Source organism: Mesomycoplasma conjunctivae, assembly GCF_000026765.1.
In the GTDB taxonomy this organism is placed as follows: Bacteria; Bacillota_I; Bacilli_A; order Mycoplasmatales; family Metamycoplasmataceae; genus Mesomycoplasma; species Mesomycoplasma conjunctivae.
In genome coordinates this window covers 173,014-230,684 of the sequence record NC_012806.1, presented here as the reverse complement: position 1 = coordinate 230,684, position 57,671 = coordinate 173,014, and the positions used below count along the sequence as shown (strand labels likewise).

The 57,671-nt window shown below is 27.6% G+C and carries 56 protein-coding genes, 1 tRNA gene and 1 other RNA gene (2 of these 58 only partly in view); 15 read left to right on the top strand and 43 right to left on the bottom strand.

Translation table 4 applies throughout. The annotated features are described in order from the left end of the window. Positions 1-866, top strand: partial view of a hypothetical protein gene (locus tag MCJ_RS01140; protein WP_012751451.1) — the 3' portion only. The gene continues 88 nt to the left of window position 1, outside the view; the window shows 866 of its 954 coding nt (coding positions 89-954); its start codon lies off the left edge, out of view; it ends in the stop codon at positions 864-866. A 125-nt stretch (positions 867-991) separates the two neighbouring features. Here the strand turns inward: MCJ_RS01140 and MCJ_RS01135 are convergent, their stop codons facing one another. The 24 genes from MCJ_RS01135 to MCJ_RS01015 form a co-directional block, all read right to left on the bottom strand. After that, positions 992-1,411: a DUF3899 domain-containing protein gene (locus tag MCJ_RS01135; protein WP_041594495.1), complete on the bottom strand. Its 420-nt coding sequence runs from the start codon at positions 1,409-1,411 to the stop codon at positions 992-994. Further along, positions 1,404-3,740: an ATP-binding cassette domain-containing protein gene (locus tag MCJ_RS03820; protein WP_012751448.1), complete on the bottom strand. Its 2,337-nt coding sequence runs from the start codon at positions 3,738-3,740 to the stop codon at positions 1,404-1,406. The genes MCJ_RS01135 and MCJ_RS03820 overlap by 8 nt, the downstream gene beginning before the upstream one ends. Beyond that, positions 3,740-4,777, bottom strand: coding sequence for an ABC transporter ATP-binding protein (locus MCJ_RS01125; protein ID WP_012751447.1), 1,038 nt, complete (start codon positions 4,775-4,777; stop codon positions 3,740-3,742). Before MCJ_RS01125 ends, MCJ_RS03820 begins: the two co-directional genes overlap by 1 nt. Continuing rightward, positions 4,777-5,931: an ABC transporter permease gene (locus MCJ_RS01120; RefSeq protein WP_012751446.1), complete on the bottom strand. Its 1,155-nt coding sequence runs from the start codon at positions 5,929-5,931 to the stop codon at positions 4,777-4,779. Before MCJ_RS01120 ends, MCJ_RS01125 begins: the two co-directional genes overlap by 1 nt. Then, a complete protein-coding gene (locus MCJ_RS01115) occupies positions 5,912-6,964 on the bottom strand; it encodes an ABC transporter permease (RefSeq protein ID WP_012751445.1) in 1,053 nt (350 codons plus the stop codon). The genes MCJ_RS01120 and MCJ_RS01115 overlap by 20 nt, the downstream gene beginning before the upstream one ends. Further along, positions 6,964-9,831 (bottom strand): OppA family ABC transporter substrate-binding lipoprotein, encoded by a 2,868-nt coding sequence (locus MCJ_RS01110; RefSeq protein ID WP_012751444.1) that lies wholly within the window; start codon positions 9,829-9,831, stop codon positions 6,964-6,966. Before MCJ_RS01110 ends, MCJ_RS01115 begins: the two co-directional genes overlap by 1 nt. 322 nt (positions 9,832-10,153) lie before the next feature. Further along, a complete protein-coding gene (locus MCJ_RS01105) occupies positions 10,154-10,999 on the bottom strand; it encodes an MSC_0882 family membrane protein (protein WP_012751443.1) in 846 nt (281 codons plus the stop codon). Between the two features lie 10 nt (positions 11,000-11,009). Further along, the gene (gene lepA / locus MCJ_RS01100; protein ID WP_012751442.1) at positions 11,010-12,806 is read right to left on the bottom strand and encodes a translation elongation factor 4; all 1,797 of its coding nucleotides are present in this window, start codon (positions 12,804-12,806) and stop codon (positions 11,010-11,012) included. Positions 12,807-12,814: 8 nt separating this feature from the next. Continuing rightward, positions 12,815-13,048 (bottom strand): hypothetical protein, encoded by a 234-nt coding sequence (locus tag MCJ_RS01095; protein ID WP_012751441.1) that lies wholly within the window; start codon positions 13,046-13,048, stop codon positions 12,815-12,817. A gap of 18 nt (positions 13,049-13,066) precedes the next feature. Further along, positions 13,067-13,339: an HU family DNA-binding protein gene (locus tag MCJ_RS01090; RefSeq protein ID WP_012751440.1), complete on the bottom strand. Its 273-nt coding sequence runs from the start codon at positions 13,337-13,339 to the stop codon at positions 13,067-13,069. A gap of 31 nt (positions 13,340-13,370) precedes the next feature. After that, positions 13,371-14,678 (bottom strand): ribosome biogenesis GTPase Der, encoded by a 1,308-nt coding sequence (gene der, locus MCJ_RS01085; RefSeq protein ID WP_012751439.1) that lies wholly within the window; start codon positions 14,676-14,678, stop codon positions 13,371-13,373. Next, positions 14,678-15,349, bottom strand: coding sequence for a (d)CMP kinase (gene cmk, locus MCJ_RS01080; RefSeq protein ID WP_012751438.1), 672 nt, complete (start codon positions 15,347-15,349; stop codon positions 14,678-14,680). Before cmk ends, der begins: the two co-directional genes overlap by 1 nt. 82 nt (positions 15,350-15,431) lie before the next feature. Continuing rightward, on the bottom strand, positions 15,432-16,946 hold the full coding sequence (locus MCJ_RS01075; RefSeq protein ID WP_012751437.1) for an LppA-related lipoprotein: 1,515 nt from the start codon (positions 16,944-16,946) through the stop codon (positions 15,432-15,434). 507 nt (positions 16,947-17,453) lie between these two features. After that, a complete protein-coding gene (locus tag MCJ_RS03775) occupies positions 17,454-17,843 on the bottom strand; it encodes a hypothetical protein (RefSeq protein ID WP_012751436.1) in 390 nt (129 codons plus the stop codon). Between the two features lie 407 nt (positions 17,844-18,250). Beyond that, positions 18,251-19,267, bottom strand: a complete 1,017-nt coding sequence (locus MCJ_RS03530) for a hypothetical protein (protein WP_012751434.1) — start codon at positions 19,265-19,267, stop codon at positions 18,251-18,253. Positions 19,268-19,269: 2 nt separating this feature from the next. Then, a complete protein-coding gene (locus tag MCJ_RS01055; RefSeq protein ID WP_012751433.1) occupies positions 19,270-20,175 on the bottom strand; it encodes a hypothetical protein in 906 nt (301 codons plus the stop codon). Between the two features lie 145 nt (positions 20,176-20,320). After that, on the bottom strand, positions 20,321-20,665 hold the full coding sequence (locus MCJ_RS01050) for a hypothetical protein (protein WP_012751432.1): 345 nt from the start codon (positions 20,663-20,665) through the stop codon (positions 20,321-20,323). A gap of 42 nt (positions 20,666-20,707) precedes the next feature. Continuing rightward, positions 20,708-23,167 carry a DEAD/DEAH box helicase family protein gene (locus tag MCJ_RS01045; RefSeq protein ID WP_012751431.1) on the bottom strand — a complete coding sequence of 820 codons (2,460 nt, stop codon included), beginning with the start codon at positions 23,165-23,167 and terminating at the stop codon, positions 20,708-20,710. Further along, positions 23,167-24,474, bottom strand: a complete 1,308-nt coding sequence (locus MCJ_RS03675; protein ID WP_231833532.1) for a site-specific DNA-methyltransferase — start codon at positions 24,472-24,474, stop codon at positions 23,167-23,169. Before MCJ_RS03675 ends, MCJ_RS01045 begins: the two co-directional genes overlap by 1 nt. Before the next feature lie 23 nt (positions 24,475-24,497). Continuing rightward, positions 24,498-24,851 (bottom strand): hypothetical protein, encoded by a 354-nt coding sequence (locus MCJ_RS03770; protein WP_012751429.1) that lies wholly within the window; start codon positions 24,849-24,851, stop codon positions 24,498-24,500. A gap of 147 nt (positions 24,852-24,998) precedes the next feature. Next, entirely contained in the window at positions 24,999-26,006 is a 1,008-nt protein-coding gene (locus MCJ_RS03525) for a hypothetical protein (RefSeq protein WP_012751428.1), read from the bottom strand. A gap of 2 nt (positions 26,007-26,008) precedes the next feature. Next, positions 26,009-26,647, bottom strand: a complete 639-nt coding sequence (locus MCJ_RS01025) for a hypothetical protein (protein ID WP_012751427.1) — start codon at positions 26,645-26,647, stop codon at positions 26,009-26,011. Positions 26,648-26,749: 102 nt separating this feature from the next. Continuing rightward, positions 26,750-26,935, bottom strand: a complete 186-nt coding sequence (locus tag MCJ_RS01020) for a hypothetical protein (RefSeq protein ID WP_012751426.1) — start codon at positions 26,933-26,935, stop codon at positions 26,750-26,752. Positions 26,936-27,080: 145 nt separating this feature from the next. Further along, positions 27,081-28,106 (bottom strand): hypothetical protein, encoded by a 1,026-nt coding sequence (locus MCJ_RS01015; protein WP_012751425.1) that lies wholly within the window; start codon positions 28,104-28,106, stop codon positions 27,081-27,083. 307 nt (positions 28,107-28,413) lie between these two features. Here MCJ_RS01015 and MCJ_RS01010 point away from each other — a divergent pair, with 307 nt between their 5' ends. Continuing rightward, positions 28,414-29,151 carry a hypothetical protein gene (locus MCJ_RS01010; protein ID WP_012751424.1) on the top strand — a complete coding sequence of 246 codons (738 nt, stop codon included), beginning with the start codon at positions 28,414-28,416 and terminating at the stop codon, positions 29,149-29,151. After that, entirely contained in the window at positions 29,142-30,503 is a 1,362-nt protein-coding gene (locus MCJ_RS01005; protein ID WP_012751423.1) for an MAG4530 family protein, read from the top strand. Before MCJ_RS01010 ends, MCJ_RS01005 begins: the two co-directional genes overlap by 10 nt. Before the next feature lie 708 nt (positions 30,504-31,211). Here MCJ_RS01005 and MCJ_RS01000 read toward each other — a convergent pair. From MCJ_RS01000 to rpsL, 7 genes are all read right to left on the bottom strand, one after another. Beyond that, entirely contained in the window at positions 31,212-32,375 is a 1,164-nt protein-coding gene (locus MCJ_RS01000; protein WP_129621931.1) for a variable surface lipoprotein, read from the bottom strand. Positions 32,376-32,658: 283 nt separating this feature from the next. Then, positions 32,659-33,723: an IS30 family transposase gene (locus MCJ_RS00995; protein WP_231833531.1), complete on the bottom strand. Its 1,065-nt coding sequence runs from the start codon at positions 33,721-33,723 to the stop codon at positions 32,659-32,661. A 396-nt stretch (positions 33,724-34,119) separates the two neighbouring features. Further along, on the bottom strand, positions 34,120-35,115 hold the full coding sequence (locus MCJ_RS00990; protein WP_012751419.1) for a hypothetical protein: 996 nt from the start codon (positions 35,113-35,115) through the stop codon (positions 34,120-34,122). 2 nt (positions 35,116-35,117) lie between these two features. Next, positions 35,118-35,243: a hypothetical protein gene (locus MCJ_RS03815; protein WP_276211264.1), complete on the bottom strand. Its 126-nt coding sequence runs from the start codon at positions 35,241-35,243 to the stop codon at positions 35,118-35,120. A gap of 117 nt (positions 35,244-35,360) precedes the next feature. Further along, the gene (fusA, locus tag MCJ_RS00985; protein WP_041594492.1) at positions 35,361-37,448 is read right to left on the bottom strand and encodes an elongation factor G; all 2,088 of its coding nucleotides are present in this window, start codon (positions 37,446-37,448) and stop codon (positions 35,361-35,363) included. A gap of 5 nt (positions 37,449-37,453) precedes the next feature. After that, positions 37,454-37,924 carry a 30S ribosomal protein S7 gene (gene rpsG, locus MCJ_RS00980; RefSeq protein WP_012751416.1) on the bottom strand — a complete coding sequence of 157 codons (471 nt, stop codon included), beginning with the start codon at positions 37,922-37,924 and terminating at the stop codon, positions 37,454-37,456. 29 nt (positions 37,925-37,953) lie between these two features. Next, entirely contained in the window at positions 37,954-38,373 is a 420-nt protein-coding gene (gene rpsL / locus MCJ_RS00975; protein WP_012751415.1) for a 30S ribosomal protein S12, read from the bottom strand. A gap of 462 nt (positions 38,374-38,835) precedes the next feature. On the opposite strand from rpsL, the gene MCJ_RS03765 reads away from it, so the two are divergent. Both MCJ_RS03765 and MCJ_RS03760 read left to right on the top strand, forming a co-directional pair. Further along, positions 38,836-39,207 (top strand): hypothetical protein, encoded by a 372-nt coding sequence (locus MCJ_RS03765; RefSeq protein ID WP_012751413.1) that lies wholly within the window; start codon positions 38,836-38,838, stop codon positions 39,205-39,207. Positions 39,208-39,263: 56 nt separating this feature from the next. Next, positions 39,264-39,512 (top strand): IS3 family transposase, encoded by a 249-nt coding sequence (locus MCJ_RS03760; protein ID WP_012751412.1) that lies wholly within the window; start codon positions 39,264-39,266, stop codon positions 39,510-39,512. Positions 39,513-39,589: 77 nt separating this feature from the next. Here MCJ_RS03760 and MCJ_RS00965 read toward each other — a convergent pair whose 3' ends face one another. The 3 genes from MCJ_RS00965 to MCJ_RS00955 are packed head-to-tail and all read right to left on the bottom strand — an operon-like array spanning position 39,590 to position 41,533. Then, positions 39,590-40,489, bottom strand: coding sequence for a DNA-methyltransferase (locus MCJ_RS00965; protein WP_012751411.1), 900 nt, complete (start codon positions 40,487-40,489; stop codon positions 39,590-39,592). Next, positions 40,474-41,241, bottom strand: coding sequence for a hypothetical protein (locus MCJ_RS00960; protein WP_041594585.1), 768 nt, complete (start codon positions 41,239-41,241; stop codon positions 40,474-40,476). The genes MCJ_RS00965 and MCJ_RS00960 overlap by 16 nt, the downstream gene beginning before the upstream one ends. Positions 41,242-41,260: 19 nt before the next feature. Beyond that, on the bottom strand, positions 41,261-41,533 hold the full coding sequence (locus MCJ_RS00955) for a helix-turn-helix domain-containing protein (RefSeq protein ID WP_231833525.1): 273 nt from the start codon (positions 41,531-41,533) through the stop codon (positions 41,261-41,263). 56 nt (positions 41,534-41,589) lie between these two features. Between MCJ_RS00955 and MCJ_RS00950 the strand changes: the two genes are divergently transcribed. The 5 genes from MCJ_RS00950 to MCJ_RS03575 all read left to right on the top strand — a co-directional run bounded on the left by MCJ_RS00950 (position 41,590) and on the right by MCJ_RS03575 (position 46,042). Further along, positions 41,590-42,432, top strand: coding sequence for a UPF0236 family transposase-like protein (locus MCJ_RS00950; RefSeq protein WP_012751408.1), 843 nt, complete (start codon positions 41,590-41,592; stop codon positions 42,430-42,432). Positions 42,433-42,437: 5 nt separating this feature from the next. Further along, a complete protein-coding gene (locus tag MCJ_RS03670) occupies positions 42,438-42,611 on the top strand; it encodes a hypothetical protein (RefSeq protein ID WP_012751407.1) in 174 nt (57 codons plus the stop codon). Between the two features lie 1,170 nt (positions 42,612-43,781). After that, positions 43,782-43,878: signal recognition particle sRNA small type (gene ffs / locus MCJ_RS03585), an RNA gene on the top strand. 23 nt (positions 43,879-43,901) lie between these two features. Next, positions 43,902-45,014 (top strand): YitT family protein, encoded by a 1,113-nt coding sequence (locus tag MCJ_RS00945; RefSeq protein WP_012751406.1) that lies wholly within the window; start codon positions 43,902-43,904, stop codon positions 45,012-45,014. Between the two features lie 767 nt (positions 45,015-45,781). After that, a complete protein-coding gene (locus tag MCJ_RS03575) occupies positions 45,782-46,042 on the top strand; it encodes a hypothetical protein (protein WP_012751405.1) in 261 nt (86 codons plus the stop codon). Positions 46,043-46,266: 224 nt separating this feature from the next. Here the strand turns inward: MCJ_RS03575 and MCJ_RS00935 are convergent, their stop codons facing one another. From MCJ_RS00935 to MCJ_RS00910, 6 genes are all read right to left on the bottom strand, one after another. Further along, positions 46,267-46,620 (bottom strand): hypothetical protein, encoded by a 354-nt coding sequence (locus MCJ_RS00935; RefSeq protein ID WP_012751404.1) that lies wholly within the window; start codon positions 46,618-46,620, stop codon positions 46,267-46,269. A gap of 68 nt (positions 46,621-46,688) precedes the next feature. Continuing rightward, positions 46,689-49,205 carry a PTS transporter subunit IIABC gene (locus MCJ_RS00930; RefSeq protein WP_231833524.1) on the bottom strand — a complete coding sequence of 839 codons (2,517 nt, stop codon included), beginning with the start codon at positions 49,203-49,205 and terminating at the stop codon, positions 46,689-46,691. A 285-nt stretch (positions 49,206-49,490) separates the two neighbouring features. Continuing rightward, positions 49,491-49,769: an HPr family phosphocarrier protein gene (locus tag MCJ_RS00925; RefSeq protein ID WP_012751402.1), complete on the bottom strand. Its 279-nt coding sequence runs from the start codon at positions 49,767-49,769 to the stop codon at positions 49,491-49,493. A gap of 103 nt (positions 49,770-49,872) precedes the next feature. After that, positions 49,873-49,946, bottom strand: a tRNA-Gly gene (locus MCJ_RS00920). An 86-nt stretch (positions 49,947-50,032) separates the two neighbouring features. Beyond that, a complete protein-coding gene (gene pyk / locus MCJ_RS00915; protein WP_012751401.1) occupies positions 50,033-51,469 on the bottom strand; it encodes a pyruvate kinase in 1,437 nt (478 codons plus the stop codon). A 55-nt stretch (positions 51,470-51,524) separates the two neighbouring features. Then, positions 51,525-52,316 carry a leucine-rich repeat domain-containing protein gene (locus MCJ_RS00910; RefSeq protein WP_012751400.1) on the bottom strand — a complete coding sequence of 264 codons (792 nt, stop codon included), beginning with the start codon at positions 52,314-52,316 and terminating at the stop codon, positions 51,525-51,527. Positions 52,317-52,388: 72 nt separating this feature from the next. Here MCJ_RS00910 and MCJ_RS00905 point away from each other — a divergent pair, with 72 nt between their 5' ends. Further along, positions 52,389-52,658, top strand: coding sequence for a hypothetical protein (locus tag MCJ_RS00905; protein ID WP_012751399.1), 270 nt, complete (start codon positions 52,389-52,391; stop codon positions 52,656-52,658). A gap of 161 nt (positions 52,659-52,819) precedes the next feature. Here the strand turns inward: MCJ_RS00905 and MCJ_RS00900 are convergent, their stop codons facing one another. Both MCJ_RS00900 and MCJ_RS00895 read right to left on the bottom strand, forming a co-directional pair. Beyond that, positions 52,820-53,914, bottom strand: coding sequence for a M42 family metallopeptidase (locus tag MCJ_RS00900; protein WP_012751398.1), 1,095 nt, complete (start codon positions 53,912-53,914; stop codon positions 52,820-52,822). Positions 53,915-53,984: 70 nt separating this feature from the next. Further along, positions 53,985-54,659 carry a uracil-DNA glycosylase gene (locus MCJ_RS00895; protein ID WP_012751397.1) on the bottom strand — a complete coding sequence of 225 codons (675 nt, stop codon included), beginning with the start codon at positions 54,657-54,659 and terminating at the stop codon, positions 53,985-53,987. Between the two features lie 144 nt (positions 54,660-54,803). Here MCJ_RS00895 and rplU point away from each other — a divergent pair, with 144 nt between their 5' ends. Together rplU and rpmA are read left to right on the top strand one after the other, a co-directional pair. Beyond that, a complete protein-coding gene (gene rplU / locus MCJ_RS00890; RefSeq protein WP_012751396.1) occupies positions 54,804-55,103 on the top strand; it encodes a 50S ribosomal protein L21 in 300 nt (99 codons plus the stop codon). A 6-nt stretch (positions 55,104-55,109) separates the two neighbouring features. Next, positions 55,110-55,370: a 50S ribosomal protein L27 gene (gene rpmA, locus MCJ_RS00885; protein WP_012751395.1), complete on the top strand. Its 261-nt coding sequence runs from the start codon at positions 55,110-55,112 to the stop codon at positions 55,368-55,370. A gap of 57 nt (positions 55,371-55,427) precedes the next feature. Here rpmA and MCJ_RS00880 read toward each other — a convergent pair whose 3' ends face one another. Further along, complete coding sequence (locus MCJ_RS00880) at positions 55,428-56,507, bottom strand: YhjD/YihY/BrkB family envelope integrity protein (protein WP_012751394.1); 1,080 nt, start codon at positions 56,505-56,507, stop codon at positions 55,428-55,430. A gap of 109 nt (positions 56,508-56,616) precedes the next feature. Here MCJ_RS00880 and MCJ_RS00875 point away from each other — a divergent pair, with 109 nt between their 5' ends. Further along, entirely contained in the window at positions 56,617-57,393 is a 777-nt protein-coding gene (locus MCJ_RS00875; protein WP_041594491.1) for a DNA-processing protein DprA, read from the top strand. Beyond that, positions 57,386-57,671: the 5' portion of an Mbov_0395 family pilin-like conjugal transfer protein gene (locus tag MCJ_RS00870; protein WP_012751392.1), read on the top strand. Its footprint extends 38 nt past the window's final position; only the first 286 of its 324 coding nucleotides appear in the window; its start codon is at positions 57,386-57,388; the stop codon falls past the right edge of the window. The genes MCJ_RS00875 and MCJ_RS00870 overlap by 8 nt, the downstream gene beginning before the upstream one ends.

The following is a 57,671-nucleotide window of genomic DNA, read 5'->3' as shown; positions in this document are numbered from 1 at the left end:
ATATTGCAGCGAGGAAATTAGTAGAACACAAATCTACTAGTTTGATTCAAGCAACAAATTTTCAGGAAGCAGAACAAGAAGGTACTAACCAAGAAAGTAAAGATCCACAAGTAGATCAGCCAACCAAACCACAGGTAGAATCTACAAACCAACAAGAGAGCAAAAACAAACAAGAAAAACAAACAGAAGATGCCAAAAGTGTAGATTCCAAAGAAGCACCAAAAGCAAAAGTAGAAACTGCAAATGAGCGTCTTGATAGAGAGTTAAGAGAAAGGCTTTTTACAAATACTCTAAGTTTTTATGGGTTTAAAAGTCAAGAGGAATTATATCCAATATTTTTTGACAAAGAAAGCTTACCAGTAGGTTATCTGGGAGAGAAAACACTTGAGTGGTCATATACACCATCTGAAGATTCAAAAAGTACACAATACGCTCAAACCGATACTACCCAAACACTTAGAAAATCACCAAGAATTGCAAAAAAACAAAAACAACAGCAAGAGGCAAATAAAGAAGAAGAAAAGAAAAAACAAAAAAAGAAAAAAGCGAAAGGAACAACAAAAAAAAGTAAAACAAAAAAAGATAACCAAAATGAAACTAAAAGTAAAGAAAGAAAAAACTCAGGAAGAAAAGTAGCTTGGGAAAGTACTATTGATATTGAAGACTTGAAAACAAGTGTTAAACAATGAGTCACAGAAGTGGGTGGAAAAACCACAAAAAAGAAATTAGCAAAACAAATTAGTGATAAATATAAAGTTTCAGGAAAAGATGGCGAAAGAAATTTAGAACTTCTAAGACGCAAGGGTGAACATCAAATAATTAAATGAAATAATACAAAAGGAATATGAGAAATTTTAACTCAATAAAATCTATCTTTTTATTTACACAATTTAATTTTTATACCTTGTAGTTAAAGAGTTATTTAGTGTTAATATTCAAAAATTTATAAACACATTTTTTATAACTTAACACTATAACATCCATTTGCAAACTAAAAAATAAAAGGTAAACTTACAATAAGCAAAATCACACCAATTGTAAAACCTAAAAGAATTGGTATCAGTGATTTTTGCTTTTTTTTATCTTTTAATTCCTGAGAACTTAAAGGTTGTCCTTGTAATTTAGGATTGGTTGTGTTTTTTAATTTTCTCGTTGATCTTAAATTTGAACTATTATAAGAAAAAGAATAAGAACTAAAAAGTCCAAGTCTCACAACTGTAGCCAAAAGACTAATTGCAATTAGAATAACAGCGACCACAGAAAGTGCGTTATATCAAGTGTGTTTCTTTAAAAATACTAATAATAAAAATAAAATAAATAATAAAAGCGATCAAAAAATGATCGCAAAAATAGCACCAAAACCAAAGTTTCGTTTTATTTTGTGATTATAAAAATTAAGAAATCTAGACATTTTTTCTAGCTTGGTGTTGCCAAACTTTGACCTGTCTTTCTGTGCCATAAACAAAGTGATTTTCACTAACTTGAACTTCTTGAATTATATTTGGAAATGCTTGATCTAATAAATATTTATTATCAAATAAAGTTGATTTAAAAGGAATATGTGCATTTGAAATCTTAGGAATTGAATTTAATAAATTAATGGTATAAGGATGGATTGGATTGTTATAGATATCTTTTGTTGTTCCTTTTTCCACAATCTTTCCAGCATGAATAATTGCAACTTCATCGGCTATATATTCCACAACTGATAAGTCGTGAGCAATGAAAATGAGAGAAAGATTTTTTTCATTTACCAATTTTTTTAGCAAGTTAATAATTTGTGCTTGAATAGAAATATCAAGGGAAGCAATTGGCTCATCAGCAATTATAACTTTTGGTTCAACAATTAAAGCGCGAGCAATAGCAATTCTTTGTCTTTGACCACCAGAGAACTCATGTGGGTAACGATATGCAAAAGATCTCAATAGTCCAACATTTTCGAGCGCTTCATAAATTAGTTCACTAAGAATAAATTTTTTAATGTATCTTTTTAATAAAATTAATGAAGGTAGTCTTTTAATACCATAAAAAAGTTGTATATTTCTATAGACTTTATTTAAATTTTGCTTTTCAATCATTGATGATTTAATTACAAAATTTTTCTCACTAAATTTATGTTTAAAACCAATAACTAAATCTTTAAAATCATTTTTAGATTTTAAAATCGAAATAAACTGATTGTGTATTTGGAGAATTTCTTTATCTAATTGCTTAATTTGTTCAAAATATTTATTATATTCTTCTTTTAAGGATTTTATCTTTAAATTCTGTTCATTTTTTCAAACAACATATCTAGTAATAAAATAATTTTTATCTTGATCGTAGACTGCTTTTTTTTCTTTGAAATTAGCTTCTAGTTGTTGTTTAGTATTAAGCTCATCTTGTGTTATTTCACGTCTGTTTTTATTTATCACTAACTTATATTTAAAAACAAGAAAGCGAGATTTAAAATTAACTTTTTGATAATAAAGATCTTTGTTTTTATCAGCAGTTTCAATAAATCTTTGAAAATTAAGAGTTTTAATTTCTTTGTCAATAATAGCTTTAAAATCAAAAATTGTAGTCTGATTTTCTTTAGGATTTGAACTTATTAATACATTTTCATATTTGTTCAATACTTTATTCTTAAAATTATTGATAATATCAATTAATTTTTCAATATCATTAGATTCTAAAAAAGCAAAACGATTTTTTTGTTTAAAAATAATTGTATTTTTTGTTAATAAATCAACAATTGCTTGGTAAATAATTGCTTGTTTTTTATAGAAAGAATACCTTTTAATTTCATTACTCATAAGCGCATGATTATTATTAATTTTATATTCATACTTGTATTGCAAAATATAAGAATTAATTAAATTGCTTTGATTATTAAATTTAGCTTGTTCTTTTTGTATTTCGTCTTTAATTGAAGAAAAAGCTTGGTTAATTTCTTTATAGTAAAAAGATTTATTTTTTTCTATTGATTTTTCAAAAGTTTTTAACATTTGTTCTGCTTGACGATAAGAGAGTTCAATTTTACTTTGTGAACCACTGCGGTAGTCTTTTTGTTTATTATAAAAAAAGTTATATAATTCAGAAACATTTTTGTAACCAAAATTATAGTTGGAAGCCAAAAGCTTTTGTTTACGTTCTAAATATAAAAAGTATTCATTGAAAAAATCATTAACATTAGATTCAGTTGCAAAAATAGAACTGTTTGCATCAAAGTTTTTAATTTCTAAAATTCTCTCTTGTCAATATTTGGCAAACTTTTGAAAATTTTCCATTCAAAATAATCACATTTGCTCTTCAACTTCAAGATATTTGCCCTCTAATGAATGCTGGAAGTGGAAAACAACATCTGATCAATCAGCAAAAATATCATCCATCTTATTTTTGATAATTCCGTTGATTATTAAGGTTTCTTTTAAAATTGCATAGATGTTTTTTTGTCCATTTAAAGATGAAAAAGGATCTTGGAAAATCATTTGCATATTTTTGCGCAAAAATAAATTTTGCTTTTTGGAAAGTTTTTTACCAGAGATTACCTCATTTAATAATTGGACTTGCCCACCATAATTTTCATATAATCGCACTAAACAACGCCCAATTGTTGTTTTTCCTGAACCTGACTCACCAATAATACCTAGAACCTGACCGGTCTTTAGACTAATATCAATACCATCGACAGCTTTTACTATATTAGATTTGTGACTAAAATATTTTTCTAACTTTTTAGTTTGTAATGCAATTTCCATTATAAAACTTCCTTAAATAGTTTGATTCTAGTTTTAACTTCTTGATTTAATTCCACTTTTGGTGCCTCAGGGTGAAGCAATCAAGTTGCTGCATAATGTGTTTTTGAAATTTGAATTAAAGGTGGCTCTTTTTCAAAATCAAGTGCGAGAGCAAAATCATTTCTTGGTGCAAAAGGATCGCCAGATGTTAAGTTTTTCATATCTGGTGGATTTCCACTAATTGTATATAAAGCTTCATCACTTGAGGTTTCCGGAATTGCTGAAATCAGCGCTCAAGTATATGGGTGCCTTGGATCGGTAAAAATGTCTTGTCTTGTTCCTTTTTCAATAACTTTTCCTGAATACATCACATAAATATAATCACAGAACTTTGCAACAATTGAAATGTTATGAGAAATAAAAATAATTGAAATATTGTGTTTAATTCGAATATCATTTAAAAGTGCTAAAACTGAAGATTGCACAGTTGGATCAAGTGCAGTTGTTGGCTCATCAGCAATAATTATTGAAGGTTGAGCTGCAATGACCATGGCAATTACTACCCTTTGTTTTTGTCCACCAGAGAGGGTGTGAGGGTAAGAATTAAAGCGTGCTTGTGCTTCACTAATACCAAAAGATTCTAATAAATTAATAAGATATTCTTTCTTTTCTTGTTTATTTTTAAAGCGTTTATCGTTTTTGAGCGAGTCTAAAAGTTGTTTTCCAATTGTTCTAGTTGGATTGAGTGCCACAAGTGGATCTTGAGGAATGTAGCCAATTTTTTTACCACGAATTGTTCTTCATTGACGATCTTTTTCAAACTTGCTGGCATCAATGCCATCAATTAACATAGCATCACTTGTAGTTTTGGCAAAAGCATTAATACCTAAAAGCGATTTTGAAGTCACCGATTTTCCTGATCCTGACTCACCAACTAGGGCAATAATTTGTCCACGACGAATGCTAAGATTAACACCACGAATGATTTCTAGATACTCACGGTGCCCAGTTCTAAACTTAACACGTAAGTTTTTTACATTTAAGATTTTATCATTCATTATTTACGACCCCCAACTCTTGGATCAAGTGAATCGTGAATTCCGTTTGCAATAAATTGGCTAGTAATTGCTAAAATAACTAAGATAATTGAAGGAAACAGTAATGCTCATACATTTTTTTCCGCCAGTGAAACTGATGAGTTAATAATAAGACCTAAGTTAGCAGAAGAGTCAGCACTTTCTTTTATAAAACCAAGAAAAGCTAAACCGGCAATCACGGAAATTGAAGAGAAAATGCTACCAACATATGATGAGAGTAGTTTTCCTAAAATGTTTGGTAGAATGTGGGCATAAATTTGTCTGAATTTGCTAGCTCCAATAACTTTAGCTGCATAGACAAATTCTTGATCTTTGACAATAACTGTATAAAGTCGTGCACCATAAGTTGGCCCTGTTCAACCGGTCAATGACAAAAGAAGAATTAAAACTATGGTAGTAGGTCCTCAAATAGCAATGAAAATAATAAATAAAATAATTCAAGGTAGTGAACCAAAAATATCAATAATTCTTAAGACAATATTATCGATTCATGTTCCAATGTGGAAACCTAGATAGGTACCTAAGATTACCCCAATGATAAATTGAATAGTTGCAATGATCAGAGCAATTCCAAGCGCATTTAATGTTCCTTGTCAAGTTCTTAATCAAATATCACGACCAAATTGATCAGTTCCGATCACACTAATGAAAGTTTTATTGTTATCAAGCACACTCATTACTTGATAAGGGTTGATAATAACTTCTCAACGATTGGGAAACAACTCATTAGTCTCACCTTGAATTAAAGTGACATTGTTGTCTTGCTCATAAAGACGAATTTTTTCTAAAACATCGCTAGTAATTGTTAATTTAATTGCTCCATAACCACTTGGAAGTTGCTCATAAACCAAGGAAGGATCAGCCTCAGAGATCGGTTTAGAAGGATCATAAGGACTAAAAATTAATGTAAAAATTGCTACTAATATCAAAATTGTTAGAATAATAGTAGAAATTAGTGAAATTGGAGATTTAAAAAATTTTTTAATTGTATCTTTTCATAACTCAACAATTTTACCTGTAACTTGATAAGACTCATTTTGATTGTCAACTCTTTTTAAAAGCTCAACTTGTTTTTGAGTAAGTCTATATTTTTCATTAAATTCTTGAGGTGTCATTAGTTTTTTTCTCCTTTAGTTTTCTTGATCTTCAATGTTTAAATTTAGCAAGATAATTAGTTTGACTTTGCGCTCCAAAGGTAATTCTTGGATCCATAACAACATATGTCATATCACCTAAAATATTGACAATTAAAGCTAGTGAGGTAAAGAAAATAATGGAAAACATTGAAATATTTATCTCACCATCAAAGGCAGCACCTACCAAAATACTAGAAGATCCTGGAATTCTGAAAAATTGTTCTAGGATGATAGATCCAGATAGTAAGCCAACATAAGAAAATAATAATACTCTAACAAGTGGAATTGAGCTATTTCGAAAGACATATTTGAAAAAAATTGCAACTGCTGAGAGTCCTTTTGACTTAGCAATTAGAACATAATCTGAAGATAAAACGGTAATTACTTGGTTTCTCACAAGGAAAACATAACCAGGAATTGAAGTAATTGTAAAAACAAAAATTGGTGGAATCAATGAAGTTGCAGTAACAGCAGCTCCATAAGTTGCAGGATCCTTAAATTCAAAAGGAAGTCCTAATTTGATAGCGATGAAAACTATAAAAGGTGCTAAAACAAAGGAAGGAATTGCAACAAAGAAGGTTGAAAAACCAGAAATAGCTGCATCTTCTAAACGATCACGACGGTAGGCAGCAACAATTCCAAGGGTTACACCAATAATTGAGCTTAAAATAAAAGAAGGTAGTGAAACTAAAATAGTATAACGAAGTGGTGAAAAAAATAAATTAGGAATCGCATTAGTCTCACCAGTTTTATAAATTGGACCAAAATCACCCTTGAACATATTAGCTGTATAAATTCCTAAACGTACAATAGGACTTTTATCAAAAAAGTAACGAGCATGTAATTCTGCTAGTTTAGCAGCTTGGCTACCATCAGATTTCTTACCGCTTTCAAGAGTTGCAGAAAAAGGATCTGGTGAAAAACTAGCAATTAATAAATAAACAATAACATAGATGGCAATAAAAGTGAGTAGTGCTAAAAATATTCTTTTTATAAAATAAGATCAGGGCATTATTTATCTCCTTTATTGTTAGTATTTGACTCTAAACCAAATTGTTGATTTGCTTGTGCTTCCTTTGTTTTTATAGCTTTTTTTCTCAATGGAATAATCTCGAGCATATCAGTTGGAATAAAGTTATAAGCATCTGTATAAGGGCTCTCAATGTTAGGATTGAAAAGTACAACTACTGGTTGTTTTGAAGGCACACTAATTTGATCTGTTAGTCCGGTTGTAAAAATAGAATTAAGCTCGGATACCAAAGCAACTAGTTGTTCATCAGTATGTGTTTCTTGATATTGTAAGTTAAATGAAGCTGACTGAGCACCAAAATCAAATGATGCTTCTTGTTGTCCGGGAGCCAACTTAGAATTAATTTGATCTGTAAAACTTTTTCAAACTTTGCGCTTTTCACCTGGTTTATCAGGATTGTCTTCTTCAATAACTGAACCAATAAAAAAGTTAGTCATATCTGGGTCTAAGTGTTGATTATCTGCCCCATAATCGGGAGCATTTGTAGCATTTTGTCATTCACTAAAATCACGAATGTAACCTTTTTGTGCAAAAGGAGTAAAGAATTTTTTAGCAGCTTGTGAATAGCGATAAATTTCTGGATATGATTTAGCTAAGTTAGAATCTGGGCCTTGAGCATCAAAAACTGAAAGCATTGCATAACCTACTCCATTAATTTGAACACGGCCATCAAGTGCTGTTCCAATTCCATCGTAATCATAGTTTCAACCACCAAAAGATAAGGGTCCAGTTCCAGTTATAATATAGTTAATACGACGAGTTAGATTAGTAAAAGGTCAAGTAACTTTTAAATTAAGTCTTGGATCTAAATCATTGATAGCTTTGGCTGCATTTGTAATAGCGGCAATTTCTCTTTGATTAGCATTTATAAATCAGCTAAGCAAACTTCATTCAACTTTGTCTGTTGGACTTAAATTATTTTCCTGATAGAATTTATCAAGAATTTCCTTCATTTTTGCTTGTAAAACGTTATAATTTGGTGCTTTGTATTGTTCTTCTGCACTGTTTAAATTTCTAAAGTTTTGTTGCTTTTCAGTTTCAGGATCTTTGGTATAATAAACATTTCCTTGACTATCAACTAATTTAGTAGTATTGACTTGCAAATAAAAGTCGCGTGGGGTTTTTGAATTAGCTTTTGTACTAATTTTGTTGTCTGGGGCAACAAAATTTGCTCAAGCTTGTGATTGGCTGGTTTGAGTTTGCGCAGCTGTATATAAATTTCAAGCATTTGTAATTATTTGCCGAAATTGAAGACCAACTCCTGAACTAATATGTTTAACTACTTGTACATTTCCTTTTGCCAATTCAGATCTTGAAGCACCAAACATTAATTTAGCATAATTATCGTTGTAAGGATAGTAATTATCATCAACAGTAATTCCTACTTCTGGTCGAAAATTTTGTTTCAATGATCCAGGAACTAATGTTAAAAAATAAGAGTTATTAACTGCGTTTGTCTTATTAACTTGAGTTAGTCGTCATCCAAATTCCTCACGATTGGATGCTACCAAATTTTTCTGAGCATCATTTAAGGTGTCAAAACTAACAGATGGAATTGTTTGTTCACGAAATGAATTAAATTGTGAGTTAGTAAAAGCAGAAGGGCTACTATATTTAGAATAAAGAAAATTTATTTTTTTATACACATAAGGTAGTCTTTCTTTTCAATTACTTCTAGGATAGTGTTCATTGATAAAATAGGTTTTACGATGAGTATCTCAATGATTGAGGACATAAGGCGAATTAAATAAAAGATCTTTTTTAAAATCGGCACCATATCAGTAAAAACCAAAACGGAGCGCTTCACCTGTTTCACCATAAATTCCAGAAGGTTGACCCTGAGAATTATTTTTTGTCAAACTTGCTACTCTTTCATCAACAAAGGTAGAAGGCATAGCTTGAAAAGTACCAGACATGATGAGTTTATCAAAAAATGCTCCAAAAAATGTTTGCCCTTTACTACTATCTTGGTGAAAGGTTATTGCTTCTTGATCAAATAATTCTTTATTTTTACCTTGATATTTTTGTAAAAATTGTGTTTCATTATCAAAATCTTTAACATCAAGACCAAAAAGATCAAAAAGATAAAAGTTATTAACTGTGGTATCAAAATATCTTGATTTTGGATCTAAATTAGGTGTTTTATCTTTGGCTTCATCATCAATTTTTGACCCTCCACCATTTGCTGCACGATATCTTTTATCTAAAAGTCTTTGTCATTTATAACCATAATAATAGTCTTTTGCTAAAACTGGATATTTAGTTAATTCACCTTTATAATCAGTTCAAAAAATATTATCTTTTATAAATAATTGGACTTTTACAGCCTTATCAAGAGTTTCACGAAAAAAAAGACTATTGATACTTCTTTTATCATCTGAAGTTAATCTAACTGTTAAACCTTCAGAATTGCTGTTTTCTGGCAAGTAACCTTTTTCATGCTTATCATTATCAAAAATAAATTCATTACCTTCTTTATCAGTCAACACAATTGCTTTAGCACTAACAAGGCTGTCATATTCATATGAAGGTCGTTTTATTTTATAGATATTACTTTTATCTTTTTTATTTTTGCTATCTTCATCAAAACCCTCAGCTTGAATATCAAGTTGTCCTTCATTAACTGTTTGAATTAAAAATGGGGTAGTATAATAAATTTGTATAGTTGATGGATTGGTAAAAAAATTTGAAACTGTAGCAAAGGCATTTGGCGAACTAGTGGCAGCATCAATATTACTATTTAGTTCTTGTCTTTGCCAAGCTGGTTGAATAGCGCAAGAGACAAAAAGTGCTACCTGACTAACAGTAACTATAGAACCTATAGATAATTTTCTTACTATTTTATTCATATTCCTTCCTTTTTTACGTTGATTAAATTTATCTTTAAAATAAAAAAACTACTGTTTGTTCAGTAGTTTTTTTATTTTAATCATTTATAAATAATTAGAAAAAGTTTGAAAAATAAAACTACTGAATAATAACAAAATAATCGCTATCGTGTTTGGAATTGATAACGAAAATATTTTTGGATGTTCATATATTAAATAATTTCATTTTCATAATAAATTTCTCTATAATATTATATACCATTTTTTAAAAAAATGATAATTTAAGGGTATTTTTTACAAAAATTTACAATTTTGAGTATTTTATAAAAACTAAAACAGTTTTTTACCTACTTTTAATAAAATTACGTTTTTTACCAATTCTACGCACTAGTAAGAATAAAACCACTGTCACAATTGCTCATATTAAATGACGACGAAAACGTATTTTTCCAATATCAATATGCTGGTGATATATATTACCAAAAATAGCTTCGATGTTATTTATCCTTCTTTTTAGAACAAGTTTATAAAATATACTTAAAACGAAAAGAACTCCAAATGTAGCCATTGCAGCAATGTATTCCTTGGATTTATCTATTTTGAAAGTTGGTTTTCAATAAGTAATTGCTATAAAAACAGCAACTAAAATAATTGTAGTTAACAAGGAGATACCTATTACTCAAATCGCATTAACATCTTTTTGATTAATTTTCCTTACTAATCAAGGAATCATAGGTGGCATTTGTGTGTGGATACTATTTAGTTCTAATTGCTTTTGAAAAAATTTGACAGATTTTTTGACAGCTAAATAATCTAGTAAATTTTTAATAGCTAAATATACTATTAACACACCAACTAGAGCAGGAATGGCTAAATAAGGAAAATATTTGCGATCATTAGGTCAAGAAAGTTTACCGTAAACTCAAAGTAGCGAAACTATTACAATAGTAAATAATACCAAGAAGTAAAAAGTCATTTTGAGTGGTAAAAAAAATAATTCATAACCAAAAATTTTACGAACCTCACGATTAATAAAATTATTTTTCTCTTGAGAATTATCATTTTGAAAAGGTGATTGATTTTGTGGATAAAAACTATTATTTTGGCTTATATAATTTCGGTTTTCAAAATTGTTTGGTTGGCTAGGATAGTTTGAATGATTAGAATCTCTATTTTTACGAAAAAGCATGTATTTTCCTTTATTTGTCTTCAAAATCTGTTTTTAAAATTGCCAAAAAAGCTTCTTGGGGAACCTCAACAACACCAAAAGATTTCATTCTTTTTTTCCCAGCTTTTTGCTTTTCTAAAAGTTTTTTTCTCCGGGTTACATCACCACCGTATAATTTGGCAGTAACATCTTTACGATAAGCTTTAATAGTCTCACGAGCAATAACTTTTGAACCAATTACGGCTTGCACTGGAACTTCAAAAGAGTGCCGGGGAATAATATTTTTGAGCCGTTGTGTTAGATCTCGTGCCTTTGGATAAGCAAAATCTTTGTGAACAATCATTGAAAGGGCATCAATTTTTTGTCCATTTAGTAAAATATCTAACTTAACTAATTTGGATTCTTGGTAACCAATAATTTCGTATTCAAAAGAAGCATAACCTTTGGAAAGTGATTTTAATTTATCAAAAAAATCAAAAATTACTTCTGATAAAGGTAATTGATAAACAAGTTTACGCCGACTTTGATCAACGTATTCTAAATCCTCATAAATACCTCTACGATCTTGTGCTAAACTCATAATTGCACCCAAATATTTTTCTGGAAGAAAAATTGTTGCTCTTATATAAGGTTCTTCAATAAAGCTAATTGTTGAAGGATCGGGTAGTAAAGTAGGATTGGAAATACTTAAAACTTCACCGTTGGTTTTGTGTACTAAAAATTCAACAGAAGGAGCAGTTGCTATTATTGATAAATTAAATTCGCGCTCAAGTCGCTCTTGTAAAATTTCCATGTGTAAAAGACCTAAAAAACCAATGCGGAAGCCAAAACCAAGCGCTTTTGATGACTCAGGTTCATAAACAATTGAAGAATCAGAGAGCGCTATTTTTTCAAGCGAATCTTTCAATAAATTATAATCTTGTGAATCAGTTGGATAAAAACCTGTATACATCACAGGTATCATTTTTTTATAACCTGGTAGCGCATTAGCAGCTGGCTCACCAACAAGGGTGATGGTATCTCCAACTGAGACATCTTTGGCATTGCGAATTGAAGCTGCAATTCAACCAACTTCACCGGTGTTGAGTGTTTCCTTTTTAACTTCATGAGGTTTGCGAATTCCTAATTCAATAACATGGAATTTGTTACCATTAGACATAAAGTAGAATTGATCGCCAACTTTGATACTTCCAGAGACTATTCTAACTAAAATTATTACCCCGCGATAAATATCAAAATAGGAGTCAAAGACAAGCGCTTGTAAAGGTTTGGTTATATTTTCTTCTTCGGGATGTGGGATAAATTTAACAATTGATTCAAGCACGCCTTCGATGTTAATACCATTTTTTGCTGAAACTAAAACAGCATTTTCTGTAGATAAACCAATAATGTCTTCAATTTGTTGTTTCACAAAATCAATGTTTGCTGATGGCAAATCAATTTTATTGATTATTGGAATAATTTCTAGGTTATTTTCCATTGCTAAGTATACATTAGCTAGTGTTTGTGCTTGGATTCCTTGTGTAGCATCAACTAAAAGTAGTGCACCTTCAGTAGCCGCAAGTGATCGAGAAACTTCGTAGGTAAAATCAACATGTCCTGGTGTATCAATGAGATGGAAAATATAGTCTTGATAATTAATTTGAACAGCATTTAATTTGATTGTAATTCCACGTTCTTTTTCAAGCTCCATTGAATCTAAGTGTTGTTCTTTTAAATCACGTTTTGCAATTGTTTGGGTAAATTCTAAAATACGATCAGCTAATGTAGACTTTCCATGGTCTATATGAGCAATGATCGCAAAGTTTCTAATTTTTTTGATATCCATTGACAAAATTACTTAATTTTAGATGCTATTGGAACAAATTCATTAACATTTGATCCTGATTTGAAAAATGCAAAAAATAGACCTATAATCACTAAAATTGTAATAATTGCAAAAAGTAAAAGAAATAGTGCAAATTTTTTACCTCTTTTTTGTTCTTTAATTTCAGAAGAGACAACATTACCATAAACTATTTCAGACTCTGTCAAATATTTAGTTTGTTCCTTTTTTTTACTTCTTTTCATACAACAATCCCATTATTTTTAAGCAACAAATTCTTTTAAATTTTTAGAAGGTTTAAACTTAGCAACAGTTTTAGCTGGTGTTCTTATTTCAGATTTGGTAAGCGGGTTTATTGAAACTGATGCTTCTTTGTAAATTCCTTGAAATGTACCAAATGAGTTGATAACTAACTTATCTTGTTTTTTCATAACGTGTGCAACTTCTTCAAAAAAACTACTAAGAATAATTTCAACATTTTTTTGACTCATTTCTGTTTTTGCACTAATAATTTCAATTAATTCTTTTTTATTCATTTTAATGATCCTTTTTATATAGAATTTTACTTTATTTTTTATATTTGTGTATATTTTTATAGACTATTTTTATCGGACAACCTTCAAAACCAAAATATTTACGTAGTTGATTTTCAATATAACGTTGATAAGAAAAGTGAATTGTATCTTTATCATTTACATTAAAAACAAAAGTTGGAATTGCGCCTTCAACTTGTTGTGCAAAGGAAATATGTAATCTTTTACCCTTATGACTACGCGGCGGTTGCATGATCTGAATTTCTAAAATAAAGCGATTTAACACATTTGTGGAAATTCTTTTCTTAAGATTTTCCTTAACTTTGATGATAGTTTCAGCAAGTTTGTGAATTTTTTCTCCTGTTTTAGCTGAAAGGAAAACAATTGGAGCTCAATCTATAAACTTATAGTTATTTTTAATCTTTTTAACAAATTCATGTTGAGTATTTGTTTCTTTTTCAATCAAATCTCACTTATTAATTACAAGAATAATTGGTTTATTTTTTTCAAAAGCATAACCTGATAAACGAGAATCAAAATGACTCAAAGGCTGACTAGCATCGACTATAACAAGTGATAAATCAGCTTCATCTAAAGAATTAAAAGCTCGCAAAAGTGCATAAAAATCAACAGATTCTACTACTTTGCTCTTGCGAATAATACCAGCTGTATCAACAATTTCTAACTCATGATTGTTAACAACTCATTTACTACTTACTGAATCACGAGTTGTCCCTGGAATATTAGAAGTTATTGAACGCTCAGATTTAACCAACTTGTTTAAAAGTGTTGATTTTCCCGCATTTGGTTTACCTATAATTGCTAATTTAAACAAATTATCATCACTTTTATCTGAAAAACTCATGTTGGCAATTATTTCATCTAATAGATCACCTACCCCTTCGCCATGAATAGCTGAAATTGGGAAAATGTGTTCAAAACCAAGAGAATAAATACTTGTATCAAAACTTTTGCGACCTTCTAATTTGTTGGCAACCACCAATACTTTTTTGTTTGATTTTCGCAATAAATCAACTACATAATAATCATCAGAATCAATAGCATTTTGGCCATCTAAAACTAAAACAATCACTTGTGCTTCTTCAATTGCAACTTTTGATTGCATCTGAATTAAATCTTGAAATGTACGATTTTCAATTTCAATACCACCAGTGTCGATAATATTAAAAGTTTTACCCAACCAAGTTGTCTTTGCATAAATACGATCTCTTGTAACACCTGGCATTGAGTCAGTAATAGATTTTTTCTTTCCGATAATTTTGTTAAAAAGTGTTGATTTTCCAACGTTTGGTTTCCCTATTAAAGCAACTGTGTTTTTCATTATTTACCAATTTTTGATTCAATTAATTTACTAATTTGTTGAATAACTTCTTCTTGAGATAAAACTGTTGAATCAAGAAAAATTGAATCAAAAGTCTTTTGTAAAGGATTTATTTTACGGTTGGAATCAATAAAATCACGTTTTTCAATATCTTTTAAAACTAAGTTAAAATTAGTTTCTAAATTAAGTTCTAGATTTTGTTTTACTCTTCGTTGTGCTCTTACTTCTGAATCAGCTCAAAGAAAAATTTTTAACTCCGCATTTGGCATTAACACATAAGTTGTATCACGACCTTCCATAATCACACCTTTGTGTTTTGTTTGAAAATCATGCAATATTTGTGTAACGCTATTTCTAATATTATTATATTTTGCAATAATAGCTGATTTTTGTGAAATTTCATCTTTACGCAACAATTTAGTAATATTATTACCTTCTAAAATCACATCTCCATTTTCTAGTAAAACTAATTTGCTATTATCTCAACTTTTTGAAACCAACTTTTCATCATGCACATTTATTTTTTGAGAAAGAAAATAATATGTTATTGCTCGATATAATGAGCCAGTATTGACAAAAATATAACCGTATTTATCGGCAATAATTTTTGCAATTGTTGATTTACCAGCCCCTGAAGGTCCATCAATAGCTATATTTATTTTTTTAGTCATATTACTTCCTTTACTTTTCAATCTAAATAATTATACTAGTTTAGTAGCAATTTCACATTGATAAAAATTAATTAATTTACTTTTAGTCAATTTTAATTTTACCAATCACTGTTTTTTCTGCAAAATTACCACTAAGTAACTCATTTAAATTGTTATAAAGAAAAAATGATGAAGATAAATTAGCAGTTTTAAACTTATATGTATATTCTAAATATCCATCTTTATATTCAAAATCAGAAGTAATTGGTTCGCTTTGTGCATTTTGCAAGTCAAAAAATATAATTTTTGGATAAACAAGATACTTGTTTGTATTCAAATGGTCTTTTACTAAAAAGTGTGTTAATTTATAAACGCTTGCCAATTGTTCAAAGTAGATTTCTAAATTTTCAGTCAATATTTTATTTAGCTGAGCTTTTGTAAATGTATTAATAGGCTGTGTTTTAATTTTTTCTTTAAGTTTTTTATTTTTAATTTCTTGCAAAACTTTGTCTTCATTAATTTTAAATTCTATAGCTCGATCACCATGATTGAGCCCTTCAAATTTAAATGTAAAAGTCTGGCTATCAACTAAATTTTGATCAAGATTAGTAATTTGAATCTCGAGCTCTAAACTCCCATTTTGATCGTCAGCTTTTGCCTGTAATACTTTAAAATCATAATGATTATTAGTTTTTGATTTAACTTCTAAAAAGTTATTTTTTAAATCTTGCCCAAAACTAAAGTTTTCTAAACTAAAATTAAAATCACCTAAAATTCTTGAATTAAAAACTTCCTCTGAATCAACATTTACTAGTGTATATGCCAAGATTGATGGGAAAATATTTTTAAAAATATCTGGTAATTTTTTAACACTAATTTCATAGTCTTTAGTTTTTGAAGGTCAAACAATGGAAATATTTTTTTGAACAAAAACGTCTAAATTATCTTTAAATTTAAGTTTTAAAATTACATTATTAATTTCAGTTGCACTAGCTTTTGCACTTGATAAATCAAGCTGGATAGAATAAATATTATCATCGATATTTGCAATAGGATTTATTAAAGTTGTATAACTAAAATTTTGAATAAAGTCTTTAAATTTGAAGAGAATTGTTGCTGGTAAATCACTAGTTTTGTCTCTTGCTACTGTTTGTAAAGATGAGATATTGTTAACAATATTTTGTAGTTCTGCTTTAATTCTTGCATTATTTTTCTCTTTAGAATCTGATTCTTTTAATAATGATTTTGTATTAGTTGTTCCTTGCTCAACCATTTCTAAATTATTATCTTTATTTTCATTATTAGAAATATGATCATTTGTGGCTGAGTTCTTAGTGTTTTTAGTTGTTCCTTGCTCAACCATTTCTAAATTATTATCTTTATTTTCCTTATCAGAAATATTACTATTTGTGGTTGGGTTCTTAGTGTTTTCAATTTGATTTTTTGATTTATCAACATTTGGTGTAGCCGAAATTTCTTTGTCTTGGGGTTTTTTTGGATTGGATCGAAGAGGTGGAAAATTTGGTTTATGGCTAATGGGAGATTCTACTTGATTGTGTTTACAAGACACTAAAAAGAAAAAGCCTAAAAAAACAAAAATAGCAAGTAATTTATTCATAAAACCTCATAAATTTAAAATTTATATTTTTAGTAAAATTATATATTAATTTTTACTTTTCAAGATCTAAATACACAAAATAACAAAATCTATTATCAGCTCAAAAATAAATAAAACATTTTATTTTAAATAACAAAATAGAAATGGAGTCATAAGTTATTTAATTGAAGTGCTTATTTGGATTAATTCTAATTGTATTAAAATAAGCATTTTCATTTTAAATTTAAAAAGAGAGTTTATTGGTGTTACTTAAATTATTTTTTTACTTATATAATGTTCATGAAATAAATCACCTACGAGTTGCAATATAGTAAAAAATATTTAGACGATAATAGATAACAAAATAATATATTGCATAAGAAATAAAAGTTTTTTATCATGATCAGAAGTGAAAAAATTATATTTTAAGCCAACAGCATATTCTAATAAAAAAATATAAAATATGAAAGGTATCAATAAATTCATAGAAATTAAAGAAAAATAAGTAATTTTGAAGTGTAATTTATCTTATTTTGTTGATCAATTATATAAATTTTTTTTGCTATTAAAAACAAAAATTCTTAACGTTAAGTTATAATAAAAAACAAATGCATTTTGGTATTTTAGAGTACTTAAAATAAGAAGTTCGATATATGATTGCATAAATGTAGCGAATATTTTTCTATTCAATATAAATTTGAGGAGCTTTTCAACCTTCAGATCATATTTTTCTTCAGTATACTCATTTTTTGGCAACTCATTTTGTCAATTACCTTGAGAATCTGCAAGCAATTTTTGCTCAAATCAGTTATAATTAGTATATTTTTTAGGATCCAAATTTTCCAAAAAGGAAAAATGGTTTGCAGAGTCAATACTTCCTTTAGATTTAATAACAATTCGCTTTAAATATTGGTGCAAAATCTTTTGAGCTAAAATAATATAGTAGAAAAAGATTCAAAAAAGAACAAATATATACAGATTTCAAAAAAATAGCAAAAAATTTCGTTCTAAAAAATATCTAATTGAATATTTTAAAAAATCCAATTAATTTGAAAAAAACAATGAGAAAATTAGAGTAAAATACAAATTAGAATAACTAATAATAACTAGTGTAATGAATAAAAAATAGTATTTTTTCTTATTTTTGTCAGAATTTAGTAACAGTACTAAATAGTAAAACAAACGCAAATATAAAACACCACTAATAAAAGGAATTTTGGGAATATCACTTGGAATTTTTAAATTAATAAATTTTTCAATTTTGGATATTGTGGACATGTTTAAAACTTTTTTGTATAAAATTAACTATAAATTTTACATATTTTTTATGATAATTCTGCTTTTTCATACAGTGTTCATCAAATAAATGGATTACGAGCAGCAAATTGATAAAAAATATTGAAAAAATGAGTTAATGATAGAAGAAAATAAAAAGTAAAAATTAATAAATATTCTACTGCTTTATCATCGATTTCTGCTAGAAAAGTATTATATTTCATATAAATAATATAACCAATACAACTTGCAAGTAAACTAAGTGAAATTAAGACTAAATATGCTATTCGAAAACGTAGTTTATTTTCTTTTGTGATCTCATTATATATATTATTTTTACTATTAAAAATAAAAATTCTTAACATAAAATTATAATAAAAAAATAATGGGATATTTGGTATTTTAGTGTTCCTAAAATAAGAATTGTAATATGTGATTGCGTAAATATAAGAAATATTATTGTCTTCATCAAACATCCCAGTAACTTTTCTGTGTTCTCAACGCACTTTTTTTGAAAACATTCATTTTTTGGGCAGTTTATTATAATGATTATTATTTTCGGGGTCAATTTTTAAAATTTTTTCTATTCAATAATGATAATAATTGTATTTATCAGGATCTAAATTATCTAAAAAAGAAAAATAGTTTGTTGAATCAATTCGACCTTTAGTTTTGATTATAATTTTTTTAAGAATTTTATCAAAAAGTTTTTGACCTAATGCAGTATTGAAATATGGTAAAATTCAAAATGTAGAAATGTAAAAAATTATTTCTAAAAAATATCGGAAAATATCATTTTGAAAAATACCCAGCTTGATATTTTTTAAAAAATCAATTTGGTTGGTAAGCGCTAAGATGAAAGTGAACACAAAATAAAGTCAAGGTACGCTAATAAAATAAAGTAAAATAAGCAAATAATAATATTTTTTCTTATTTTGATCACCATTTAGTTTAAATACTAAATAGTAAAATAAGCGCATGTATAAAAAACCTCTCAATAATGGGATATTTGGAATATCACTAGGTATTTTGAGGTTAATAAATTTTTCAATTTTTGAGATGGTCATAATTAAATGTATTTATCAATAATGATAGATAATATATTTTGAATCACATCAATAAAATTTATAATAACTGAAATTGGCGAAGATAGCAAACTTACACCTTGCAATAATGTTTTTATTGGTTTTATTTGTTTAATTACTTCAGCAAGACTAAGAGCTAAAGTGTTAATTGATCAAGCATTAGATATATTTTGAATAGTATCAATTGAATAATTTTTTAGATTATTTCAATTATTACTATTTACCAATTCATTATACATTTCCTTATACTTAACTGAAAGTGTAGTCAATAACCCTCCAGCTGTTCCACTAGCAATTGCGCTAACAAAATTAAAAGAGGCTGTATATGCAATGGCTAATCCAAAATTAATAGCGGCAAATGAGGCATTGAGCACATGTTGCCTTCATAATTTATTTGCTAATTCATCAAATGTTAAATTTTTATTTTCTTCAAAAGATGAAAACTCTTTTATAGAAAAGGATTTTGAACTAGAAGACTTTGTGGCAGAAATATCACCTGGATTAGAATTGAATATTTTATTAATTAAACTTTGTGATATTCCTTGTGACTCTAATGTTTGTTTGGCTAGTTGTTTTGGATCTAAATCTGGATTTTCAAACAACTTATTGATAAATTGATTGTAGCTTTTTTCAAATTTATTAAGGTCTTTAATTGCAGGTTTGAATTCATCACTTTGATTTGATGAAAATGATTGAACTGAATCTTGTTTAAGAGATTTTAAAATTTTTTGTGACTCTTGTTGTAATATTGATTTAAATTCTGATTGATATTTTGTATTTGTTTTAGTGTTAACATTTGTTTTATTTGATGCAACAAATGCTAATGTAGAAATACCAGCAATTGCTGCAAAACTCAAAGATAAATTTATTATCAATTTTGTTTTTTTCACAATTTTCCTCCTTAATTTTGATTAATTTAATTATAAATGAAAAATTTATTTTTAGCAAGTTTTTTAAGACATCATTTCTTTGAATGCTGTCTCGAATAAAGTCATTATTTTTGTTTGAAACGAGTGTATTTTTCTAAAAAATCATTTAATTCATCAACAACTTTTTGTTTATCTTGAATCGAGTCTGATGAATCCATTTTTGCAACAAACTTTTCAATTGTTTTTTAAGCTCAGCATCATTACTTTTTTCAATATATGCAGCAATTTTTGCCAATAATTCTTTAAATTTTTCGATGATAACTTCTAATTTTTTGTTGTATTCAACATATTTTTCGAAATTTTTGATAAAGGTTTTTTTGATATTTCGAATATGTGCATTGATTTGATTTTCGTCTAAATTTTTAATCTCATTATTAATTTCAATAATCTTGTTGTATTCTTCTTTGTCAATAAATCTAAAGACAATTTGTGATTCTTTAAATATTTTCACTCATTTATTTAATGCATATTTTTTATCATCAAAAATTTCTCTCTAAAATTCTTGAAGCTTTGTGCGATTCAGGGATGCGGGTAATTCAATTCCTTTGATAGCATCATCAATTATATTTATGGCGTTTTCATATGTAATGTATTTATTTGGATTACTTATAATTTCACTTTCTAAATTTGATGGTACTTCTAAATTGATTTTGTTGTTAAATTCTTTATTAGTGCTTGCGCCTATTAAGTAATAATTGTTATCATTATTTTCGCTTTTAACAAAGCAAACAGCAATGCTAATTTCACTACTAAACAATTTATATTCACTTGAATCGATTCAATTTTGAATATATTTTTTATAAGATTCAATTAATTTCTTTGTTTTTTCAGGGTTGTAATCATTAATATTTTTAACTTCGATATATAAATAATGTTTAACATTGTTTTTATTTTTTATTTTAAAAATAAAGTCGGGAAATGAAGCTAAAATCTCATCATCATTGTCAAAGTACTCAAATGAAATATTGCTAGATAGTGGGTTTTTAGTTCATAATTGAACATTGTCATTACTTCTAGATAGAAAATCTTTAATGTTTTTAACAAAAGCAGTCTCAGGTTTTGAATCAAAATAGTAACTATTTTGACTTGGATCAATTGGGATGTAAGCGTACTTGATTTTGTTTACATCTTTAATAACAATATTATTATCTTTATTGTTATCAGAAATAGTTATAAAACTTTTATCAGGTAAATTTTTGCTTTCTTTAATTTCAAAAATTTGATTTTTTGTTGAATTTACTGTTTTTTCTAAACAATTTTGATAGTTTTGTTTGATGCTATCAAGAAATTTTTTGATAAGAATGTAACAAAACATATTTTTATCAATTAAATATTCACCACTTTTTTCGTCCTGCATTAACTGATGCATTTTATTTATCAATTCATTTGGTAAGTATTTTCTTAATTTATTTAATTGACCAATTACGTATAATTCAAGCTCTATTGAGTTAGTAATTTTTGTATCAATTTTTACTTTATCACCGTATGTTGAAGTTTTACCATCTAAAAAATGATATTTTTTATAATCATTTAAATAGTTTTGTTGATATTTGAGAAAACGTTTTTTATCAAAAACATTTTTGATTATTTGCTCATTATATTTCGCGCTATTTAATTGTTTTTTAATGGCTTCTATGTTGATTTGTCCATAAACAAATTGGGTATTTTTGTATTCATCTTGCAATTGATATTGGATGCGAGATTTGTTTACTTGTTCATGGTTTGAATAAATAAAATAAGTGTTTGCAATTGAATTTTCATCAAATTGATATCTTGGCATTGGAATTGGTACTCTTCTGATACGACCAATTGTTTGAGTTGATAAAACTTTTGATGCAACTTTTCTAAGTTGTACTAGCATACACGCTCGCGGTATGTTTCAGCCAGTTGCTGGGCCAATTTTAAATAAAATAACATCATAATTAGCACCATTTCTTGAGATTTCTTTCAATGAAACTTTTAAATCAGAATCAATTAATTTATTTGATGTGATTTTGTCATTTGAAAAATATTTAACCCAACTTAAATTGTGCTTTTCTAAAATTTTAATTAAGTTAGCGATGTATTGTTGAAATTCATCACTTTGGTCTTTATTTTCGCTATCAACCTGAATAAGCATTGCTGGTCGCACATTTAATGCCTCTTTGTTGTTATCAGCGTATTTATCTTTAATTTCGTTAAACTTTTCGCAAGCTAACTCAAGAATTTGCATATCATCAATTTTATCAATATCAATATCACTAATTGATTCATTGAAAACTAAGTTGTTTTTAATTAGTTTGATATTATCATTTTCAAATTCTTTTTCATCAATAGAGACAATATTGTGACTAAAATCTGGAGTAGCAGTCATTTTAATTACATAACTTGCAAAACTACTAACTTTAGACTCAAATTTTTCAACATTTGCATCTTTTTTAGTTTTAGTTTCATTTGAGCCATAGTGTGCCTCGTCACGAATGTAAATTAAACGATAATCTTCATTTCTTATTTGGTCTAAAAATGCATCAAATATCCCATGTTCAGTTAAAATCCGGTTTTTACCAAATGATGATTTACCAAATATAAATACATTATTAGCTTCAGCGTGCAATTGTGGGTCATAGTCCCTTTTATTTTGCGATGCACTAGCACTGGGCGAATTAACTTTTATAACTTGATAATTAGCTTGTAAATCATGTTTATAATCAAGTAAGTTTTGCGCCATTTGGTAAGGCAAATCCGCCGACGAAAGTGTAGCAATAATGAAAATCAATTTATGTGGTGAGCCGTCATTAGCATTATTTTCAATCATTCTATGAATAAAATTAGCCATCATAAAGGTTTTACCGCTACCAGTTGGCGCTTTAAAATAAACAATTTTTTTGTTATCATCTTGATCGTTATTTAAAAAATCATTATAACGTTTAATTAATTCACTAACAGCATATTCTTGGGTATTTGATAAAATCATTATTCTCCTTTTTTAACAGGTTTAAGTGCTGTTAAAGATACAAGAATACTTTGTTGATTAATATTATTTTCATTAATATCTTTGATATTAAAGTCTTTCAATAATTCTAAATAAGTTTTTTTAATTAAATCGTTTTGCTTGCTTATTATTGATGTGTCAAAATACTGCGTTTTAAACACATTTAGATTGGCTTTAAAGGGTTGATTTTTTTGTGCTCAATTAAAACTTTCGCCTTTTGTGCCCATTCCATTGTTGATTCGGTAAATTCGTTCATAACAAATATTTGTACCAATGCCATTTTCATCATTAGTTACAATTGTAAAACTTCTATTTCCGCCATCTTCGCGGTTAAGTTCTAAAACAGCGTGTGCTGTAGTGCCTGAACCGGCAAAAAAGTCTAAAATACGAGCATTTTTGTTAGATATTAAATTGATTATATATTTAATTAGTTTTACTGGCTTGGGAAAAGCAAAGTCTTTATTTTGAATTATTGAAATTAAATTTCTTTTTCCATTGCTTGTAGTTATTTTTACATCGCTAATTAAATTTGAGAAGTTTTTACCTTTTACTCTAGGGATAATTTGATAAGGTTTTTCTCTTTTGATAGTGACTTTTTCATAAACTTTTCTATATGCTTTTCAATATTTAGTTCCATCTTTTGCTTTTTTTTGTTGTATTTCGATAAAGCCATTATTGAAAGAAAAATCAAACAAATCTTTACCTAAGGTATAACGATAAGACATTGGATTTATTATATTTCTGTAATTTTTAAACATTGAGCCATCTGGAGCCTGAATCTCATAATCCAGCGACACGGAATATTGAAAAGAACTCGAAGAAGAAACATGGTCCAAATCAATCAAATAATATTTTCCGCGTTCATTAATGTATTCATCTTCAAATATATAACGTTCTTTATTGATTGGGTGACTATTTCAAATTGCTTGGTTATTTTTTGAATAACAAATTACAAACTCTGTTTCTACTTCAATTTTCGATTTATCAGAGCCACCACCAGTATTTTTCTTTTGTCACACTAAATTAGCAACAAAGTTTTCTTCACCAAAAATTTCGTCCATTAAGACTTTTAAATATGCTTGCTCATTGTCATCAATTGAAACAAAGATAACACCATCATCTTTTAATAATGAGCGAGCCATTTTTAATCGCTCGTTCATCATATTCAGCCAGCCATTGCGACTAAATTTGTCGCGATAAATAAATTTAGATGCTTTTATATCATCTTTTTCACTGTAAAATTGATTGCCTTCTTCACTTGATTTATCTGTATTGTATGGAGGGTCAATATAGATAATATCGTAGTTAGCGCTTAGCGCCCCGGTCTCTCTCTCTCTCTCTCGAGAGCTAGTAGATTCTTAAGCACATCATAATTCTCGCCAATAATTAAATTATTGTTTTGATGTTTTGAATAATCATTAACAAAAGACATTTTTTGGTCTTTTGTTAATAGAACAACTTGTGTTGTATCAACACTAGGTGCTACATCAAAAGTAAAACCAATTTTTACTTTTTGAATTAATAATTGGAATATATTGTCTAAATTTTCTGTCTTAGAATTTTCTAATATTTCGATAATCAAATTCTTTTGGTCATCATTTAAAAGACTTTTAGACATATTTTTAATATCATTTTTGTATTCTTGTAAAGTTTTTAAGCTACTCATAAATCCTCCATACATTTATTATTTTTAATAATTATACTTGATAAGAATAAAAAATATTTTTATTAAATTACTTTTAGCTTGTTATTAAATTGAGTAGACATTTTGATGTACTTTGATTATGTTAACTGAAAGAAAAAAGAAGGATTTTTATTTATATAATGTTCATGAAGTAAATCACTTAAGAGAGGAGAAGTAATAAAAAAGATTTAAATGATGAAGTGATCATGACACAAGATAAGGAGTATTCAAAAAATAATTTATGTAATATAAGTAATTAGGCAAATTATTACCAAAAATTGAAATAGTGTACTGTTTGATAAAGAAAATATAAAATATGCAAGCTATCAATACATTCAAGGAAATTAAAGATAAATATGTAAGTTTAAATCGTCATTTATTTTTTCTATTCATTTCATTATATATATTATTTTTACTATTAAAAATGAAAATTCTTAACATAAAATTATAATAGAAAAATGATGGGAAATTTAGTCTTTTAGCGTACCTAAAACGAGAATTGTAATATGTGATTGCGTAAACATATAAAATATTATTGTCTTCAATATACATATCAGGAGATTTTCAACCTTCTAATCATAATCTTCTTCTGAATGCTGTTTTTTTTGCTTTTTCAGTTTCTGAATTATCTTGATAATCGACCATAAATTTTTTCTCAACTCATCGGTAATCGCTATATTTATCAAGGTATAGACTATCCAAAAAAGAAAAATGGTTTGTCGAGTCAACACTTCCTTTAGCTTTAATTATAATTTTCCTTAAAAGCTTATCAAAAACTTTTTGACCTAATGTAGTAGTCAAGTATGAAAAAAATCAAAAGGTAGAAAAATAAAATATAATTTCTAAGAAATATCGGAAAACATCATTCTGGAAAATATCATGTTTAATATTTTTTAAAAAATCAATTTGATTAGTAATCGAAAGAATATAAGTAAACACAATATACAAGAATGGTGTGCTAATAAAATAAAGAAAAATAGGCAAATAATAATATTTTTTCTTATTTGGATCATTATTTAGTTTAATTACTAAATAGTAAAATAAGCGCATGTATAAAAAACCTCTCAATAATGGGATATTAGGAATATCACTAGGTATTTTGAGGTTAATAAATTTTTCAATTTTTGAGATGGTCATAATTAAATGTATTCATCAATAAAGATAGATAATATATTTTGAATCGTGTCAATAAAATCTATAATACCTGGAATAGGCGAAGATAGCCAACTTACACCTTTCAATAATGTTTTTATTGGTTTTATTTCTTTAATTAGATTATTTATTTTTTTAGTTACTTTAGCAACACTAAGAATTAAAGTGGTATCTGATCAAATATTAGATATAGTTTGAATAGTACCAATTGAATAAGTTTTTAGATTATTTCAATTATTACTATTTACCAATTCATTATACATTTCCTTATACTTAACTGAAAGTGTAGTCAATAACCCTCCAGCTGTTCCACTAGCAACTGCGCTAAAAAAATTAAAAGAGGCTGCATGTGCAATGGCTAATCCAAAATTAATAGCGGCAAATGAGGCATTGAGCACATGTTGCCTTCATAATTTATTTGCTAATTCATCAAATGTTAAATTTTTATTTTCTTCAAAAGATGAAAACTCTTTTATAGAAAAGGATTTTGAACTAGAAGACTTTGTGGCAGAAATATCACCTGGATTAGAATTGAATATTTTATTAATTAAACTTTGTGATATTCCTTGTGACTCTAATGTTTGTTTGGCTAGTTGTTTTGGATCTAAATCTGGATTTTCAAACAACTTATTGATAAATTGATTGTAGCTTTTTTCAAATTTATTAAGGTCTTTAATTGCAGGTTTGAATTCATCACTTTGATTTGATGAAAATGATTGAACTGAATCTTATTTAAGAGATTTTAAAATTTTTTGTGACTCTTGTTGTAATATTGATTTAAATTCTGATTGATATTTTGTATTTGTTTTAGTGTTAACATTTGTTTTATTTGATGCAACAAATGCTAATGTAGAAATACCAGCAATTGCTGCAAAACTCAAAGATAAATTTATTATCAATTTTGTTTTTTTCACAATTTTCCTCCTTAATTTTGATTAATTTAATTATAAATGAAAAATTTATTTTTAGCAAGTTTTTTAAGACATCATTTCTTTGAATGCTGTCTCGAATAAAGTCATTATTTTTGTTTGAAACGAGTGTATTTTTCTAAAAAATCATTTAATTCATCAACAACTTTTTGTTTATCTTGAATCGAGTCTGATGAATCCATTTTTGCAACAAACTTTTCAATTGTTTTTTAAGCTCAGCATCATTACTTTTTTCAATATATGCAGCAATTTTTGCCAATAATTCTTTAAATTTTTCGATGATAACTTCTAATTTTTTGTTGTATTCAACATATTTTTCGAAATTTTTGATAAAGGTTTTTTTGATATTTCGAATATGTGCATTGATTTGATTTTCGTCTAAATTTTTAATCTCATTATTAATTTCAATAATCTTGTTGTATTCTTCTTTGTCAATAAATCTAAAGACATTTTGTGATTCTTTAAATATTTTCACTCATTTATTTAATGCATATTTTTTGTCATCGAAAATTTGTCTCTCTAAAATTCTTAAAGCTTTGTGTGATTCGGGGGATGCAGGTAATTCAACTCCTTTCTTAACTTTTTCATCAAATAAAGGTTTGATAAGGTTTATCAATGAGTTTTTAGCTTTATTATAAGCATTTACTATTGCTCGATTATCATTTAATGCTTTTACCTTTTCCACATTTTCTGAATTGATTTCATCAATTTTTGTTACTTGAATTTCAAAATTGGCTTTAATATAATTTAACACATCAAGATAATCTTGTTTTGTTAAAGGAACTAAGAAAATATCAATTAGTTTTTTGTGTAAAACTTCGAGATTATTTTTATTATTAGCACTATTAATTTGTTTTTTTCATTCAAGAATATCGTTTGCTTTTTCAAGACTAATTGATTTATAGTGCTTTTCAATAAGATTTATTCTTTGAAGCAAAATATCTTTTTGATTCCTTAACTCACTTTTATGCGAATCTGATTTATCCTCCCCATCTTTCTGGCCACTAGAGCCTTTAGAAGGGTTAGTGTTAGTATCTCTATCGGGTTGTTTGGATTTCTCAGGATCCTTAATATCATTGTTTGTTTTAGCACAAGATATTGAAAATGAACTAACACTAAATATACTTGCTACTGATAAAAATTTATTTACTTTCATATTACCTATTTACATGATTTTTATATTATAAAATTATTTAATTAATTAAATAATGAATTTTTACCAATTCAATCGAAATCAAATTAGATAAATAAAAAATGTATCCGGTTATAAATTCTTAAAGTAAAATGCTTCACATTTGTAAGTACTGTTAAAATGATAACAAATTTAAGATTCTATTTTGAATAAGTGTCAAAAATCAATTTAAAAAAATAGAAAAATAGAATTAAGCCAATAATATGCCTAATATTTTTCTATTAATTTGGTAAAATATAATTAATTTCTTATTAATTATAAGGAGTCAAAAATGATTATTGTAAATTCGCAACCACAAATAGAACAAAATAATAAAAACTTTTCTATTGAAGTATTAAAAAATACTCTAAATAATTTGAAAAGTATTTTTGATAAGGAAATTACAGAAATTAAAACAGAATATAATAATTCAACTTTGATGCCTTTTTCAAGCAAAAATAAAACAGTAAATGATTTTGTTACAAACGACGATTGAAATACTATAAATCATCGACTTTTTTGAGCTATACAGACATATTTAGATTTTCATAAAACTGCCAAAAATATTTTAAGCGACTTGCATTCATTCTTATATAAATTAAATCCTTTGTGAGACGCGTCTGCGGCTGTTGGTGATTTCTTTGATGCCCTTTATGAAAGCGGAAAAACAGGTATTAAACCTATTGATACCGGTATTTTTGCTGGCAAAACTATTTTTACAGCACTTGGTTTATTGAAAAGAAGTGAAAAATTTTTAAATTATTCATCTGATTTTATTATTCATATTTTTAAGGGAATTATGGAAGTTTCTAAAAATAAAAATATTGAAGAGTTACAAAATAGACTTATCTTTGCTAAAGATATTCTTAATAACATAAATTATAATTGATGAGACTATTTCTCTGTTCTAATTGCAAGAAATAAAGTAGAAGGATCGTTCAATACTATACATGGTATATATCAAAAAGCACATACACTTTATAATGATTATTTAAGAGAAGATTACTGGGGCTCATCATCATGATACTAGAAGACAAAATTCATTTAATTCATCAGTTTAAATTAATTAAGGAAAAACTTTATTCTCAATATATTCTCTTGTTTATATCTTTTATCTTTTTACCGATAATGGCTTTTTTTGGACTAGTAGCTATTATTGATCCCTCTTTTTATGGTCACTCTTTTCCACAAGATTCCAACAAAAGTAGCGGTTATTTTGTGATACCTATAATATTTATTCTTTTGTTTTGAGCATGCTTTTATGGTTTTATCAAAACCATGTCTATTATCATGATTAACAAATATTTTGAATTCAATATTTTTAGAGCACTAAAATGATTTAAGATTTATCTTATCATTAATTTTCACTATGATATTTTCAAAATGATTAGTGCAAAAAATAGCACAAGTGATAAATTAAATACAAATTTAATTTCCTTTTTTGATTCTAAAGGTTTAGTTCTCCATGGTAGTGGTTCAATAAATTTTGCTTATAATGACTTTTGAAGAAAAAATAATGATCTAGACTTCGCTTCTGCTTCAAATGAGACAAAATACATTGATGCTAAGTCGCTTGAAAATCTTGAAGAAAAATTCAAAGATTTTGCTGCTAGCAAATATCAGTACAACAATATAAAAATTGAAGTTTTATACTCAAAATACATTCCTAAAAGCTTTATTACTGCAAAAAAGAATATTAAGATTCCAAATATAAATTTCATGATCGCTATGAAAATGCACCAAATACTTCAATTATATTTAGTAAATAATGACGATAAAATATCCAAATTAGATTACGAAGTCAAAATTAAGAATTCTTATATTGATTTAGCATTTTTGTTAAGCAAAAATAATTATTGAAACTATAAAAAAATTACAGAAGCGTTTTCGTATTTGTATTTGTCTAATTATTTCTTACAATTTTATTTGAATAAAAATATTTTTGATTTCTCAAAGCCACAAAACACTGAAAAATTTTTGGAATTCGTCAAGTTAAACAATTCAAAAAACATTAATTTTTCAGAAGTGTATTTATTCATTAGAAATTTTGTTAAGTTAATAGATAAAAATATTTTTGTAAAAAATATTGGTGATGGAATTAATAAGATCATTGAAAATAAACATTCTTTATATGATAAATTTATTAATGAACCTAAATTAAACAAAAACAATTTTTCATCTCTAAAATGAACTTTTGCTAATGAGTATGAAAAGAATGTTTTTTTAAATAAGTACTACAAAAATATAGATGTACAAAATCCAATAGTTAATTCCTTTTTGAATGAATTAAATGGCGCAGACAACAATATGCTCGATGTTAGAAAAATTTTATTATATGAATTGAATCAAAAAATGGAGCTAGTTTATGAATCGAAACAATAAAATAATCTTTTCTCAACTATACGCGCTTATTTCAATTATTCTTTGTTTGTTTATTCTTACGATTTATCCAATATTAGATAGATTTAATCAGCTATTTCGCATATTCAGTATTGAATCATTTGTATTTTTATCTATAACAAATTTGTCTCTAACCTTTATATTTATAGCATTGCTATTATCTTTTGTTCTTTATTTTTCACTTGATTCATCTGTTTATATACATATCTTTAAATACAAAATTTTGGTTATCGTATCTTGTTTATTATTAGCAGTTATGATGTTTATAGCCGTTTTCATTTCACTTGTTTTAAATGTTATTGATAATAAGAATCACATTACTATATCAATAATTCTATATTTTGCTAATTGTCTATTAATTGTATTCTCGTTGTCTTGTATTATTAGAACATTAATATTAATTAAGAAAGCTTAAATAAATAATTGTTAAATTTATACTTGAAAAAATAAAAGCAACTTTAAATTGTAAAACAATGAAAGTTGCCCTAAATAGTAAGTTCAAGTGCAACATGTGCACTTAGCTTTTTTTACTTTAACATTTTAATGTTTTTTGCTTTTCCTATGTTTCCCAGTTGGGGCAAAAATATAAGGATTTTTATAAACCATGACAAAAAAAGTTAACACTAAGGTGTTGGCTTTTTTGTCCGAATTTATTTTGTTTACTTTTTTTATTAGTATTCAATTCAATAATTACTTATTTTTTGCAGCATTTTCGATTTTAGTTACTAATGGAGTAATAATTTTATTAACTAATTTATTAGCTTGCCTGTCAATGAATTTAATTTCTAAAAATGCAAATGTTCCAACTTTTTTAAGACTGTTAACAATAAATTTGGAAATTTTTTCCGATAAAACCTTAGAAATTACATTTTTATCGTCAATTAATACCATTAAATAAATTGTTTTACCTAAATTTTCAATGAAGCTATTGTCAAATAATTCAGAAAGTTGATTAGCTAGTTTTGCACCGATTGTTCTAACTCTATTTTCTTCATTGATTTTATTATCATTTCAATCTGATTTTGGTTTTTTAAAGTCTAATTTAACATTTTTGGTTTTAATATTGTTTTTAGTGTTGGTTAGTTCAATATTTAATGACCAAGCGGGCCTAATATCTTGATTAATTTTAGTAATTCTAATATCCTTTTCAAGAGTTACATTTTGTGATTTTAAAAAATCTAAAATCATTTTTTCTGCTGCTTGATATTCTGTTTCTTTATTATTTTTTTTAGCATCATCAAGTGATATTTTACCATTTTTAATAAGTTTAGTTTTTATTACTTTATCGATCGCATTTTTAAGTTCATTTGTAAATCATTTTTCAGTTACATAAAAATTATTAAATTCTTTTTGTAGTAGTGTTTCAAATTCTTTAGCATCAGACTGGGTTTCAAATTGCACAAATATTTCTTCAGTTCCAATATCTGGTTTAAGATTTGTAAAGTCGAATTTTTCTACTTTATTAAATATATTTTGCATGAATTCATCTTTTGTAAATTTTTTAGACAAACTTTGGCCTAAAAAATTTACAGATACATTTACAAAATCATCATTTGATTGTGATGCTTGGTTTAATTGATTAACAAAATTTTTGAATCTAGCTTTAAATTCTATATTTTCATTAGTGTTTAACTTAACCTCAAATGTAGTTTTAGCTTTAATTTGTTGCCCTGGCGTTGGATTTTGATTATTTGTGGCATTAGATTTATCATCTTGCTTTTTTTGATTATTTGTGGCATTAGATTTATCATCTTGCTTTTTCTCTAATTTCGCACAAGAAAGAGCAATAAGTGGCAATAATGATACTGGCGACAATGAGCCAAAAATAAATAATTTTTTAAGTGATTTTTTCATCATTCTCCTTTATAAATGTAAACATTATATATTATATATATATATATATATATATATATGAGAAGCACAAAGTAAAAAAAATCACTTAAAATATAAATTCTTAAAGTAAAATGCTTCACTTTTGTAAGTGCTGTTAAAATGATAACAAATTTAAGATTTGATTTTAAATAAGAGCCAAAAATCAATTTAAAAAAATAGAAAAATAGAATTAAGCCAATAATTGCCTTAATATTTTTCTATTAATTTGGTAATAAATAAAGAAAAAAATCAATGAACTTTTAAGTTATCTTTTCAATAGTAGATTTATTTTTTGTGATTGATTATGTATTATGAATGCAGAAGTTATTGATGAATCGCCACCAAGTTTTCGGGCATAAGAATTGATTAAATTGAATATGTTTTTTGTGTCATATTCTAAGTATTTATCTATTGATTTACCTTTTGGAATAAACCTTCGAAGAAGCTTGTGACAATTCTCAATACTTCCTTTTTCATATGAAGAATATGGATGACAATGATAGATTTGAGCAATTTCTTTCAATTCATCTATTTTGTAATTTTCACTACCATTATCTATTGTTAGTGTGTCAATTTTTAAGTTATTTTCAATGATAATTTTGTATAAATTTTCCTTTACTGATGTTGCATTTCTTTTGGTGAATGTGAAGTAAAACATTCTGGTTTTTCTATTTATCAATGTTAAAATTACATACTTGTCAGTTGTTTTGCCAACAACAGTGTCCATTTCATAGTCGTTGTCATTCAATCGTTTGTTTATTGACTCAGGACGCAACGTAATTATTTTTCCAATGGATTTCTTTTTAGTATCATGTTTTACAACTTTTAAGTTCTTTCCTTTTCCAATTGACTTGTAAGGTAAAATATCAATTGGAATTTGTTTTGTCCCCATAATACTAATGAATCGGTAAAATGAAGACACTGATATTTTCCTCTTTTGTTTATATTTATTATTGCTATTATTTGCTGTTGAATATTGGTTTAAAATGTTTTGTACTGATTCCTTGACAGCTTTTTGATTTGGGTCTAAATAGTGTCTATTTTTTATGTAATAAGAATTCTTTTGCAAGTAAAGTTCTTTAATTTCTTTTCAACGATGTTTTATTTTTTCCTTGTATGGTGTTATTTTAAACAAGTGCCTATTATCTAATAATTCAATGAATTTATCAACACTTATTACGCGAATTAGTTTGCCTTTAAGTTTTGAAAAACAAAACGGACATGATTTTTGATATTTACTATACCCATATTTAAATTCAAGTTCAATATCTTTAAATCTTTTTTTAATTGACCTAGATTGAATACCAACAAAATTGCTCGCTTGCTCTATTGTTTTATCCTGTGTTAAGTGCAATAAAATAGACCTTAATTGTAATGGCCCAATATTATTTTTGTTGTACCTTGTTTTTGACTTTGATAAAATGTTTTCTCAGTCACGTTCTTAGATAATGTAATGAACAAATTCGTTTTTGTAGAATGTTTTATTACCCCATGAATATTTTTGTTTTTTATGAACACAAAAATCTATTTTTGTTCTATTGTTATAATTCATATTATAATTATTATACCTTTCGTTTTTCTTGTACTTATTTTATAGTAAAAAGCAGCTAAAATGCACCAAGATTTATTGCTTGGTGCATTTTACTTTAAGAATGAATAGTTATTAAATTGAGTAGACATTTTGATGTACTTTGATTATCTTAACTAGAAGAAAAAAGAAGGATTTTTATTTATATAATGTTCATCAAATAAATCACTTATGACCTGACAAGTGATAAAAAATATTTAAATAATAAATTGATAATGACATAACATAAGGAATATTCAAAAAATATTTTATGTAAGGCAAATTATTCTCAAAAATTGAATTAATGTTAAGTTTGATAAGTAAAATATAAAATATGTAAGCTATCAATAAATTTAAGGAAATTAAAGATAAATATGTAAGTTTAAATCATCATTTATTTTTTCTATTCATTTCATTATATATATTATTTTTACTATTAAAAATGAAAATTCTTAACATAAAATTATAATAGAAAAATAATGGGATAGTTGGAGGTCTACCGTGCGGTAAATAAGAATCATAATATATGAATGCATAAATATAAGAAATATTATTGTCTTCAATATACATATAAGGAGATTTTCAACCTCGTACTGATAATCTTCTTCTGAATGTTGTTTTTTTTGCCTTTTCAGTTTCTGAATTACCTTGATAATCGACCGTAAGTTTTTTCTCAACTCATCGGTAATCACTATATTTATCAAGGTATAGACTATCCAAAAAAGAAAAATGGTTTGTCGGGTCAATACTTCCTTTAGCTTTAATTATAATTTTCCTTAAAAGCTTATCAAAAACTTTTTGACCTAATGTAGTAGTCAAATATGAAAAAATTCAAAAGGTAGAAAAATAAAATATAATTTCTAAGAAATATCGGAAAACATCATTCTGAAAAATATCATGTTTAATATTTTTGAAAAAATCAATTTGATTAGTAATCGAGAGAATATAAGTAAACACAATATACAAGAATGGTGTGCTAATAAAATAAAGAAAAATAGGCAAATAATAATATTTTTTCTTATTTGGATCATTATTTAGTTTAAATACTAAATAATAAAATAAGCGCATGTATAAAAAACCTCTCAATAATGGGATATTTGGAATATCGCTAGGTATTTTGAGGTTAATAAATTTTTCAATTTTTGAGATGGTCATAATTAAATGTATTTATCAATTTTAGTGTTAACATTTGTTTTATTTGATGCAACAAATGCTAATGTAGAAATACCAGCAATTGCTGCAAAACTCAAAGATAAATTTATTATCAATTTTGTTTTTTTCACAATTTTTCTCCTTAATTTTGATTAATTTAATTATAAATGAAAAATTTATTTTTAGCAAGTTTTTGAAAAAAACTCACCCATTTTTGGGTGAGTTTTAAATTGAAATATAATTAATTATTAATCTTCGTCAGATTTAATTGCTCTTTGTTTTACAATAGTATCACTAATTTGTTTTGGTGTTACTTCGTAGAAATCAAATTGCATTTGGTAAGTTCCCCGTCCTGAAGTCATAGAACGAAGTTGGGTAGAATAACCAAACATTTCCGCAAGTGGCACACTTGCTCTAATAATATTTGCACCATCAGAGCGAGTTTCTTGTTCTTTTACTTGTCCTCTACGCCGTGATAAGTCTCCCATAACATCTCCAGAATATTCTGCAGGAACAAAAACAGAGACATCCATAATTGGTTCTAAAAGCACAGTTCCTACTGCATCTCTAGCTTTTGATAAAGCTTTAGAAGCTGCAATTTTAAAGGCCATTTCGGAAGAGTCGACTTCGTGGAATGAACCATCAAAGAGGGTAGCTTTGACATTGATCATTGGGTAGCCAGCAAGAATTCCAGCTTCCATTTTTTCCTCAAGTCCTTTTTGAATTGATTTGATGTATTCTTTAGGAATTTTTCCACCAACAATCTTGTCAATAAATTCAAATCCACCATCTGGATTTGGCTCAAATTTAATTCAAACATGACCGTATTGTCCACGTCCACCTGATTGTTTGATGTGTTTTCCTTCAACATCGGCAATTTTGGTAATTGTCTCACGGTAACTAACTTGAGGTTTTCCAACTTTAGCATTGACATTAAATTCTCTTTTAAGACGATCAACGATGATATCTAAGTGAAGCTCACCCATTCCAGCAATAATAGTTTGCCCTGTTTCATTGTCAGTTCAAGTTTTAAATGTTGGATCTTCGTTTGCTAATTTTTGTAGTCCGGTAGCCAATTTTTCCACTTCAGCTTTGGTCGCTGGCTCAAGTGCTTGTGAAATCACAGGTTCTGGGAAAGTCATTTTTTCTAAAACAAATTTTTTACTCTTTTCAGAAATCAGTGAGTCTCCGGTAGTAGTCTCTTTGAGACCAACAAAAGCTCCAATATCACCAGTGCGTACTTCTTCAATTTCTTCACGTGAGTTGGCATGCATGGCCAAAATTCTTCCAACACGTTCTTTTTTACCTTTGGTCGAATTAATTATATATGTTCCTTTGTTTAAAACTCCGGAGTAAACTCTAAAAAATGTTAGTGATCCAACAAAAGGGTCATTCATAATTTTAAAAGCTAGTGCTGAAAATTCTTCATCATCGCTAGCCGCAATGTTGATTTCTTCATCATCACGGAAAGCTTTAACTGCAGGCACATCAAGTGGTGAAGGTAAATAATCGATAACAGCATCAATCATTTTCTTAACACCTTTATTTTTAAAGGAAGTTCCACAAACTACTGGGAAAAATTGTGCAGTAATAGTTGCTTTTCGAATTGCAGCTTTTAAAGCTTGAATACTAATTTCTTTTTCTTCTAAGACATCATTCATCAACTCTTCATCAAAGTCAGCAACTGCTTCAATTAATTCTTGACGCATGATTTTAGCTTTATCTAATAAGTCAGAAGGAATTGCAATTTCAAATTCTTCTTCTTCTTTTTCACCATTGTAGCTATAAGCTTTGAGCTCAACTAAATCGATAATTCCATTGAAGTCAGCCTCGGAGCCAATATTTAATTGAATTGCTCGAGCATTTCCGTTTAATTTTGTGCGCACAGATTCAATAGAAGCTTCAAAATTGGCTCCTGCTTTGTCCATTTTATTAACATAGACTACCCGCGGAACTCCATAATTGGTAGCTTGTCTTCAAACGGTCTCAGTTTGTGGTTCAACACCTGATTGGGCATCGAGGACAGCAACTGCTCCATCGAGAACTCTTAAAGAACGCTCAACTTCGACTGTAAAATCAACGTGTCCTGGAGTATCAATGATGTTAATTCTTTTACCTTTTCAAAAAGCGGTAGTCGCTGCTGAAGTAATAGTAATTCCACGTTCTTTTTCTTGTTCCATTCAGTCCATTTGGCTAACCCCATCGTGAGTTTCACCAATTTTGTGAATTTTACCTGTGTGAAACAAAATTCGCTCAGTTGTTGTTGTTTTTCCGGCATCAATGTGTGCCATAATTCCAATATTACGATAGTCTTTTAAATCAAATTGTCTTGCCATGATACCTACCATTTAAAGTGAGCAAATGCTCTGTTAGACTCAGCCATTTTATGTGTATCTTCTTTTTTCTTGAATGCTCCACCTGTTTTGTTAAAAGCATCAATAATTTCGTTTGCTAATCTAACATCCATTGTTTTTTCATTTCTTTTACGTGCAAATTGAATTAATCAACGAAGTGATAAAGTTTGTTGTCTACGAGCTGAAACTTCAACTGGTACTTGATAGTTAGTTCCACCAACACGGCGGGAGCGAACTTCAGTTTGTGGAGTAATGTTTTTAATAGCTTCTTGAAAGACCTCAAAAGCGTCTTTTCCAGTTTTTTGTCCGACAATTTTAAAAGCGGAATATAAAATATTTTGTGCTGTGACTTTTTTACCATCAAGCATAACGGTATTAATTGCTTTTGTAATTAATTTAGATTTAAATACTGGATCAACTAATACATGTCTAATAGGGGCTTGTTTTTTACGTGACATATTATCTCCTTATATTATATAGTTTAAAATTATTTAGATTCTTTTGGTCTTTTTGTTCCGTATTTAGATCTACCTTGTGCTCTTTTAGCAACACCAGTTGTATCTTGAGTACCTCTAACTATGTGGTAACGAATACCTGGTAAGTCTTTAACTTTTCCACCTCTAATTAGAACAACAGAGTGCTCTTGTAAATTATGACCTTCACCTGGAATATAAGCGTTGACTTCCATTCCATTAGATAATTTTACCCTTGCATATTTACGAAGAGCTGAGTTAGGTTTTTTTGGTGTCATTGTTGCCACCCTAGTACATACTCCTCTTTTAAAAGGAGCAGAAAGTTTTAGTTCTTTTTTGTGCAATGAGTTAAATATTAAATTAAGTGCTGGAACTTTGGATTTTCCAACTTTTTTAACTCTAGCACCTTTAGCTAATTGTGATATTGTTGGCATTTTTTCCTTAATAATTAAATATGAATATTTTTTAATGTTTTAAATTATATAACAACTTTTGCGGAAGTATCGAAAAAAAATGATTTTTTCATAAAATTCTTTATTTTTAAAGACTCTTTTACATCAGAAGAGATGATTCAATGAAATAAAAAAGCAATATCATGAATAAACCAGGACAAAAAAAGTTAACACTAAGGTGTTGGCTTTTTTGTTCAAGTTTAGGAGAAAGCTAACACCAAAAGTGTTAGCTTTTTTAAATTTTCAAATGCAACAAAAAGGAGAATGCTAATGTCAAGACACTTTATAAAAAATGAGTTTGATATGATTTATAAAATTTACAACGAATTTGGATTAAAACAAACAATAAATTATATAAATGATATTTAGCCAAATACAAATTTTATAACCAGAGAACATCTAGTTCAAAGAATCAAAAAAATTATTATATACTATAATAATGGTATGCAAGATCAATTATTAGATAAAAAAGGTGCAAACAGAAAGCCAGGGAGTGGCAGACCTAAAAAATCAATTGAACCTGATTGAAACGAATTTACAAAAGAAGAATTAATAGAAATAGCTAAGAGATATTACGAAATCAACAAGAATAAATCAAAATCAGGAAAACTTAGTGAAGCCAAAAAACTAAATATTTCCTACAGCAAATCTGCAAAAATTTTTAATGTATGCAGACAAGCAGTGGCAAAATCTAAAACTAGAGTTATAAAAGTAAGAGAACACAAAAATGATGCAATAATTAAAAAATCCTTTCTTGATAACAAAAGTAGATATGGTCGCTTAAGGTTGAGTGCTTATATTTCTATTTGAATTTAGTATGCAAAATTAGAAAATAAAGAAGAAAGAGCGAAATTAAGAATACCAAATTCGTATTGCTGGATATTGTTAAACGTGACTACAATGATAAATTAAATAGAAATATTTTTGCTACTGATGTTTTATATATAAAACCTCCCAGAATTATAAAAAGTGAATGTTTAAACGAATTAGATTACAGCAAAATAACTTTAGAAGATCTGAAAAAAATAATTGCAGATTATATATTTTGATACAACAACTATAGAATTCAATCGATTTTAAATTGAAAAACACCACAGCAATATGCTATGATGTTAAAATAATATTAGACTGTTAACTTTTTTTGTCCTGGTTTATAATTACTCCTTTCATGTATAAAAAAAGACGACTAGATTTTTATCTAATCGTCTTTTTTATGAAAGTATTTTTTATTTACTTCATCTTCAAATTCCTTTATTAAGTTTTGATGGTTTTTAAAAAACCATTTTTTGTGATTTTCAATATATTCTTTTCTAATAATAGGATCATTTAAATCATTAGGCACTCTTTTAATTCTTTCATCTTCACTATCAAAACCTGTAAAATCTTCTTCTAATCTTTCCTTGCACATTCGAACATACTCTTCATTAATATCTATACCTATACCTCGTCTATTAGTTTGCTGGCAAACTCTAAGCATTGTTCCACTACCAACAAATGGGTCAAGTACAGTGTCATTTTCATTCGATGATACTAAAATCATTCTTTCATATAAACCTTCTGGTTTTTGTGTGGGATGTTTTTTTCTATTCTTATTGCAATAATGCATATGAGAAAATTGCCATACATTCCCCGGATTTGCACCCCTCATATTATTTACTGAACGATAAAATTTTTGTGGAACTCTTATATCATCTAAGTTAAAGGTAAATTTACTTTTATGCTTGGTAAACATTAGTATATCATCGTGTCTAGGAGAAAACCCTTTTGTCTTCCCTATTCCTTGTGTATAAAACCAAGTTATCCAAGAATTAAAATGCATATTCAATTCTTTTTCAAGTATACTATAGATATATGATATATATCTCGTACCCATAAAAATATATATAGTTCCATCATCTTTTAGTATTCTTTTTGCTTCGGTAAGCCACTGTCTTGAAAATTCTAAATACTCTTCAAATTTCAAATTATCTTTATTATTTCCATAATCTTTATTTAAATTGTATGGTGGATCTGTGACAATTAAATTAATACTTTTAGATTCAATTTTTTTAAGTTCTTCAATTGCATTTCCACAAATTATTTTTAAAGTTTTATCCATTTATTTTTAATTGCCTCTCTATAGAAATCTTTAATCGTTTTTCTGCTACTATGCAAATATTTTTTATCTAATAATTGACACATTTCCCAAGTAGTTCTTTTTTTAAAACTAACATAATTAATATCTTTTATTTGTATTTGACCAGTACCTAGAGCTGGATTATAGTTTATGTCATTATCTCCTATAAATTTTAAGTCATAAGCATCAAAGTCAACAACTTCCATAATCCCATCCATCAATTGTGTTTGTTCATTTCTTTCTGAATAAACTTTATGCTTAATCGACAATACTATAAACATATAATCGGGTTCAACTACATAAGCTGTCCTAATCCTAGAAAAAGAAGCAATATTAGGACCTTTTCCACTATTAACAATATCATTTGCAGTCGCCTTAACATCAATATTTCCTGTAAGAACTTTACCATTATCTTTCTTAAACTGAAGTATAATATCTGCCATTTCTAATCTTTCTTGTGCTTCTACATTTATTAAATTATATTTATTATTTTGAACATCTCTAATGCCGGCAAAAACCTCAGTTGCCCAAGCTTCGATCATAGGACCTGCAATCTTGTTTATATTTTCTAATGGTAGTCCTAATTTTAAATTTGTATTTATTATAATCTTATCATCGCCAGAATTTTTTCGTTCTTGTAATATATTTATTATTTGTCCAATAACAAATTTTGAATCTTTTTCATATCCTTCAGACTCTATAGGTATTTTAAATTCTAAATCTTCATATCTCATAATTGTTTTCTCCTCCATTTTAAATAATTTTAATAACATCTTCAATTTTACAATTTAATGCTTCACATATCCTTTGAATATTTCTAAGCGATATATATTCATTCTTTCCCATATTCGCTATGCAATTTGTTGTTAAATTTGCTCTTTCCAATAAATCTTTTTTCTTCATATTTCTTGATTTTAAAAGATTCCATAATGGCTCATACGATATGTTCATACTATCCTCTCTTGGCTTTTTATCTTGTTTAATTATAACAAAAAACTTGAGTTTCCTCAAGTTTTTTGTTATCATCTATTTTTCGTATACTTTAGGCAAATAATTTAGGATAGAAAGTAGCAAATTTTATTATGAATTCTGTTTTTGATAATATCTTAAACGTCACATCAAGTGATAAAAAACAAATTGAAATATACCAAAAACAACTAGAAACAAAACGCATAATTGCTCTAAAAGAGATTAAACTAAAGCATCCAGAATACTGGATTGACAAGCATAGAATCCGAACTATTCATACTATTTATGGCACTATAAAAGTTAAAATTACATACTTATCAAAACCAACTCCTAACTCAAATAAAAGGCAAGTTTTTGCTTTTTATCACGATGATTTTTTAAAAATAAACAAAGGGAAACAATATGATGTTGAATTTATAAATAGACTAAATATTGTCTATTTTGCTAACAAAAGAATTGACAACATATATAACAAAATTCCTACAATCGCATTACTTAGACACTACTTAAAGCAAACAAAAATACCCTTAATTTTAGACTTAAAAAGTCAAAATCAAACTCTGTTAAATGAACATATTAATGCTTTTAAACACTCTGAAAACCAACTTTTTAAGCTTGAAATTGATGACACTTTCTTGAAATTTAACAATCATACAAAGCGTTTAAAACACAAAATTAGAATGCTAATTTTACACCCAATTGACCAAAAAACAACTAATATAAATTATTCAAAAACCATTGCTTTTTATGTTATTGAACCTACAAATAACAACCAAAATAAACCAGCAGCACAACTAAAAACAGTACGAATTGACCCATCAAAATTACTTATAAATGGTGATGGTGCAAGATGAATGAAAACCCTAAAAAACGAATTTAAATGTATTCTAAAACTAGATGAATTACATTTAAAACATCAACTTAAAAAGCTTTTACTAGTAGAAATGGAGCCTTAAAATGTATGAAAAAGCTGTTTAAACAATTTAAACAAAAAGGGTTAAATTTTAGTACTTGATACAAATTTTTTAATGATGTTTTAAGCAAAAATACCTATTTAAAATATCTACAATGTATTGATATTTTCTTAAATCAGGCAACCAAACAAACCTTACAAAAGAACAATGAAATGTTATAAATTCATTTTTTGAATATGTAAATAACAACAAAGAAAGCATCTGAGATACTAATGGAAATCGCTTAATTGGTAGCAGTTCTACCGAACATTTTATCTATAAAACCATGACCTCTAACAAACACGCTACATATAGCTTAGAATTATTTAAAAAACTGATGATTTTCAATAATAAAGAGCTTAACATAGCAACGGTATTTTTGAACTAAAATATTCAAAATTCAAACACCATTTTTATATATCTTTATATTATATAAATATAATATATTTTATTATATGGTACAACCTAACTTATTACTGGTACAAATCAAAATCATATTAACTAAAAAAATACCATTTTAAAAGAAAGCTTAATTTACTAAGTAAATTAAAATTTTGTTATGTACAAAATTTATATACCTTGCACCAATGGTGGTGCAAACTGCTATTATTACACATGGGTACCCCACCTTGTAGGCAAGATAAGAAAGTGGTAGAAAACCCTACCGGAGAACCACTTTTATTACTATAAGTAATAACATCATATCTTGATTGTTTACCACAATAAAAAAGTTGGCACTTTAGCTTTACCAAAAGGGTATTTTTATAATAAATAATTTACTATGTAAATTAAAACTTAACAAACTCAGTACCAACACTTAAAAATGAAAAAATAATATTTTTTCTCGTCCATGTTTTAAAAAGTGTGACACCATATACTTGGCGAGAAAGCAGTAGACCACTATAAAAATGCGTCTAAATCTTTTCACCGACTTAGATTTCTTAGCTCCTAAAATTCTTTATTTTTAAAGACTCTTTTACATCAGAAGAGATGATTCAATGAAATAAAAAAGCAATATCATGAATATATTGCTTTTTGAGTGTATGAGTAGATTGAGACAATAGGAAACAAAATCTATGTTATGAAACAAAATGTAAAAAAGTATTATTGAGGTTGGTAAACAAAAATAGTAGATTTTTTTATTTATTAAACTACTCATACTAATTTAGCGGGTTTACAACCCACTAATAAATTTTAACACAAAGATTTATAAAGTTTTTTTATCGAAAACTTCTATTTATATAAAGTTATCTTTTACTTTTATGTGCAATGAATTCATTAAAATAAGAATAAATTTGTAGAGTTACTAAAAAAATAAAAAGTTTTTTATTTATAACTTTTGTATGTTATAATTTAAATGCCACTAAAATAATAACCTTGTAACCTGGTCAGGATAGAAATATAGCAGCCACATCGAGAAGTGTTGTGTTTAGTGGTTTTTTATATATAATAATTAAAAAGTGAAATAGGATATGTCTCACAGTAAAAAACCGCGCAAAACAGAACAACAATGTCTTTGTTCAATTGATAAAAAACACAATAAAATTAATTGTCTAAAAAACAAAATTGTTAATAAAGCTAATAATGAAATATTTAATTTTGACCAAAAACCAGTTACGATCAAAAATGTTTGATTTGTTAAACCTATATCAATTTTTATGATGTTAGTCTCATCATTTTTATTTTCATTGGGAATTATTTTTTTTCTAGGTTTAGCTAATACATTTCCAACAGGAATGTCTGCAATTCCTAAATTAATTATAATAATTGTAAAAAATCAGACTGGAGTTGATATTAGTTGAGCTTTTTCACTAATTTTTTTAGTGATGAACATTCCATTCATAGTTTGAATATGAGTGAAATCCTCAAACAAGCAATTTGTAATTATTACGGTTTGTTGAATGTTGTTTCAAATTATGTGAAACCAGTTATTTTCCTTGGATTCACCTTTCAAAAGATTTTTACTTGACAATATTTTAATTTCTAAACCAGTAGAAGATAACTCTTGACAAATCATTTATTACACTTCAATAGGTGCTGTTCTTGCAGGGTTAGGAATTGGTATTGCTTGAAAATTTGGTGGATCAGGTGGTGGAACTGATTTTATCACATATTATATATCCTCTAAAAAAAGAAAAGCTTTAGGTAGAATCACGTTTTTTATTTCAATTAGCTTGGGTATTTTATCATTAATTATTTTTTATTTTATTAGTTATAACTCTGCAAATACAATTCAACTTTTTGGTATTAAAACATTTTCACTTTTCCTTTATTCGGCTATAAGCAGCAAAATAATAGATAAAATTTACCCAAAATTTGGAAAAGTTTTACTAACTATTTACACAAGCAAACCAGAGGAAGTAGTAGCTCATTTTAAATCAATTAAATATTGACACTCTTATAATATTTGAGAAGGACAATCTGGCTACACAAGTTTAAAACAGTCTAAGATTGAAACTATCATTTTTATAATCGAAAAGAAAACAATCTTAAAAGAAATTGGAAAAATTGATAAGCAATTTTGGTATTCTACTAGTAAAATAATAGATACAACAAACCGTCTTGACAGCACAAAATTAAACTAAAAAAATAACTCAAAATTTGTTTTTTTAAAAAATCACATAAATTTTATTACTTTTTTAAGTTGTTTACTTCTTAAATATCTTATAGGTAAATGTGATATAATAAAAAATAGAAAAACTTTGAACTATATAGTAATTTTGAACAGCAAACACATTTTTCAATGTGTTTTTTTATTTTTTAAAAAAGAGTACAGTTGCAAAAGCAAATCGGGAAATTTTTGACTTCAAACAAAAGCCAATTAATCTAAAAAATATCTGATTTATTAAACCTATTTCAATTTTTATAATGCTAATTTCATCTTTTTTACTTAGTTTGGCAGTTATATTTTTTAGGTATTGCCAATGGTTTGCCTACAGGAACATCAGCTATCCCCAAATTAATAACTATTATTGTAAAAAGGAAACACTTATTGATATTAGCTGAGAATTCTCGTCGATTCATTTAGTGATTAACATTCCATTTATTATTTGAAGTTAAGGTAAAATACCAAACAAACAATTTATCATAATAAATGTGATTTGGTTATTATTCCAAATTATGTCAAATCAGCTATTTACTATTAAATTTCCTTTTAAAGAGTTTTTAAGCAATAACATTTTAATACAAAAACCTGTTAATGAAAATTCTTGAGAAACTATTTATTATACTATAATTAGTGATGTTTTTGCTGGCACAGGTGTTCGTTTAACTTGGAAATTCGGAGATTACAGTTGTATAATAAGTTTTATAACTTATTATACAACTTCCAAAAAAATCAATTCGAAAAATCATGTTTTTAATCTCCATTAGTTTTGGTTTATTTTCTCTAACTACATATTGTTTTATAAGTTATAATAATACAGAAATTAATATTCAACTTTTTGGAATCAAAACCACAGCTATTCTTGTTTATTCCTTTATTACTACTAAAATTGTTAATAAAATTTACCCAAAATTTGGAAAAACTTTGCTCACTATTTATACTAAAAAACCAGAAGAAGTCTTAGCACATTTAGAAAAAGTAAATTATTGACATCCTTGCAATATTTAAGAAGGTGAATCTGGATATACTAATTTGAAAACATTAAAAATAGAAGCCATTGTTTTTTTAATTGAAAAAAACCCATTTTATGCCAAATAGCCAAAGTTGATGAAAACTTTTGCTACTCTAGTTTTAATATCCGAGATACAACCAATAAATTTGATTGTACTAAATAATCTAAAATATTTTTTTAATTCAAAGCAACAAAAAAACTTGGAAATTTCCAAGTTTTTTTATAAAGTTGACAGTGTGGTATTGGTAGCAAAAACAAGCCCACCTGCAAAGAAAACAAGTGCTAAAAATATATGTGCATTGTATTTAGCACGTTCTCATGATGGTAAGAATAATCCAGTTTTTTCGTATTTGGTTTCTTTATTTCTAGGGTTGTCCAAATTATATTGCTTGAGTTGTTCAGCTTTAAATTCTTTTATTTTACGACGTGTATAATTATGAAAAGAAATTGCAACTATTGATAAAATAAAAAAGATAACTGATAATGAAATTGAAACTGCAGGCGAAAGGCCAAGTGACTCGACTTTATCACGATAAAATGGATTAGTTACAACTTTTTGAAATAAAACTATCATAACTATAATTATATATTTTTTTATAAAAAAACCACCCAAAAGGGTGGGAAAAATAAATTGGATTATTATTAAGATGCTTGGGCAATTGAAAAGGCAAAGATGTCATCAATTTTTTGATTTTCAACTTTGATATCAACTTTAGTTTTCTTACTTTCAGGAAGCACTACTGTAATAACATCAGTGTTTTCTACACCATTTGCACTTAGTTCATCAAGATCCATAGTAGCAATTGGCTCTCCAGCTTTGACTGTATCACCAACTTTGACATTAGCAATAAATCCAAGACCTTTGAGATTAACAGTGTCGATTCCCATGTGAATTAAGACTTGTAAAGTTTCATCTTCGCTTACAAAACCAATTGCGTGTTTGGTATCAAAAACCATTTTAACTTTACCACTAATAGGTGCGTGGATGGTAGCTTTTCCAGTTTTACCAACACGAATTGCAAAACCATCTCCCATTAATTTAGCAGCAAAGACATCATCGCCAACTTCTTCTAATTTAATAAGCTCACCATATGCTGGAGCAAAAATATCAATAGTTTTTTCTTCAACAAATGAAGTCTCTGTTGACATTGTTGCATCTTTCTTACTTAATTGAAGATTAATAATTTCATCTCTTTGTGATTTAATTTTAGCATTTAATTGTTCAGCAATTGGTCCTAAAATTGCTTGTACGTGGTGTTGTCCTTCAATTTTAATTGCAACAGCACCTGCTTGTTTTAATTTTGCTTCAGATACTTTAGATAAATCTTTGACATCATATCTAAGTCTAGATGCACAGTTGTTAAATGCAGAAATATTATCAATTCCACCGTAACCTTCAATGATAGCTAAAACTTGTGGATCAACTGTTTGAGATGCACTTTTGTCATCTTTTCTTTTTAAATAATCTGCTTTAGTAAATAATTTAGTATTTCCGCCTCTACCTGGGGTTTCAAGATTTTGATATTTGATATAGAAGTAGAAGGCAAAGTAGTAGATAGGAGCATATGCAAGTCCAACTACTAATACTCATCAGAAGTGAGTTCCTTTTTGCACTGGTACAATTCCGTATAGAATTAAGTCGAGAGCACCACCACTAAATGCTTGTGGAATGTGCACACCAGCGAGGTTGGCAAAAAGGAAGGAAAGTGCCATAAAGAAGGCGTGGAATCCTCAGAAGAGGAATGGTGATAAGAATAAGAAAGTAAATTCGATTGGTTCAGTAACTCCGGTAATAAATGAAGTTAGTGCAGCTGGGAAGACAGTTCCAGTAGCAACACGGCGATTTTCTTTTGGTGCTGCCATAATCATAGCAACTGCTGCTGCTGGAAGACCAAACATCATTCCTGAGAATTTACCATCTGCAAATCTACCTGCTTTAAATCCATTATCTGCTAAGAATTCAAATAATGGAATGTTAAATTCTTTATCTCCGATTTTGTAATCTACAAAGTTTCCAAATTTAAGAAGTTGTAGAGACGCGGTTGAGTCACCTTGGAATGCACTTTTATTTTGCTCAATTGCAGCAAGTAATGCATTAGTATTAGCACCAAAGATAACCTGTGATCCTTCGTTTGCTTGTTTGATTTTATCTAAACCACTAATTAATGCTTCACCAGCATCACCACCAACTGATGAGAATCAAAGTGGTGCATAAAATACGTGGTGAAGTCCAAAAGGAATTAATGATCTCTCAATATAACCGAAGATAAGTGATTCTACACCATAAGGAGCGGATCCAATCCCTTGTCCGATTTTATTAAGAATAATTCCAATTCAAGGTCAAAAGATTAAGAATAAAATTGCTAATAATGCCATAACTGGTATATTTACAATAGAAACGAATCTTTTTCCACCATAGAATGAAATAAATTGAGGTAGTTGGATTGTGTAGAATTTGTTGTATAGTCACTGAGTAGTAAAACCAACAATAATTCCACCAAATACTGAAGTTTGTAAGGAATTATATCCTGCAAAAGCACCAACTAATCTTTCTAGTTCGATTGGGTTTCTTCCTGCACCCCCGAATAAAATAGTGTATCCAGTTGCTGGTTTTTCAGCAAGAGCAAGAAGTGAAGTTTTATCTGCTGCAGTTAGTGCTGTTGCGGATTCAAGGGCTTTTTTAAAAGCATCAACTGCAGTTTGATTATTATCTTTTAAGAATGTTTTAGCAGCTTCAGAAAGAGGTTGAGCATCTCTTTCTAAAACATTTACATACTGATCGGCAGTAATAAAAACACTTTGAATAGCAACAAAAATCATATAACCAATAACTGTTGCAAAGACGGCAACTCCAGCTTCGTCTGTAAAGGCGACGACAATTCCAATAGCAAATAAAAGAGGCAATATAGCAAAAACTGGGTTACCAAGTTGTTGAATAAATTCACCAAACTGTTTCCCAGCAATACTACTACTATTACTTGCGATCGCAGCACCAATTCCTAGAAACAATCCACCAATGGACATAACTGAAATTGGCAACATAAAAGCACCGGAAATTTTGGAAAGCACTTTACGTAATTTTCCACTTTTCGCGTTGTTCATATTGCGCTCTCTTCTACTAAAGATACTAGTTAAAGAGCTCATAGAAATTTGCTTCATATTTCTCCTTTCATTTTTTGTTTTTTATTGGTTATCTTTGATAACCTATTATTAAATTTTAATACATAAAAATAAAAGTATAAGCAAAAAGGTTTTGTTTTGACAAAATTAGAATTTTACATTTAAATTCAAATTTTAATTTATATTTTTTAAAAATAAGAAACTATTTTTGCGATATTATAATTTTGAAATTTTATTAGCTTATAAAGTTTGCAAAAAGAATAAAAAATATCTCTTTTAGGAGATATTGTGAAATTGAAATATTATTTTATTACTATTATTTTATTATGCAATAAGTTTTTCTTTGATCATGTAGTCTTTAATTGTGTTAAAGATTTCTTCTTCGTTTTGACCTTCTACTTCTAATTTAAATGTTTGTCCTGATTTTGCTCCTAAAGTCATAATTGACATAGTTGAAGCAGCATTGACAGTTTTTCCATTGCTAGTAATACTAATTTTTACATCAAATTCTTTTGTAAAAGCTAGCGCTAACTTACTAATTCCTGCCGCTGGGCGTGCGTGTAGTCCAATTGGATCAATAATTTGAGCTTCAAATGAAATCATATTTTTTGATATCCTTTCAATTTTATAAATTTAATTATAAAATAAATTTTAAAATAAAAAAACAAAAACAATTTATGTTTTTGTTTCGGTCAACTTAATGATATGGAGCAAGTGAAGGGAATCGAACCCTCACAATCAGCTTGGAAGGCTGAAGTTCTGCCATTAAACTACACTTGCATGTAAACATAATTATACACTATTTTTCAAAAAACAAGAAATATTTTTTTTTTTTTTCAAAGTGTGAATTATGTTTTCAAAATTAATTAATAGATAAATTCAGTCATTTTATCATTTTCAACAACTACAAAGACATCACCAGGCTGTGCTCCAAAAGGTTTTAGAACTTCGCGAGCTTTAGTAATATCTTTTTTAATTGCAGCAAAGAAATTAATAGAATCTAAGGAAACAAACACTGATGAGGTAATACCGAAGCTACCAATGACATTTTTGTCATTTACTACACCAATAACAGCTGTATTAGGGCGAAACTTTGCAATATTTTTTAAGAGTTGACCAGTTCTTGACAATACAATTGTATATTTGATGTCTCTTTCGTAAGCCAAGTGTGCTAAGTTGTGAGCAATGCGTGCACGGTGACCAGAAGAATTTTTAGTAATAACAGCTAATTGTTTGCTATAAAATAGTTTGTTGTAAAATTCTTTTTCTGCTCTTTTATTGATAGTTGCCATGACTCTAACTGACTCAAGTGGAAATTGTCCTTGAGCTGACTCACCTGATAACATGGTGGCATCGGCACCTAATTCTGTTGCTCAATAAACATCGCTAACTTCAGCACGGGTAGGCTGTGATGATTTTTCCATTGAATCTAACATCTGTGTTGCCACAATGACTGTTTTGCCAGCAAAACGACATTTTCTAACAATTCTTTTTTGTTGAAATGGCACTTCTTGATAAGGAACTTCTAAGCCAAGATCGCCACGGGCAACCATAATACCATCAGAGTGTTCGATGATTTCATCAATGTTTTCAAGACCTAAAGTAGATTCAATTTTAGAAATTATTTCAATATGTTTACCACCATTTTCGTCTAAAAGTGTTCTCAATTCTTTAACATTTTCTGCTGAGTTAACAAAGGAAGCTGCAACATAATTTATATTTTGACTAATTCCAAATAAAATGTCTTGTTTGTCTTTTTCAGAAAGAAAAGGTAGTGAAAAAGCAATTCCAGGTAGATTAACACGTTTGTTAGATTTTAAAACATGAGCATTTTTAGTTATGACAGTAACTTTATTTTTTTCTATAGCAACAACATGAGATTGAAGTTTTCCATCATCAAATAAGATAGAATCACCTATTTTTAAATCAGAATCCATTTCATAAGAAACTGTAATGATTTTGCTTGTGCCTTCAAATTCCTTGTAATCTTGTGGGCTAGTTAAAACTACTAATTCTTGATTTGCCTTGATTTCCTGAGCACCATTAGCCATTTTACCAACACGAATTTCTGGGCCTTTGGTATCAAGCATAATTGAAACTGGAATGTTTAATTCTTTTGATATTCTCTTGGCATTATCAAATTTTTTAATTTGTTCTTGATAATCCCCATGAGAAAAATTAGCACGGATTGTGGTTACCCCTGCAAGCACTAATTCTTTTAGCAAATTGTAATCTTCTGTTGAAGGTCCAATAGTTGCTATAATCTTAGTTCTCTTTGAAATAAATTCTTGCATATTGTTCATAAAAACTCCGTTTTTTAAAATAGTAGTTAAATTATATTACTTAAATTATACAATCTTAATTAATTTTTAAAAATTTTTGATATTTTTCTGATCCACGGGCAAAAATTTGAATATTTTTTTGCATTTCGTATTTTACCACATATAAATTTAAGTCTTTTGTGGCACTCACTTTTGGATTGATTAGGATAATTTTTTCTGCATTTATCCAACTAAAACTCGCTAGAATATCAACAAGTAGAGAATTGGCAATTTCTAATTCAATTTCATTTTCGTATATATCAAAATCTTTGTAAAAATCAAGATTAATTCTAGAATACTTGTCATTTTGATTGGGAATTTGCAAATCAAAATCGTTTTCTACAATGATTTCTTTTGGTTCCAAACCAGCAAAACTATATGGGTCTATTTGGCAATTTAGTGTATAAAAATATAGCTTTTCCAACGGATTACCATGAAAGACATCATTACCAATTTCATCAATATTTTTAAAAATTACTACCTCTTTAATTTGATTCATTGCAAAAGCTAAAGGTGATAATTTTTTAATTGTTTTTGGAAGCTCAATTTTTGAAATTAAATTATGTTCAAAAGCTGAATCACCAATTTCTTGGATTTCATCATTTCAAACAATTTCCTGTATTTCATTAAGCATAAAAGCTGAATCACCAATTTTTTGCAAACCTTTTGGCAAAATTAATTTGCTTAACTGCAAATTAAGTGCTGAAAAAGCATAAGTAGCAATTTCTGTAGCCTCTAAACTAGACAAATCAAGGACATCATTTTTTCTGTAATTTGGATTATTAATGATCGACATCGCTTCTTTGCGAGAAATAATACTTTTTTGCATTTTTTCCTATTTTTTTCTTTTTTTTGTAGTTTTTTCGAGTTTATCCTTAACTTGTAACGAAAGGAGGTAAAAGTGAATCCCAACAACAAGCTTGTAAAATTAAATGAACAAGAAAAATATGAAAAGGGCGGCGCTGGGTTCTTAGCAGCAGTGCCTACTTTAGTTCTTGCAGCAGGTGCAATTGGACAATTAGTAAGTGTAGTTGCCGGCTCTATTAGAGCAGCATTTAGTCCTGTGGGTGAAATAAAATCAAAAGATAGTTCTGCCAAATGAGAAAATGGCGCAGCACAAAATGCTGAAAATTCTAAACAAAGCAGACCACCTATTTATTATATTTACTAACTACTATTTTTACATTTATATTTAATTTATCATGTTTTTATTAAAGTTACTTAATTATGTCTACTTTTAGGTTGGCAAATTAAATAATTTACAAAAATCTTAAAAATTTTAATTATTTTAGACAAGAATCCTTTTTAATTGTTTTATTTTTATAAAAAATATTATTTAAATCTTATTTCTTCAGCTAACTCATTATCAAAAGTGGTTAAAAATGCTTCGATTAAATCGATAGCAGCTTCGATGTCATGTAGACTAACAACACCATAAGTTGAGTGAAGGTATCTTTGTGGAATAGAAATGCTTACTGTAGGTGTTCCTTTTCCTAAGTATTGTAGTTCTTCAGCATCTGTACCTCCACCTTGAGAGACATATTTGTAAACAGGAATATTTTTTTCTTTGGCTATTTTAAAAATTAATTTAATTAGTCTTGGATTACCAATAAGACCACCGTCCATAACATCTATTGAAACTCCGGCACCAAGTTTTTGAATACCTGGAATTGCGCCTTCAGTATCATGGGCTGCTCCTGTATCGATTGCAAAAGCAATGTCAGCATTAATAGATCTTGCTAAAACGCGAGCACCACGTGTTCCAACTTCTTCTTGAGCTGTTGCAACAATAATGGGATTACTAGTTAATTTTTTATTAGCTATTCTATTAATTAACTCATCAATGACAACCACTCCTGAGCGGTTGTCTATTGCTTTTCCTGCAACATAATCATTGTTTGCAAAACGGAAAGTCTCAGTTTGTAAGTGAATTCTATCACCTGGTTCAACACCGGCATCAATTGCTTCTTGTTTATTTTTAAAGCCAAAATCTACGTATAAGTCTTTATTTTGGAGTGCAACTTTAATTTTTTCAGCTTCCATAATGTGCACTGATGTATGACCAATAACTCCATAAAATTCTTTATCAGTTGATGTAATTAATTTAACTTTTGCACCTATAACAGCATTACCTCAAATTCCACCCATAGATCTAACTTTGATGAATCCCTGTTCTGTTATGTCAAGGACAACGTAGCCAATTTCATCCATATGAGCTGCTATTACAACTTTTGGTCCATTAACTTTGTTTTTTTGTTCAATTATTAAAGAACCAATTCCATCTCTTTGAAACTCAACATTTGCAGAACTGGTATTTTGTTTAATTTGTTTAACAACATCTTCTTCAAAACCTGACATTCCATCAATTTCTGTGTATTGCTTTAGTTTATTGTATAAGTTGTCATAATTTATTTTTTTCTTGTCCATATTTTCTCCTTTATTTTCCTTTTAAGTCAATTATTATCTATTAAATTATACTTAAATAATCAAAAATATTTTATAAATTTCAATTAATAGGATCTTTGTTAATTTGTTCTAAAAAATCATTAATTTGTTTAAAAACATTAGAATTTTTTAGACTTTTTTGAAAACTAAAAGGTGAAGGATGCGACAAAGCAAAAACTTTTTGTTGTGATAAATCTACATGTTTTAAGATAGTTTGTGCCTTTTTTCCTAAAAGTAAAAAAATGATATTTTCTCTATTTTCTACTATAAATTTAAACAAATTAATGCTAAATTGATCTCAATTTAAAAAATAATGGGAGCCAGGTTGAGATTTTCTGACTGACAAAACCAAATTTTGCAACAAGACACCTTGTTTTGCCCAATTTTCTAAATTACCATTAGTTTTATTAAAATTTGGATAACTAGCTTTAATCTCAGAAAAAATATTTTTAAGTGAAGGTGGCAATTTAGCCAATCTAGTAGAAAAAGCCAACCCATCTGCTTGATTAAAATCATGATATGGATCTTGACCAACAATGACAAGCTTTAAATTACTAAAATTACAAAGTTTTAAGGAACGAAAAATTTCTTCTTTTTTTGGAAAAACTACTTCATTTTTATACTCTTTTGCAAGCAATTGCATTAATTTTTGAAAATATTGTTTTTGTTTTTCTTGATCTAAAAAATTTTGAAAACTAACTAAACTATTTTTCTTATTTTCTTTCATGATTACCACCTTAAATAAATTATATATTTTTACAAAAAAATTGAAATTTGTGTATAATTATAAGCTGTTACCTAATTTACGTAACCATTCTGAAAAGGTTTAAGCGTAGCACCTTCAAGATGATAAAAACATAAGGAGTTCTAAATGTTTGCTATAATAAAAACAGGTGGAAAACAACTTATTGTTAAAAAAGACGAATCAATTTTTGTAGAAAAAATTGAAGGTAATGTAGGAGATGAAATTAAATTCTCTGATGTTCTTTTTATCGATGGTAAAGTTGGAAAACCATTAGTAGAAAATGCTTATGTGTTAGGTGTGATTGAAAAACAAGGTAAAGCTAAAAAAATTACTGTTTATCGTCACAATGCTAAATCAACACATAAAAGAAAATTAGGGCACCGTCAACCTTATACACGGGTAAAAATTACTACTTTGAAAGGATAATCTAACATGGCAAAGACTAAAGCCGGTGGTTCGACTAAAAATGGTCGTGATTCCAAAGGTAGAAGACTCGGAATCAAACTTAGTGATGGACAATTTGCAACAACAGGTTCTATTATCTTTAGACAAAGAGGTACAAGAATTTTCCCAGGTAAAAATGTTGCAAAGGGTGGTGATGATTCACTATTTTGTCTAATTGATGGTTTTGTAAAATTTGAAACTATTAAAAATAGAAAATACGCATCTGTCTATCCTCAAAAAATTCAATAATATAGTCATAAAATAAAAAAAGGAGTAAATCTCCTTTTTTTATTTTACAATAAAATTTTAGAAACTCAAATATGATTTTTGAAATTTGGCATACCACTTGCTCACATATGTTTTTCTAAAGAATTTCTGTGAATATGAATAATTAGTAATTATCGAAAAATGATAAAATTGCGAAATATAAAGCGAAAACGTAGATAGGTATAAAAAAGTAGATGTAGATCCAAATTTATCATAATTTATTCAGCCATTGAGAACAAGCAAGCTAAATAAAAATGTAAAAACTGTATTGGAACTCATCATAATTCAAACACCTGGAGTAATCCATTTTCTATTTAATTTAAAACTTGGTAAATACTTCAAAAGTAAAAAAGAAGAAACAAAAAAGAAGAGTAAAAGTAGAACAAAAGAAGAAAAATAAAAGAAAATGTTATAAAAAAGAATTGAAGATTTAAAGAATAAACTTCAATATTTAAAGACAAAAAATAATAAGCTAGAAAGATAAATAAAAATCGTAGTTATGATCACAATTCCAATAATTATTAAGAAACTTTTTAGTTTTAAAATCCAAAAATTAATCGGGTCTGTGTGGTTATAACTTAGCGAATAATAATTAATAAAACGTGAATATCCATTTGCACCAATCAAAAAAGATGAACCTAGAAGTGCTAAAAAAGCTATGTTTGTCATACTTTTTGAAGTAACATTGTTTATAAAACTAATTGATTGCTGAATCCCAGGAATAAACTTGTTTAATACCTCGCTAATTATAAAATCATAAAATTTTCATTCTTTTCCGTTATGAACAAAACTAGGAACAATTTTGCTCAAAAATAGAAGTAAAATAGTTATTAAAGTCAAAATAGGAATAAAAGAAACTAAAATATAAAAAGCTTGAGATACTGAAATAATGGCAAATGTTTTATTGCTAGTTTTTTCTAATGTTTTTTTAACAATATCTCGTAAATCATTTTTGCTTACTTTTTGTTTAATTTTTCTGTGACCTGCATTTATTGAAATGAAAAAAAAGAATGGTTTTAGGATAATAAAAATGATCCAAAACCATATTTTTCTTGTAAAAATTAAATATTTATCTTTTTTTACAAGAATTGATTTTAGATATTTTTGACTTTTATTCACTTCTAATTACTCCTTGAAAAATAATAAAAAAATCTTTAAAATGTGATTTTTTTCTTTTTATCATTATATTTTACCAACTTTAGTTTAATTTGTGGTGAAAGGGGTTAAAATGAAAACAGTTTTAATATATTTTAGCATCAAGTATCAAGGTGACTTTAGAAAAATAATGAAAGCTTTGGAAACAAATGAAGTTATTGAAAAAGATGAGCTAAATAATCTAAAATTACTACTAGAAAATAATAAAATCAAGGCAATAACAATCTTAGATCGAGAGTATCCAAAAGAGCTTGAATACTTAAAACAACCTCCTTTTGTTATTTTTTATAAAGGTAATATTGACATTCTGACAAGTGATAGTCCAAAAATTACTCTAACTGGTGATGAATATGATGAAAATGTCAAAGACTTTTTTAATAATTCACTACCAGAAGTTGTCAAAAGGCACACATTAGTTGTCAATGGATATCACGGTGTTGAAGAAAGAGTTATTAAATATTTTAAACTAAATAATGCTCCCATTATTTTAGTTTCCGCAAACGGTATTGAAAATCCTTGACTTTTAGACAATCAAGACAATTATGAAAATCTCTTGGTTATCTCAGAGTATCCACCACAAGATAAAATCAGTACTAAAAGACTGATTGAGCGCAATCGAATTGTGGCTGGATTGGCAAGTTGTCTGATTGTCTATTCAATTAATAAAAAAAGTGGATTACACAATTTGATCAATTACTTTTTAAATTTAGGAAAAGAAATTTATTGTTTTTCCAAGGGTGAAAATGCCCATGAACATTTTGGAAATCAAACATTAATTGAGCAAGGAGCAAACTGAATTACAGCAATTAAAGATACAAAATTTAAACAAGGAGATTTAGCAAATGAATAAGTTTATCAACAATATTATATTATTTAGCGGTACAAATCCTGTTGGTTCGCAAGGTTTATCTCAACTATCAACACAACTGCAAAATTGACTAAAATATTTAACAAATATTGGAATGCCAGTTATTGCCGGTATTCTAATTGTTTCAGTAATATTTTTTGCAACTATGCTTGCAATTTCTCATGATGCTGAAAAACGCGAAAAGTGAAAAAAAGCACTAATTTGATCAACAATTGGATTTGTGATTATTTTAGTAGTTCTTGGTTTATCAGCTCTCATCA